The sequence below is a fragment of the Paraburkholderia sp. CNPSo 3272 genome, from assembly GCF_024206495.1.
GTDB lineage: Bacteria > Pseudomonadota > Gammaproteobacteria > Burkholderiales > Burkholderiaceae > Paraburkholderia.
In genome coordinates, this window is the sequence record NZ_JAMBPQ010000009.1 from 1 (window position 1) to 57,671 (window position 57,671).

Consider the following 57,671-nt stretch of genomic DNA (forward strand, 5'->3'; position numbering starts at 1 on the left):
CCACATCGTGCGGCGCGCTCTCTACATGGCGTGCGTCGCAGCTCAACGGGCCAATCCCCAGATCAAGGCGTTTTGCGATCAGTTACGCGCCAGAGGCAAAAAGACCAAGGTCGCATTCATCGCCGGCATGCGCAAGCTGCTCACCCAACTCAACGCCATGATGCGGGATGCCATTCCCTGGAATCCCCCCAAAGCGTGATTTCTTGGGGCTTGCCCCTTGACCTTCAATACAGTTGCTTTCTTTGCCGCTGCAAAGAAAGTAGGTGCCGCCCCGCACAGGGGCAACACTTGCATACCGACGCGAACACAAGGAAAGGCCAACGCGGCCAGAAGCCGCGAAAAAAGGCCAAAAAAAGCAAAAACTTACCTGCCCCGAGCAACCACCCCATCGAGCACCCGCTCGACAGCATCAACATACTGCTGCTTCCCAAACCGCTCCCGAGCGGTAGCAAGCCCTTGCGCAGCAAGCCCATCGCGCAATGCAGCGTCATCGTGCAGCCTGCCGATAGTGGCAGCCAACTCCTTCGCGTCCCCCGGCGTGCAAAGCAGCCCGCTTTCACCATGCTCGACGATCTCAGTCACACCACCATCGCGAGAGGCAACCACGGGCCTTTGCGCCAGCATCCCCTCAACAACCACACGCCCAAACGGCTCAGGCGTAATAGACGTATGCGCGATCACATCGACGGCCCGCATGCAAGCCGCAATGTCATGCCGGAAGCCGAGAAAATGCACACGCTCCTGCAGCCCGTTCGCCTCGACGAATGCACGCAGCTCGGCAGCGTAAGCATCCTCACCGAACAGCGGCGCCCCAACGAACACAGCATGCGCACGCGGCTCATGGAGCAACGCTTCGAGCAGCACATGCTGGCCTTTCCACCTCGCAAGACGGCTGAAAGCACCGACAAGGAACGCATCTTCGGGCAACCCGATCTGCGCACGCAACTGCGCCTGTGGCACACGCGCAAGCGAACGGAACGGCGATTCATCCACGCCGTTATGCACCACATCGATGCGCTTCGCGTCGAAGCGCGTGAGCTGCGCAAACACCTTCGCCGATGCATGCGAGTTCGCGATCACATGCGCGAGTCCCAGCTTCGCGCAGCCCTTGATCACGGCGCGCTGCACGCCGCCGAAATGCTCGTCGCTCACGATGTCGCGCAAATGCCAGACCACCGGCTTGCGCGCGAGCTTGCCCGCGAGCACGCCGATCACCATCGCACGCTGCGTGTTGGCGTAAAGCACATCGGCCTCACGCGCGCGGCGGCGCGTCTCGCGCACGAGCGCGGCGATGCCCGTAAGCACGCCCAGTCGCGGTGCCGTTCCGCCATCGCGGCGCACCTTGTTCAAGGCGCCCGAATCAAGCACCTCCACGCGCGCACCGGCTTTGTCGAGCGCCTCCCTGAAGGGCCCGTCGTTGAACAGCAACACGTCGATACGCGAGCGCAAACCCTTCACCACTTCCAGCAGCGACAGCTCGGCGCCGCCCAGCACGCCGCTCTGGTCGATGGCGAGCACGCGCGGCGCGTCCGCTGCGTCCGCGTCGATCTCGAACGGGGCCGCGCCGTGTGCCGAGCCTGCCTGCGCAATCGCCGGCACCGCCTTCGCCACGCGCGCGAAGAATTGCTCGCGGAAATGCCGCGAAGAAAAGCGCTCGGCGTTCGCGCGGCAGTCCTCGGCGCGGAAGCGGCCAGGATCGCTTTCGAACGATTCGACGGCGTCGATGATCGCGTCCGCGTTTTGCTCTTCGAAGAAAATGCCCGTGGGGCGAGAACCGGTGTCGCGCACCGTTTCGAGCGCCCCGCCCTTGCCAAATGCAATCACGGGCGTGCCGCAAGCCTGCGCCTCGACCACGGAAATGCCGAAGTCTTCTTCCGCTGCGAATACGAATGCCTTGGCGCGCCGCATGCGGTCGTGCAGTACGGCGAACGGCTGATAGCCCAGCACCTCCACGTTGGGCGTCGCCTTCGCGCGAACCTTGTGCATGTCGGGGCCGTCGCCGATCACCACGAGGCGCCGCTCGGGCATGCGCGCGAACGCCTCGACGATCAGGTCGATCTTCTTGTAGGGCACGAGCCGCGAGGCGGTCAAATAGAAGTCGTCTTTCGTGGTCTCCAGCTCGAACGCGTCGATATCCACCGGCGGATAGACAACCTCGGCCTGGCGTTGATACACCTTCTGGATGCGCCGCGCGATGAACTCCGAGTTGGCGACGAACTGGTCCACCGAATTCGCGGTGCGCACGTCCCAGTTGCGGATGTAGTGCAGGATCAGGCGCGCAAGCATCGACTTCGGCCCGCGCGTGAGGCTCGACTCCTGCAGGTATTGATGCTGGAGGTCCCACGCATAGCGGATCGGCGAATGCACGTAGCTGATATGGAACTGGTCCGGTCCCGTGAGCACGCCCTTGGCCACCGCGTGGCTGCTCGAAATGACCACGTCGTAGCCCGACACGTCGAGCTGCTCGATGGCGAGCGGCATGAACGGCAGGTACGCGCGATAGCGCTTGCGCGCGCCGGGCAGCTTCTGGATGAACGAGGTCGTGGCGCGCTTGCCGCGCAGGAACGTGCGGTCCTTCGCATCGACGAAGTCGACGACGGAGAACAGGTCCGCATCGGGAAAGCACGCAAGGATCTGCTCGAGCACGCGCTCCGCGCCCGCATAGATGACGAGCCAGTCGTGCACGACGGCCACGCGCGGCGCACGGCCTGCGGCGAGCGCCGGCCGCAGTGGCCGCAACGGCATGACGGCGCCCGTTTCAGTGCGGCGCGGCTTGGTGGCGTCGCGCCGTTGAAGGGGCGCGGCGGCGCTTTCGGACGGCGCCGCTTCGTCGATCAGTTCGTGACTCATGCGCTTTTCCGTGGATTCAGTCGAAAGAGAAGGGAACGGGCGTAGCCGCGCAGCATCGGCGTGGTCGAAACGGACCACACCACGTTGGCAAGCGCGAGCACGACACCGGCGCCGATTGCGTACAGCGCGTCCGGCAGCCACCACGCGAAAGCGAGCGCGGCAGCGAGAAAACTCAGGTGTGCAAACATATCGACGATGATCGTGCGGCTATGAATGCGCGAAAGCCACAGCAGCACGACGTAGTCGAACAGTGCGCGAAACAGCACGGCGGCAGCCGCGCCCGGCAAGCCGAAGCGTGAAATGCCGAGCCACAGCAGACCTGCAAAAAGCGGCAGCTCCACGAGCCCCACGCGCGCGGCGGCGGCAGGATTGTTTTGCGACTGGATGAGAATGCGCGTCACGCCCGCCTGCCCGACGAGCCACACGGCGATGATCAGCACGCGCCCAACCGGCGCGCCATGGTCGGCGATCACGGGCCCGACCCACGCATGCAGGAAAGGCTGCAGCACGACGATCGCGCCAATGGCGATCGGTGTGAACGCGGCATTGAGAAACTGCAACGACTGCGCGGCGATTTCATCGGCATGCTCGCGGCCCAGCGCCGAGAGGCGCGGAAACAGCGTGCGCACGAGCGCATTGGGCACCATGTTCAGGCGCGTGACGAGGTTCTGCGGCACGGTGTAGTACGTGACGAAGCGCGCACCGAGGCCCGCGCCCAGCATCATGCGGTCGAGCGAATCCGCGACCATCGTCGTGATGCTCGCTACCAGCATCCAGCCGCCGAAATTGAAGAGCGCCTTCGAAGTATCGAGGCGCGGCCCGCACACCTTGCGAATACCGAGCACGCGCAGCGCCGAGCGACCGAGCAGGATCGCGGCCGCGAGACGCGCGAACACGGCGGCGGCCAGCACGGTCTGTAGATTCGGTTCGTACGCCCAGGCAGCGGCGAGCGGCAGCAACTGGAACAGGAACGTGCCGAGCGTCTGGTTCGTGTTGTAGATGCCGAAGCGTTCTGCGCCGTTGATCGCGCCCGCGAACACCCACGAGACGTTCGCCACCGGAATCGCAACGGCGAGCCAGGGCAGCGCGAGATAGACTTCGTGCCGCAACTCGGGCGTAACGTGCGTGAAGTACGCGGTGTAGAGCGCACCGCCCGAATAGATCAGCAGGCCGCCAATCGCGCCGGTCGTGAAGTTCAGCCAGAACGCGCTCCAGAACACGCGCTCGCAGGCGTCGGCGTCTTTCGACGCATACGCCTTCGAGATCTGGTTCTGCGCGGCCATGCTCATGCCGAGATCGAGCACGCTGAAGTAGCCGATCAGGGTCCAGACCAGCGCGATCACGCCGTAGCGCTCCACCCCGAGCAGGCGGATATACGAAGGCACCGTGACGAGCGACACGAAGGTCGGCAGCACGAGACCGAACAGATTGATTGCGACGTTGCGCAGTATTCCCTTATCCATTAGGTATCCAGTTGCGTGGCCCGTAGCGGGTCAGGCCGGTTTCCAGCGGTACATGAGCACCTTGCCGCGCGCGTCTTCCTCGACGAACACGAGGTATTCGCCGTTCGCTTCGCGATGCGCGGTGATGCCGAACGGCACGTCGACCCAGCCCGAGGTGTTGCCCACTTCCGCGCCCGGGCCGAAGGTGCCGATCTCCTTCGCACTGTCCTTGTCGTACACGTGGACGTTGCCCGCGGGTTCGACCACGAACACGTACTGGCCTTCCACCGTGAGCCCCGCGGGCGTGACGGGCGGTTTCGCTTTCGGGTCCCAAGGCAGGCGCAGCATGTAGTGCTGCTCGGGGTGGCCGCTCGACCACTTGTCGTAGCGCACCAGCACGCGCCCCGCTTCCTTCCAGAAGCCGGGATCGTGCGGCGCGTCGGCCGTGTAGCCTGTCACGTAGAGCGTGTCGGTCTGCGGCTCGTAGATCGCGCGATGCACTTCGGTGAACGGCGCGGGGACCGCGTACTTGTCGAGCTTGTCGTACGAGTAGATCGGGTTGCCCTTCGCGTCCAGCCCGCCAAAGCGGAAGCGCCAGATGCCCTTGTCGTCGCGCGCGCGCCAGATGTCGCCGCGCGTGTCGATCCACCAGCCCCAGCCGCCGGCCAGATGATCGCGGCCAGGATTGCGCGTGAATTCGTCGGTGTCGAAAGCACCGTTGCCGTTCGCATCGCGCCAGATCCAGTCGCCGCCGGGCGGCCCGTTCGGCACGTTCTGCACCCCGCGGCCGCGGCCCGCGATGAGTCCCGAGGGAATCGCGGTCTCGCCATCGCGCTGCGCGTCGAAGCGGTAGATCTTCAGGTGGTCCGCGTACATGTCGGTCAGGAACAGGAACGTGTGCCCGTTCAACGCGCGCGCGGTCGGCAGGCCCGGCCACTGGTCGGTGTGAAAGACCGGATCGTCGGGATAGCGAAAACGATTGGACAGGAATCCGACATATTTCCAGTCTTGTCCCGGCGGCTTCGACAAGTCGAGTTCGAAGCGCTTGTTGCCCGTATAGACGCTGTTGGGGCGCTGCGGGTCCACCCACGCGCCATCCACGAACAGCAGGCCTTCCAGGTTCCACAAGCGCTTCCCGGCCGGCGTATAGGCCTCCAGCGTTGCGCCAAGACCCGCGCCGATGTTGTCTTCGTGCTGCGGCCCGACGCCGTTGGTCGAGACGTAGATGTTCCCGCGCGCATCGGTGCCAACGCCCGTAAGGCCGTTGAAGCGGCCCGGTCCCGGCCGCCCCGCGACGCCCGAGAAAATGCCGCCGCTCTCGCCGAGCGTGGCACTCTGCGTCCACCTCTTGCCGTTGCGCGTGAAAATGAGGACCTGCTGGCGCGGCCCGTTATCGGCGATCAGCAGGCGTTGCTGCGGATCGAATGCGAGATCCACCGGCACTGAATCCTCGGGCAGTGCGAGCGTGTCGTCGAGGCGCTTGCCGTCCGCCGAATAGTGCTCGACGCGCGGCTGGGCGGCGCCCTTACCCCCTTCGGCGCCCGTCAGCACCCACACCGACCCGTCGGCTGCAAGCGCGATGCGGCCCGGCGCCTGCACGTCCCATTGCCCCTTGCGCTGCATCGAGTTCGCGTCGTACACCTCGATGCGGTTCATCGGCGTGTTGCTCACATAGAGCGTCGAATCCGTCGCGGCGAGTCCGCCAATGTCGGCATGCGTGCCGGTGGGCACTTCGTTGATCTTCAGGAACGACGCGGAAAGCTGCGCGTGCGGATTGAGCGGATCGGGCGAAGCCTGGAACGCGGCGGCGCGCTTGGGTTCATCGAGCGGCCGGCGCGTGATGCCGTACCACTGGCTGCCCTTCGCAGGCCAGATGCCGCTGCCGACGAGGTGCCCCTTCTCGTTGCCCACGCCGACCGCTGCATACAGATAGCGATGATTCACGGCCACGGCGTTGCCGCCGGCTCCCCCCCAGCCATGCGTGCCGCCGGCGAAGCCGAGCGGCTTGCCGTCCTGGTACGCGCTGATCTCGGCGCCGCTCTCGTCCCACGGCGCATTGGTGAATACCTTGCCTTCGGGCGTGACGGCGATGGCCGTGACGTTGATTTGCATCCAGGTGCCCTGGCCGTTGCCAAAGCTATTGCCGATCCACGAGGTCGTCACGTTGAGTTGCGGCGCTGCGATGGTCTGAACCGACGACGTGCAGATAAACGCGCACATCGCGGCCAGTGCCAACGTCCTGCGCAAGCGGCGATCGGGATTCGATAACGGCAAGGCAATTCCTCCGGTCAAGTGACGGCAATCTGCCAGGATCATGCCGTACAAATCCGCTGAAAAATCGCCTCCAAAAAAGGGAAAATAATTCAAAAAAATTCAGTATTTATGACCCATTTCTGGTCGTCCGGAAATAAACTCCCGAACACCGGATATCACGCCAAAAAAGCCGTGCGGCGCGGTGTTCGGCGCGTCCCGCCACACTTTCCATTCGGCAATGCGTATTTCATATCGCGCAAATTCCGGCATTTAAATTCAAAAATCCAGAATCAATATATTTCGGCTTTTTGAACATTTAATTCTTTCTAGAATGAATCGCGAAGCAATCGCGCATGCATGACCCCACCGGAGAACCGATGACCGTAAGCCGCCCAGTCAGTCAACAAGGCCTCGCCGACCATTCCCACCGCATCGTCCAGTTGGACGGTCTGCGTGCCTTTGCCGTGCTCGCCGTGTTCGCGCAGCACGCGTTGCGCGCGCCGCTGTGGATGGGTGTCGACCTGTTCTTCGTGCTGAGCGGCTTTCTCATCACCGGCATCCTGCTCGAGCGCAAGGCGCGGGGGCAATCGTATTTCAGCTACTTCTATGCGCGCCGGGTGCGCCGTATCCTGCCGCCCTACGTACTGCTGCTCATCGTTTCGTCGCTGTTGTTCGGCTTCGGCTGGGCGCACTACTGGCCGTGGTATGCGTTCTTCGCCACCAATATCGGCGACGCACTCGGCCAGAGCGGACACGACAGCCTCAACATCCTCTGGTCGCTCGCCGTAGAAGAGCAGTTCTACATCGTGTGGCCCTTCGTCGTGCTGCTTCTGCCGCAACGGCTCATGGCCGTCGTGGCCGCCGCGCTCATCTTTGTGGTACCCGTGCTGCGCGCCGTCGCGACCCCGTGGTTCGACTCGTACTGGCCGATCTACTACCTGACGCCGTTCCGCATGGACCTGCTGGCCGCCGGCGCGCTGCTCGCCGTACTCGTGCGCCGCGACCGCAATGCGCTCGAACCCTTCAAATGGCCCGCAGCCGTGCTTTTCTTCGCGGCGCTCGGCGTGCTGGCCTGGCTGCACCTGCACTACCCGCGCTTTCGAGGCATGAACACGCCGCTCTCCAACGCCATGCTCTATAGCGTTTCGCTCGTGCTCTGCACCTCCATCGTCGTGTTTGCGCTGCAATCGAAAGGCATCGTGCGTCGCCTGCTCTCCAACCCGGTGCTCGTGTATATCGGCACGATCAGCTACACGATCTACCTCATTCATCTCACGATTCTCTATGCCGTGTGGCCGCTCCACTATGGCCGCATCGAGAGCGCCGCGATTGCGCTCGTCCTCACGCTCGCTTATGCAAGCGCGAGCTGGTTTCTCTTCGAGCGCCGCCTCACGCGCGGTCCGCGCCGCCGCCCAGCGGCTGAGCAGGTCGACCTCACCGCGCGCGTGAGCCAGTCGAGCCCGCAGTCGTAATTCCTGAATCCCGTTCGATACTTCAAAGGCATATCACATGAACGAACGTCGCAAAGCGATCATCACCGGTGTTTCCGGCCAGGACGGCGCCTACCTCACGCGTCTTCTGCTCGACAAGGGCTACAACGTCACGGGCACCTATCGCCGCACCAGTTCCGTCAACTTCTGGCGCATGAACGAGCTGGGGATCCTCGACCATCCGTCGCTCGACCTCGTCGAACACGACCTCACGGACGCGGGCTCGACCCTGCGCCTGGTCGAACGCGCCCAGGCGCAGGAGGTCTACAACCTCGCCGCCCAGAGCTTCGTGGGCGTGTCGTTCGACCAGCCCGCCACGACCGCCGAAGTCACCGGCATCGGCGTGCTGAACATGCTCGAAGCGATTCGCGTCGTGAATCCGAAAGCGCGCTTCTATCAGGCTTCGACCTCCGAAATGTTCGGCAAGGTCCAGGCGATCCCGCAATGCGAGGACACGCCGTTCTATCCGCGCAGCCCGTATGGCGTGGCCAAGCTGTTCGCGCACTGGTCCACGGTCAACTATCGCGAGTCCTACGACATCTTCGCGACGAGCGGCATTCTCTTCAACCACGAGTCGCCGCTGCGCGGGCGCGAGTTCGTCACGCGCAAGATCACCGACAGCGTCGCCAAGATCAAGCTCGGCAAGCTGAACATGCTCGAACTCGGCAACCTCGACGCCAAGCGCGATTGGGGCTACGCCTCCGAATACGTCGAAGGCATGTGGCGCATGCTGCAGGCCGACGAGCCCGACACCTACGTGCTCGCCACGGGCCGCACCGAAACCGTGCGCGACTTCGTGAAGATGGCCTTCGCCGCCGCCGGCTTCCAGCTCGAATGGTCGGGCAAGGGCGAGCGCGAAACCGGCATCTGCGTCGCCACCGGCCGCACGCTCGTGCGCGTGAGCCCGCGCTACTACCGTCCCGCCGAAGTCGACCTGCTGATCGGCGACGCGACCAAGGCGCAGGAAAAACTCGGCTGGAAGCCGCAAACTTCGCTCGAGCAGCTCTGCCAGATGATGGTCACGGCTGACCTTGCGCGCAACGAACGTCATGACACATTCTGATCCCGCTAGCCGTCCGCGCGCGCTCATCACGGGCATTGGCGGCTTTACGGGCCGCTATATGGCCGCTCGCCTCGCGGCGGACGGCTACCGCGTGTGGGGCACCGTGCGGGCGGGCGAATCGCTGGACGCGGAAGCCTTCCCGTTCGGCGCCACCGCAATCGAAGCCGACTTGCTCGACCGCGCCGCGATTGCCCATGCGCTCGAAACCGTGCAGCCCGACGTGGTCGTGCATCTCGCCGCAGTGGCCCACGTGGCCGACAGCGACGTTGCGCGCACCTACGTCGTGAACGTGGTCGGCACACGCAATCTGCTCGAGGCGCTCGCGCAGCAAAGGCACGTGCCGCGCGCCGTCTTGCTGGCCAGCAGCGCGAACGTCTACGGCAACGCCACGAACGGCGTGATCGACGAACAGGTCGATCCCCAACCCGCCAACGACTACGCGGTCAGCAAGCTCGCGATGGAATACGTCGCGAGGCGCTTTCAGGCGCAATTGCCGATCATTATCGCGCGCCCGTTCAACTACACGGGCGTGGGCCAGTCGCCGGACTTCCTGATTCCGAAGATCGTCGAGCACTACGCGCGCGGCGAAAAGAAGATTTCGCTCGGCAACCTGCACGTGGCCCGCGACTTCTCCGACGTGCGCGACGTGGTGAACGCCTATGCGCGGCTCGTCGAAGTCGCGCCGCGCGGCACCGTCGTCAACGTCTGCTCGGGCACCGGCCAGACGCTCGGTGCGCTGCTCGACATGCTCGCGCGCATCGCCGGCTACGAGATCGAGGTGCACATCGATCCGCGTTTCGTGCGCGCCAACGAAGTGCGTCAGCTGATCGGGTCGAATGCGAAGCTGCGTTCCATCGTTGGCGACAGCTCGCGCAAACACCTCGAAGAAACGCTGCGCTGGATGTACGAAGAGGCCCGCGAACGCGTGCTCGAAACGCAATAGCGCTGCTTGCCTGCTCTCGTTCTACAAATCAACCGCCGCTCTCCCGAGCGGCGGTTTTCTTTGGTCGATCGACCCGCTTCAGTGAGCGGCAATCGCTTCCGCGTACACACCGGCCACGCGCTTCGCGATCACGGCGTTGTCGAAGTGCTCGCGCGCGTACGCCTTGCATGCCTCTTCATCCGGCAGCTTGATGCGGCCCGAAAGCGCGCCGTCGATGCCATCGGCGATCGCGTTCGCGCCCGTGCTCGGCAGCACGAGATCTTGCGAAAGACCCGCCACCGCCTCCGGCAGACCGCCCACGGGCGTCACCAGAACCGGCGTACCCGCGGAAAGCGACTCCACCGTAATCAGGCCGAAGCCCTCCAGCGCAACCGTCGGCACCACGCTCAGCGTGGCCGCGCGATAGAGCGATGGCAGGTGCGCGTCGGGCACGAAACCGAGCAGCTTCACGTTGTCGGCGAGGCCTGCTTCGTCGATACGCTGCTGAAGTTCGGATTCCAGACGGCCTCGCCCCGCGATCAGCAGGAGCACGTCTGGGTGGCGCTGCTTCACCATCTTGATCGCGTCGATCAGATCTTCCAGGCCCATGCGGCGCACGAGGCGGCGCACGGCCAGGATGATCGGGCGGCCTTGCGGCAACTGGAGCTTCAGGCGCGCTTCCGCCGTCGTGCAGGCCGGGTCGAAATGCGCCGTATCCACGCAGCCCGGCACGATGCGCACGCGCTCGGGCGAAATGGCGTAGCGGCGCGTGAGAATGTCGCCAAACGCCTTCGACAGCACGATGAGCCGCGAGGAGCGCTCATACACCGACTGCTCCAGCGAGTGCTTGATGCGCTGGCTCAGCGTGGCTGCGCCTTCCACAAAACTTTCGTCGGCCCACGGGCCCTGGAAGTGCGAGACCTGCGGAATGCCGCGCGTGACGTCGAGCCCGGGGAAGGTGTAAAGCGCGAAGTGCGAAGAAATGACGTCGGGACGGTGGCGGCGAATCTCGCTGCGCAGCGCACGACGCGCGTCCATGAGACGAAACGGCAGCGAGCGCGAAGCGGAGCCGAAGCCGTGAATCGCACCGCCGCTGTCCTGGGCCACCTTGGGCGAGCCGGCCACGACGCCGCGCACGCGCACGCCCGCACCGGGCAGCGCGCCGACGAGCGAGTAGTACATGCGATCGAGGCCGCCTGCGCGCTCGGGAAACCAGTGCATGCCGATCTGCAGCGATTGAATGGATTGTGTGGTCATCGCGTGTCCTTATTCTGCATGTATGCGGTTATCGGGGGGTTTCTGCGCGCTGGAGCGATTGACCGCCCGGCAGCGTCGCAGCGGCGAACGCGGGTTCTTCGCGGCGCACGGCCGCGCTCGCGTCGCCGGCCAGTTGCCGGTAGAGCGCGATGTACTGCGCGGCCATGCGTGCCCAACCGAACTGCGTGGCCAGTTCCGCCGCAGCCTCGCCCATCGCGAGGCGGCGCGGCGTGTCGCTGGCGAGCGTCTTCACGGCGTTGGCGAGCGCCGGCACGTCGTCGGGGTCTTCGAGCACGATGCCGCAATCGGGCGTGATGATTTCCGCGCCGCCCGCGGTGCGCGCGGTGACAACGGGCAAGCCCGCCGCCATCGCTTCGAGCAGCGAGAGGCTCATTGCTTCGTAGCGCGAAGGAAATACGTAGGTATCGACGGAGCGCATGAGCGTGGGCATCTCGCGCACGAGGCCGAGGAAATGCACCCGCGATTCGATGCCCAGCTCGCGTGCGAGTTCGGGATACGGGCTGCCAGGCAGGTAGCCCGCCACGGCCAGATGCACGTTGTCGGGCATCTGCTTCATGGCGTGCAGCACCGTGCCGAGGTTCTTGCGCGGCGTGCGCAGATCGCCCACGAAGAGCAGCAGGAACGCGTCGGCGGGCAGCGAGAACTTCGCGCGGTCCGCGCTCGCGGCCGAGAAGCCGCGCGTATCCACGCCGTTGTAGATCACGTCGAGCCGCTCCACGGGGTTGCCGCCCGACGCGCGAATTTCGTCGGCGACCTTGCGCGAAACGGCCGCGATCACGCGCGAGCGCCGGTATGCCCAGCGCTCCAGCACCGCATTGGCGCGCGTGTACACGAACTGGTAAGCGGACCACACGCCGCGCGTGAGACCGAACGGGTAGTACTTGCTGCGCGCCCAGCCGCCGTGCACGAAGTGCGCGGTATTGACGTCGGCGTGCGCCCAGGTGATGAAGCCGTTCACATGGAGCACATCGTATGCGCGCCGGTTGCGGCGCAGCCACAGCGCGCTCTTCACCGCGAATACCTGCTGGCGCAGCAGGTTGGTGGGCCAGGCGCGCGAAGGTTGCACATTCACCCATTTGACCTTGGGATGGGCAAGCAGCTCGGGCGCGACATGCGAGGCGACCAGCGTCACCTCGAACCCCTCGTCGAGCGCGGCGCGCGCGATTTCATGATTGACGCGGCCCTGGCCGTCATTGTGGCGCACGACATGCGTGACGATTGCGACTCTCAATCGGAGACCTCCGTGGTAGGGGCCTGGCGCTGAAGCTTCGCCCAATGCCCCGCGCTGAGAATGGAAAACACGCTCGAAAAGAGCAGCAGGCCGCCGGTGCCCACGAGCGAGTTGGTGAACACGAGCATGGCGAAAATCGATATAGCGAGGCTCAGGCACGCGCACACGTAGCGGTCCTCGGGAAAACGCATCGATACGCGCACCGCGCGCAAGAGCAGCCACAGCACGCCCGACATGTAGAGCAGCGTGCCGGGCCAGCCCAGCACGAACGGAATGTTCATCACGCCGCTGTCGAAGCTGCCGTACTGGCCGAGCTGGCCGTTATTGCTGGAGAGCTTGGTCGATGCGCCGGTGGCGCCGAGGCCCTCGCCCGTCACATCCGTGAAGGCCTTCTTCGCGAAGTCGGCATAGAACTGGTTGCGCGCCTCGTAGCTCTGGTCGTCCTTCAGATTTACGAGCGTATTCAGACGCTGCTGCATGCGGTCCGCCACGGGACCGAACGTGAGCAGCGGCACGCACACGCCCGCCAGCACGATCGCGCTGACGATGATGCGAATGCGCACCTTGTTGCTCGACTTCATCAGCTGGATCACCATGGCGATCGCCCAGCCGCCCCAAGTGGAGCGCACGAGCGAGAGCGCAAACGAGAAGAAGCCGAACGCCGCCGCGATCCAGCGCACCCGATGCTTCGCGGCCATCACGAACACCATCGCGCCCATCATCGCGAACGCGAACGGGCCCGACGAGTTCATCGTGCTGAAGACACGCACGCCGAGCGGCACGGGGTCGCCCTGCGAGTTCATGTCCGAACCGATCATCCACATCGCGTCCCACGGCGGCATGATGAAGAACTGCACGAGACCATACGCGCCCATCACGAGCATGCCGTAAATGAAGGTGTTGATGATGGTCTTGCTGCACTCGGGATACTGGCGCGTGAGCACCATGATGTGAAAGCCGATCAGGAACGGATAGATCCAGTTGGCAAGGTCATAGACCGCCGCGGCCGGGCCGCTGCCCACCACGCCCACCACGAACCCATAGCCGATGCCGAGCAGCGCGAGCAGGAGCGGCAGACCGCGCCGCTGCCCGAGGATCGGGTAATAGCGCAGCAGCGAAATGCCGCTGATCATCGTGACGGCGAGCGGCGCGACCTGAATGAGGCTGGTGGGCGTGAAGCCGCCCTTGCCGTAGTCGGCGAGACGCCGCACTTCGGGGCTCAGGAACCACAGCCACCACATGAAGCCGATATAGCGCACCGGGTTCACGAAGTAGAGCCAGAATCCCACCGCGATCGACAGCACGGGAAACGCCAGCGTCAGCACGGTGCCCTGGTGCGCGCCGATCAGCAGCACCGTGAATACCCACAAGGCGAGCGGCGGCAGCGTATCGCGGCCGAGCAGGCTGCGCAGGCCGCCGCGGCGGCGGCTCGGCTGGCTCGCCGGCGCGGGTACGGGGATAGCGGTCGTGACGTCCATGATCACATCCCGCGCGCGGCGACGCCCCGGCCTTGGGGTTCGCTCGCGATCGACTCGCCGTTGAGCGCGTCGCGCTCGTGCAGCATCTCGCGCGTGAGCTGCGCGTGCTGCCGCGCGAAGTGCTCAGTCGTGAGATCGCGCGTGCGCAGCTGCTCGCAGGCTTCACGCGCCTGGGCGAGCGCCCGCGCCGGGTCGGCCACGAGCGCATTCGCCGCGTCGCGCAGTTGCTGTGCGTTGAACGGCTCGACGTACGAGGCGGCCTTGTCGTCGAAGTAGTCTTCGAGCGCGCCGACCTTCGTCGCGATCATCGGCTTGCCGAGCGCCGCGGCTTCCAGCATCACCGTGATGCCCGAAGCGTGCGTGTTGGGCCGCAGCGGCACGACGATGATGTCCGCCCAGTCATACAGCGCGTGCTGCTGCTTGATGCCGGAAACGCGCACGATCTCGACGTTCTCCGCGCGCGCCGATGCCGGCATGCGCCGGCGGGTGGCGATGCGCACCTGGTAGCGTGAATCGTTGCCCAGCGCGCTGACGAGCGTGGTCCAGTCGCGGTCGCGGTCGTTGCCGATCGCGGCCACGCGCACCGGCGTATGCGGCGTCCACTGCGCAGGCGGACGCAGCGGAAAATCGCTGGTATTGAGCCCATAGAGCACGTGGCGCGCCTCGCGCCCGAAATACTCGCCGCACAGCGCGGCGTTCTCGCTCGCGAGCGTGGTGAGCAGATCGGCACGCTTGAGCAGCCGCTGGTAGATCGCACGGCGCAGCGCGCCGTAGCCCGGCCAGCGGTCGAGCAGCCACACGCTTTGCGCCAGCAGCAGCGGGCGCGCGCCGCCCTTCTTCGCGTTCATCAGCAGCACCAGCGCCACGGCCAGATGCTCCTGCTCGGTGTGCGTCCAGATGACGTCGGATTGCAGAATGGCGCGGCGATTGCGCCAGGCATGGATGAAGTCGAAACCGGCGGCGGCTTTCAGCGCGCGCCGCAGGAAGCGCATGGGCGTGCTTTCGCTCGCGTCCTGCGCGTAATTGAGGGCGAATTCCGCAGATTCCGCGTGATGGTAGCCGTACAGGCTGCCGATGTTCTCGCCTTTGCGATAGCGGCGGGGATCGGCGCCATAGAAAAGGTGGACGTGGACTTGCGTTCCGCTCATTCGGGGTCCTCCGTGTAGTCGTTGGCCGCGCCGATCAGACGAGCGCGCGGCGCGCCTCTCGTGCGCCGCCGCGCACCGCGCGCCAGCGTGCGAACGCCGCGCCCGCGGAATCGCCGCGCACGGCGCTCAGGCCCGTATGCACGAGGCCCGGATACACACGCGTGCCGACGAGCGCGTACCACCACCAGGCGGTTTCGCGGCGCAGCGGCGTGAGATGGCCGAGCAGGATCAAATGCAGGTTGTAGGCGGCGTTGCGGATCGAGGCGAGCGTCTGCGCGTTGCGCGGGTCTTCGCCCGGGCGCGGCGCGGGGTAATGGTCGACGGCCACGAGCGGGTCGTAGACGAGCTTCCAGCCCGCGCGCTTCACGCTCAGGCTGAACGCCATGTCGTTGTGCGTTTGCGCACCGGTGCCGCGCAGGCGCCGGTCGAAGCGCAGGTCACCGATCGCCGCGCGCCGATAGCTCATGTTCGCGCCCTTGAGCAGATCGACTTCGCGCGCGCCGCCCGCGCCCAGATGATGGTTGCCGATGATGCGGCCCGAGCGCTGCAGCTTGCCCACCAGCGTGCGCTCGCCGTCGATCATGCGGCCGCCTTCGTGCACCCAGTCGCGGCCGCCCAGCGCGCCGAGCTTCGGGTCGGACTCGAAGGCCGCCGCAATGCGCGCGACCCAATCGGCGCGCGGCGCGGCGTCGTCGTCGGTAATGGCGATCACGTCGCCCGTCGCGGCCTCGATGCCGCGATTGAGCGCCGCCACCTGCCCCGGCTCCTCGACGGTAGCCACTTCCACGTTGAGCACGCGGGGCGTGACGTGTTCGGCGAGGCACGCGTGAGTCGCCTCGTCGTCGGCGCGCGCGACCACCACGATCTCGTCGGGCGCGCGCTGCTGGCGCAGCAGCGCCGAAAGACAGCGCGACAGATCGTCAGGACGCCGATAGGTCGGCACGAGCACGGTCACTTTCATCGCGAGTTCTCCTTTGCTGTGCTTGATGGGGGCGTTTGCGTCATGCGCTCAGGTACTCACGCACGTTCGCGTAGCCATAGCCGTAGTTGCCGCGCGTACGCGCCGGCACGCCGTTGAACACGCCGCCCTGCACGCGCACGCCGGCATTGCGCAGACGCTTGAGCGCGTCGGCGATTTCGCCTTCGGTGTGCATGCCCGAGCGCAGCACGAGGAACGTCGAGCCCGCATGGCCGCCGATGATGGCGGCATCGGTCACGGCGAGCACCGGCGGCGTGTCGATGAGCAGCACGTCGTAGCGGTTCGACAGGCCTTCGAGGTACTGGCCCAGACGCGGCGACATCAGCAGCTCGGAAGGATTGGGCGGACGGCGGCCGCACGACATGAAGTGCAGGTTGTCCACTTCGGTCGCGCGAATCGCCTCGTCCAGCGAAATCTGCCCCGAGAGCAGCTCGGAGAAGCCGTTTTCCTGGGGGCCGCCCAGATGGCGTTCGAGCGCGCCGCGGCGCATGTCGCCGTCGATCATCAGCACGCGCTTGCCCGAATGGGCGAGCAGCACGGCGAGGTTCGCGGTGAGGAAGCTCTTGCCCACGCCCGGCACCGAACCCGTCAGCATGACGACGCGATTGCGCGCGTCCATCACGCTGAACTGCAGCGAGGTGCGCAGGCTACGCAGGCTTTCGACCGTGAGGTCCTTCGGGCGCGAGTTCGCGAGCACTTCACGCAGACGCGTGCCGCCGCGCACCGGGGCCCGCTTTTCGAGCGCCAGCTGCTCCGGCGAAAGCGGCACGAGACCGTACACCGGCAGCTGGAACGAGCGCTCGATCTGGTCCGGATCGACGATGCCCTTGAACATGTTGCGGCGCATGAGCACGAAGCCCGTGCCGAGAATGATGCCGAGCAGCGACGCCGCCGAGACGATCAGCAGCTTCTTGGGCTTCGACGGATTGCCGGGGCGCAGGGCCGGATCGACGATATGCACGTTGCCGCCCGTGCCCACGCGCTGCACCGAAAGCTCCTGGATGCGGTTGAGCAGCAGCACGTAGATGTCCTCGGCCACCTTCGCGTCACGCTGCAACTGCACGGCCTTCACTTCGGTTGCCGGCAGGTCGCGGAACTTCGTGTCGTACTTCGCGCGCTCGCCCTGCAGTTGCGCGAGCTGCTGGCGCGCCGCGATCAGCACCGGGTGCTGGTCGCCGAAGCGCTGCTGGAGCGAGGCGATCTGCAGTTGCAGCGCCGAAATCTGCTGCTCGTACTGCACGCTGCCGTCGAGATAGATCTTCGCTTCGTCGCTCGCGTTGATCGAGCCCGACTTGCTTTGATACGCCGTGAGCGCCGCTTCGGCGTTCTCGAGGTCCGACTTCAGGCGCGGCTGTTCGCTGCGCAGGAAGTCGAGCATCTTGCTCGCGTCGGCCTGCTTGGTCGCTACGTGCTCGCGCAGATACGACTGCGCCACCGCGTTGGCGATTGCTGCCGCGTGCTCGGGGTCGTTGTCTTCGAGCGAGATGTCGATCACGCCCGTTTGCTTGCCCTGCTCCTGGACCTGGATCGCGTTCTGGAAACCGCTGATCGCGTCGAGGTCGTTCAGGCGCACGACCTTGAAGCGGGTGCCAGGACGCGCAACGAGCTTGTTCACGAGCAGCTTGACGCCGCCGCCCTGCTCGACCTGGCCGACGGCGCCTTCGAGCAGGCGCGCGCCGTCCGGGGTCGAAAGCACGTAGCGGTCGTTGTCGAGCGCGGTGAGCGTGAGCTTCTTGCCTTCGAGCTCGGGCGTAACCTCGATCGAGTCGATGTTGATGACTTCGCCGCCCCACGCGAAATTGCTGAGCCAGTTGCTCAACCCGAACCACGGACGCGCCGGCGTGCCCGGCGTCGCGAGACGCGCGGACAGGCTGCCGATCAAGGGCAGCATGACCGGCGTGACGGTGGTGTTCAGCTTGAACTGCTTCACCACCGGCTCGACCACGCTGCGGCTCTTGATCATCTGGATTTCGGCGTCGGTGGGCAGACTGCCCGTCGACGATCCAGAGCTGATGTTTGCGCCCGTTTGCGTTTGCGTGAGGGCCTGCGACGTGTAGTCGGAAGGCTCCACGCGAACCTGGGTGTCGGCCGTGTAGACCGGTTTGGCGATGAAGCAGTAGAACACGGCCATGGCGATGACCGCAGCCGCGATCGCGATGAGCCAGCCGATGTCGTCGATGATGACGCGCAGCAACTGGCCGAGGACGACGTCCTCTTCCTCGGTGCGGGCCGCCGGGGCCGCCTGGCTATTGGCTTGTATGGTCACGATTCGATCCCGTTGTTTAGGTGTTGCTCCTGGGTCCTCTTTCGAAGCTTTTCGATCACGCGCTTACTTCGCGATCTGCTTCAGATAGAAGACGGTCTGGATGGTCGGCAGCACCTGCTGCAACACACGGTTGAAGGTCGTCGAAGCGGCCGTGCCCACGTACACCACATCCAGCGGCTTGAGCTGGAACTGCGACGAAAGCATGATCGCGTCGGGCTTGGTCATGTCGAGACGGTAGATCTCTGGCTGCGTTGGGTTGTCCTTCATGCCGCGCATCACGAAAATCTGGCGCGGGTTCGCGTCGGTATCGAGAATGCCGCCCGCCTGGGTGAGCGCGTCGGCAATCGTCAGGTCGCCGCGAATCAGGTTCGTCTGCAGCGGCGTCTTCACTTCGCCCATCACGAAAATTCTGCTATCCGAACGATCCGGAATATTGATGACGTCGCCGTCCTGCAGCAGCACGTTCTGAGTCGAATCGCCGCCGTCGAGCATGCGGTTCGCATCGAGAATGTACAGCTTGCCGTTGCGCGTGAGGCGCACCCGGTTGATGTCGGCGTTGTCGGTCGTGCCGCCCGAGCGCGTGATGGCGTCCACCAGCGTGAGCGGCACGTCGCTCATCGAGAGCGGGCCCGGCGTCTTCACGTCGCCCGTGATCTGCACCTTCTGGCTGCGGTACGCGAGCACGCGCACGTCCACCTGCGGGTTCTTCACATAGGGGCCGAGGCCGGACGCGAGCTGGTCGCGGATCTGGCCGGGCGTCTTGCCCGCGGCCATGATGCGGCCCACGAACGGGAAGAAGATCGTGCCGTCCTTGGCCACGGTCTGTCCGTACGGGTCGGCCTGGCCCGGCAGCGCGTTGGTATACGGCTGCGTGAGCGCCTGACCCACCGTCTGCGTCGTGTTGCCGCCCGTGGAGAACGTCGAGCCCTGCGGCGTCGACAGTTCGGGGTGATCGAACACGGTCACGCCAAGAATGTCCTGCGGCGCGATGTGATACGTGTAGTCGGCAGCGCTCGAGAACTTCGAGGGCGGCAGCGGCGCCTTCGGCTGGGCTGCGGCCGCTTGCGCCTGCTGCAGCACGACTTGCTGCGTGATGAGCGTCACGTTGAATTGCTGCTGCGGCTGGTTGTTCGGCTGTTCTTTCAGGCTCGACGTGTCGAGATAATTGCCGGGCGCCGTCGCGCACGCGGAAACGAAGACGCTCAACGCGACCACCGCCGTCAGTTTCAGTTTTGTCATTGGCATATTCGGCTCAACCATCCCTTAACCATACGATCCATCAATTCAAGACTCTGGCGATACGCGGACTCATGGAGTCCATGCGGATCGCTGACATCAGAGTTTTCCCAATTACCGAGCGCGTACACCTTGCCGCGCGCGGTGGGTTCAATGCGCTCGACCGCGGCGACCTGGCGGCGCTCGGTCACGAGCACGAGGTCTGCGCAGCGCACGAGGCGGCTGGTGAGGCGGCGCGACTGGTGCCCGCCGACCTTCACGCCGCGCTCGGCAAGGAGCCACTGCATCACGGGGTCCATGTCGTCGCCATCGCGCGCACGCAGGCCCGCCGATTGAAACGAATCCGGCCGTGAGCCTGTCTGTTCGCTCAGACGCTCGCGAAAGAGCTGCTCCGCCGCCGGCGAGCGGCAGACGTTGGCGTGGCAGACGATGAGCACGTTCTTGATCATGATCGCGTGACTCCCTTCCTTTACATGGCGCTAAGCACGAAGCCCCGGACCGCTCAGGCCACTGCCTGCGTTGCGGCGGTTTCGGCGCGCGCGCGGCTTGTCTGCGTCGCGCTCGCACGGCCCACGGCGTGGTACTCGATGCCGAGTTCCTGCAGCGCGGACGGCTCGTAGAGATTGCGGCCGTCGAACACGATCGGCATCTTCAGCTGCGACTTGAGCGTTTCGAAGTCGGGCGCCTTGAAGACCTTCCATTCGGTGGCGACTACCACGGCATCCGCTTCGCTCGCCGCTTCCATCGCGTCGTTCACGAACGACAGCCGCGCCTGATGTTCCGGCGAGTGCGCGAGATCGAGCGCGAGTACACGCTGCGCCTCGGCGGTCGCAACCGGGTCGTAAGCCTTGACCGTGGCGCCGCGCGCGAGCAGTTCGGCGATGAGCGTGCGGCTCGGCGCCTCGCGCATGTCGTCGGTGTTCGGCTTGAACGCGAGTCCCCAGACGCCGAACGTGCGACCCGTGAGGTCGGAGCCGAAGCGCGTAACGATCTTCTGTGCGAGCACCTGCTTCTGCGCTTCATTGACGGACTCCACGGCGCGCAGGATCTGCAGCGGCTCGCCGAAATCCTCGGCAGTGCGCATCAGCGCCTTCACATCTTTCGGGAAGCACGAGCCGCCGTAGCCGCAGCCCGCATAGAGGAAGTCGTAGCCAATGCGCGGGTCCGAACCCACGCCGCGGCGCACGGCCTCGATATCGGCGCCCACACGGTCGGCGAGATTCGCGAGCTCGTTCATGAACGAAATGCGCGTGGCGAGCATGGCGTTGGCCGCGTACTTGGTGAATTCGGCCGAATGCACGTCCATGTACAGCGTGCGCTCGTGGTTGCGGTTGAACGGCGCATAGAGCCGCTTCATGACCTCTTTCGCGCGCTCGCCGGGCACGTCGTCGTTGCAGCCGAGCACGATGCGGTCAGGCCGTGCGAAGTCCTCGACTGCCGCGCCTTCCTTGAGGAACTCGGGGTTCGAGACCACCGAGAACATGTGGCTCTCGCCACGCTTGCGCAGTTCGGAGGCGATCGCGTCGTGCACGAGCGCAGCCGTGCCGACCGGCACCGTGGACTTGTCCGCCACCACCTTGAAACCGGTCATATGACGGCCGATGTTGCGCGCGGCCGCCAGCACGTATTGCAGGTCGGCGGAGCCGTCTTCGTCGGGCGGCGTGCCCACGGCGATGAACTGCACGTCGCCGTGCGCGACCGCCGCTTCCACGTCGGTCGAAAACTTCAGCCGGCGCGCGCGCACATTGCGCTCGATGATTTCCTTCAGTCCCGGCTCGTGAATCGGCACGATGCCCTGATTGAGCAGGTCGATCTTGCGTTCGTCGACGTCGAGGCAAAACACGTCGTTGCCAATGTCGGCAAGACAGGCGCCCGTCACGAGACCCACATAACCGCTGCCAATGATCGTCAGATTCATGCCCACCTCACAAGTGATTGATTCTTCATGTCACGCGAAACGTTGCGCACCTCTGCATCGCGCGCACTCGCTTCGCCTCAATATGCGTTCTGGCCTGCGAAGCCCTTCAACATGGTCATCGCCACGATGCGCAGGTCGAGCGCGAAGCTCCAGTGCTGCATGTAGTGCAGATCGAAGCGCACGCGGTCGCGCATCTTTTCCACGCGATCGGTTTCGCCGCGAAAGCCATTGACCTGCGCCCAGCCCGTGATGCCCGGCTTGATGCGATAGCGCGCCATGTAGCCGCGCACGAGATCCTTGTAGATGTCGTCGTGGGCAAGCGCGTGCGGGCGCGGACCCACCACCGACATTTCGCCCTTGAGCACGTTGATGAACTGCGGCAGCTCGTCGAGGCTCGTGCGGCGCAGGAACGCGCCCACGCGCGTCACGCGCGGATCGTTGCGGCGCGCCTGGGTGATCTGCCCCGCGACTTCCGCATGGACCTTCATCGAGCGGAACTTGTAGATTTCGAACTCGTTGCCATCCAGCCCCTTGCGGCGCTGCTTGAAGAACACCGGGCCCTTCGACGTGAGCTTCACGGCAAGCGCAATCACGGCCAGCAGCGGCGCGAGCGCGACCAGCACGCCGCCCGCGAAGACGATGTCGAACACGCGCTTGGGCAGCACGCGCAGATCCGTGACCGGCGAGGCCGCGAGATTGATGGCCGGCACGCCGAGCAGATCGACCACGGGCTGGCTGAAGAACGACAGGCTGCGCACGTCCGGAATGAAGCGGATGTTCACGAAGTCGTTGCGCAAGGCCGTGACGATGCGATGGATCGTGCGCTCCTTGGTGATCGGCAAGGCGAGCCACAGCTCGCGCACCTCGTTCTTGCGCACGAACTCGAGCATCGCCTGGAGGTTGCGCTCCACGGGCACGCCGTCGATTGCGGCGGCGCCATCGGCGTCGCTGTCCTCGTCGAACACGAGCGCCGGGTGAAAGCCCGCTTCCGGATGAAAGCGCATGTGCTCGATCAGGAAGCGCCCGTAGCGCGGACCGCCCACCACCGCCACGGCCTTCTGGTTGTAGCCCTCGCGGCGAATGCCACGCAGCACCATGTGCACGAGCGCCTTCGAGACGATCAGCAGGGCCACCGAGGCGACGACCCAGTACGCGAGCCACAGCCGCGAGAGCGAATCGGCGCGATGCAGGCTGAAGCTCAGCAGGATGCCCGTGCCCTCCACCGCGAGCCACGCGGCGCACACGCGGGCAAAGAGAACGTACAGCGACTTGCCGCGCCACGACTTGTAGATCCCGAACGCCGGGAACATCCAGATCGCGAGCACGCAGTTGAATGCGAGCGCCACGCTCTCCGCGTCGGTGAGCGGCACGAACTGGCCACGGTGCAAGGCGGCCGCGAGCAGCGCTCCAGCGGCAATGGCGGCAACGTCGAAGATTCTGGCTAGAACGCTGAGCATGTCCGGCACCTCGGGTTTAAAAAAAGAATCGCGGCCACGCACTGCAAATCATGGCCGGTCGCTTCAAAAAGTTTCTGGGACTGCGTCGCCGCAAAAAACGTCTGGCGTCGCGAATTCTGATCCGAATAAACCCTAATAAGGCGCGATAAAAATTCCGGCCGCAAGCCTTAAAAGTATCTCCAATTGTTTCGTCCCTTGCGGACCATTTTTTGGCGACTTTTGTCGGCAAAGATTGCCGCAGCACACGCCCGTATTGGCGCCGAGGCGGGTCATTTCGGCAGATTTTTCCTGCCAGGAATACTGATTTGGGGTTCCGACAAGAAATTGGCGGGTCCGGCAGCGGAATTTTTATTGAATTTTTTATCTGAATTTCGCTATGACGGGAGCGTGATTTAAATTTAATTCGAATATTTTCCGTTTTCTTCTTTACGCATCTATTTATGACGATTTTAAGCATGCTACAAATCGCATCACCGATACCTTTTACAGGAGAGCGAGATGACGGATACGGGTTCCGCTACTGCATCGGCAAAAGCGTCGCAGACGCGTGCCGAAACGCGCAGTGCATTGCAGGTCTGCCCTGTGGTGCTAGCGGGCGGCGCGGGCTCGCGGTTATGGCCACTGTCGCGCGAGCAATATCCGAAGCAGATGATCAACCTCGTAGGCGAGCAGTCGCTGCTGGCCAACACCGCGGGCCGACTCGACGCGCTCGCCGAGCGCGTGACGCTCGCAGAGGAATTGCTGATCGTCTGCAATGAAGAACATCGATTCACCACCGCCGACCAGGTTCGCGCAGCGGGCAAGCAGGCGCGTCTGATTCTCGAGCCCGTGGGCCGCGATACGGCGCCCGCGCTCACGATCGCCGCGATGTCGGTGGTGGCAAAGCAGGACGACGGCATTCTCGTGGTAATGCCGGCCGACCATGCGCTCGCCGACCTCGAAGCGTTCCAGAACACCGTGGCCGAAGGCGTGCGTCATGCCGCGAACGGCCAGATCGTGACGATGGGCATCGTGCCCACGCATCCCGAAGTGGGCTATGGCTACATTCACGTGGGCGAGCCGCTCGCGAACGCCGAACCCAACGGTGCACGCCGTCTTAACGGTTTCGTCGAAAAGCCCTATTTCGAGCTGGCGCAGCAGTACGTCGCCTCGCAGCGCTACTGGTGGAACAGCGGCATTTTTATCGTGCGCGCATCGACCTGGCTCAAGGCGATTCGCCATTTCCATCCGGCCATCTACGCCGCCTGCGCGGAATCGATCGAGCACGGCAAGGCCGACGGCGACTTCTTCCGCGTGGATAGCGAAGCGTTCGCACGTTCGCCTTCGAACTCGATCGACTACGCCGTGATGGAACCGCTCTCCGGCGACCCGACGGTCGCAAGCGGCGTGGTCGTGCCGCTCACGGCCGGGTGGACCGACCTCGGTTCTTGGGACACCGTCTGGCAGGTTTCGCCGAAGGACGACGAAGGCAACGTCGCGCACGGCCGCGTGATGTTCGAAGGCGCCAGCGATACCTTCGCGCATTCGGACGGCCGGCTCGTGGCCTGCCTCGGCACAAAGGACCTCGTGGTCGTCGAGACCCCGGACGCCCTGCTCGTCGCCGACCGCTCGCGCGCCCAGGACGTCAAGAAGATCGTGCAGCGCCTGAAGCAGGAACGCCGCACCGAAGCCGTGGCGCACCGCCTCGTGCATCGCCCGTGGGGTCACTACGACAGCGTGGACAGCGGCGAGCGCTTCCAGGTCAAGCGGATCGTGGTCGAACCGGGCGCACGCCTCTCGCTGCAGATGCATCACCATCGCGCCGAGCATTGGGTCGTCGTACGCGGCACCGCGCTTGTCACGCGCGGGGAAGAACGCTTCATCGTTTCGGAGAACGAGTCAGCGTACATCCCGCTCGGCGTGTCGCATCGACTGGAAAATCCCGGCAAGATGCCGCTCGAGATCATCGAGGTGCAGTCGGGCTCGTATCTCGGTGAAGACGATATCGTGCGTCTCGACGATCAGTACGGCAGGCAGTGAAGAAAACAGTAGGGGCCATGCAGGACGGCCGCGCGTACCACGCGCGCGGCCTTGCAGGATCAACGCGAGAGCGTGCGGTAGCGCGTTCCGGTCGTGCCGTCAGTGCGTCGCTCGGCGGTGCCGGACGACGTCGTATTGGCTTCGCGAGCGTCGCTGCCGGTCAGCAGTGCGCCCGTGGCGGTGTAACGCTGTACCGGCGCTTGCAGCGGCGCGAGCCGCACACTGCCCGGCACGGCCGGAGGCAACGCGCGCGCGGCGGCGGCATTGGACGGATCGCCGCGCGTCACGCCTGGCGCCTGGATGGGCGCGCGCGGTGCGGTGCCGGGCAACGCCGGTTGCGAAGCGCCCTGTGCAGCGCCCTTCGACGCGGCATGTTTGGCCGGATGCGAACCCGGCCACGAAACGCCGGACGCGGACTCCGCCGAGCCTTCGCGATCGAGCCATTCACGCGCCCAGTCGAAGGCGAAATTGCGTGCGGATTCGCGATCCTGGAACGGCGGCCCGATCAGGCCCGAGCGCTCGATGCGCTTGCCATCCTTGAGAATTTCCACGGCCCCGCGGAACATGCGGTTGCGCACGGGCTGCACGGTGAGGCTCATCGTATAGCCGCGCCATTCTGCGACCTGCACCACGCCGCCCGCCGGGTGCGCACTGCGATGCGACGCGTCGCGCGGCATCGCGCGAGTCGCAACAGGCTTGCTCACGCGGGAAGGCGAGAATGGCGCGAACGGCGCATCGTTCTGCGAACGCGTCGCACTCGCAACAGTCGCTGCACTCGCTGCGGCCGACACGACAGGCGCGTCGATCGAAACCGGCAATGCCGGTTCGCCGCCGGCGAGCTGACGCATCATGCTTTCCATGGGATCGGCAAGCGGCGCGTCGGCGAGCGCAGCGGGCGCCTGCCAGGCTTCGGGGCTCTTCCAGAACACGGCCGGCTGGCCATCGTCCTCGGCGACTTCCTCGACTGCGACTGCAACGGGTTGCGCATCGGCCTGCGCCGGCTGCGGCACATAAACGAACTTGCGGCCGCGCTGCGAGAGCAGATCGACCAGTTCGATCAGCGTGCCGCTGCCGTGCCATTCCTCGAAACGACGACGGCAGGTCGGCCCGGACGGATAACGCGCGGGCAAGCGCGACCACGACTCACCGGTGGTGAGAATCCAGAGGACGGCATTGGCCACGACGCGCGGCTCGGCACGAGGGCGGCCGCGCCGGTTGAGTCTGATGGGTGGTTCATCTGACACGAGCGAAGACACCTGCATCCACTCGTCGTCGCTCAGTTCTTCGAAATTCATGCTGTTCTCCACGCAGCCGGACCGGGGCTGCAGTGACGGAGCACTGGCCTGCGGATCTTGTTGCCCGCGTTGGCTAGCTCGGTTGCACCATATGCTTATATGACGTGTTCATTTGCGTCGCGATGCGCACTCTGGCAGTGCGTTCTTTCACTGTATTGACGCAATACACGTGGTCTCACTCGTGCAAGGGAGAATTTGTGCAGGAAGCATACCACCTGAAACCAGCCGATGAGGAGGGCCGTAATAAGTGTTACGGTTCGAAACAATCTCGACCTTGAATACCGGGAAAGATCGCCGAAAAAGGCCTGAAAACGCGGTGTTTTACAGCGTAGATACACTTGTAACAGGTTCAATCGTTGCGTCGCCGACACACGATCCCAGCCCTACGCATTTCCTACCCCATGCATACCACTTAAGACACGTCCGTCCCGGCGGACTTCAGGTTTGCTTCTGCAGCATTATCGTTGTGCCCGCAACAAATGACACCCCGATGAAATCATTAGATGCATCATGAAACCTTCACGCGAGACCCGGCGCTCGCACTTCGCAGCGGTTGCACTGCCGCTAACCGAACGCTCGTGCGGCGTCACGTAGCGAAGCCGGGTAAACGAATCCGTCTATAGTAAGGGCGCACTGAACCACCATGGAGATTCGTGTATGCAAACCACTGTTCCGCGGGTCGCCACGCCGCGCATCGCCACGGCGTTGATGGCCGCCCTGACTCTGGCGCTGCTCGCCCCCTGGGGCGCCGCACAGGCGCAGCTCGGCAACCTGCTCAACCAGGGCGGCAGCAACAGCGGTTCGGCACAGGGTGCGCTCGGCAATCTGGGCGGCCTCGGCAACTCGCTTTCGGCGCCCTCCCTCACCTCGAACAGTCTCGGCAATGTCACCGGCGTCCTGCAGTACTGCATCAAGAACAATTATCTGAACGCCGACGCCGCGAGCAACGTGAAGGACTCGCTGCTCGGCAAGCTGCCCGGCGGCGCGAACACGACGGATAGCGGCTATACGCAGGGCACGAGCGGCATCCTCACGGCCGGCAATGGACAGAAGCTCGACCTCACGGGCGGCGGCCTCAAGGAGGAGGCCACGAAGCAGGTCTGCGACAAGATCCTGAGCCAGGCGAAGTCGATGCTCTAGCCGCCCCGACCCAGCATGCAGATGTGCACGGGCGCACGGCCCGGGCAATTTATGTGCCGTAAGCTTTGAACACGAACGAAGTCCGGCTGTCGAATGGAGTCAACCGGTCTTCCGGCATTGCTGCTCGTAGCTATGACCAAGCACCACACTTCCGTGATATTCGCGTTCCCGGCCGCCACGCTGCGGAGCGCGCTGAGCGGCCTTGCCGCTTTTGCCGCCCTGCTGGTCCCGGCGGCCGCGCATGCGCAATCCACGCAATCCGCCACACACGACCAGCAGTTCGACTGCAAGTCCGATCCCCACACGTTCATTTCGTCGCTCATCGACGAAAAATCCATTGAGCCCGAGCCGAGCCGCGTCGAAGCGAATTCGGTCAACGCGTTCAGCCCCGTACGCGGCACCCGCCTGAGCGCGTTCGGCTTCCCCATTTACGTGGTGCTCGGCTACGACCGCGACGACACGCTCTTCAAGCGCGGCGCCGGCAAGGAGATCACCTCGCCGCTCTACGGCGTGGTCGTGTCCGCGCCCGCGGAGAAGGTGCGCTCGCGCGTGCGCGAAGCCAACAGCGACGCCACCGTGCAATCGGTCGTGCCGCTGCTGCTCACGGCGATCGTGTGCGGCGGTTGAGCGCTCAGCCGCCGAAGAACGCCAACGCGCCCAACCCTGCCCCGACGATCGCGACGCCCACCGACGTATTGAGCAGCCAGCGCCGCCGCGTGAGCAGCGTAATCGCCGTGAGCGCGATCGAGATCTGAATGAGCGTCGTGGCCTGCGCCCAGCGATGATGGCCGTGCAGCACGTGCTCGCTGAGCGCATCGTCCTGCTCGACGATTTTTTCGAGCGCCTCCGCCTTGGCGCGGATGGGCTCCTTCTGCTGGCGATAGCGGTCGGCGTCGGCGGCGAAGCGCTTCTGCGCGGCATCCGAATTCGGCGCGAGCGCGGAGAGCTGCGCGCCGAGTTCCGCGAGATTCTGCTTCTCGCCCTTCGCCTGATAGTAAGCCCATTGATTCGCGGCTTCGGTCTTGCGGATCGCCGCTTCGTTCTTGTAATAGAGCGCCAGGTTCTCGCTGTTGCCGCTCTGGTAGGCAAAGATCGCCCCGATCGAAGCGAGAATGGCCGTCATCACCGCGATGCGGCCCGGGAACGGATCGCCCTCGCCGTGCCCGCCGTGGCCCGCCGCGGCGTGTTCGACCGCGTGGTCGTGCGGCCCATGCACTTCGTACTCTTCAGACATCCAAAGACTCTCCGCTTTCTCTGACTTTCACTGGCGCACCGCCTTTTCCCCGAGCGGCGCGTCTGTTTGGACGCTCAATTATCGTGAGCGCGGCGCGCTTGTCCAGTCCCCGTCAGGCATCGGATGTAACGAAACCCGAAATTTCTCCTGACGAAAGCGAATCGTAGGTTTTATCGTCTATTCATTCAGAATAGGGGCCCCGGGATGTTGCAGTGCATCCCTCTCGCCTTCCGTTTGCAAACGTGGATTCGCGCCCTGAGCGCCCCACGCGTCGTTGCAGTGCCACGTGGCCCGATATGCAACCTCGCGCGGGCCGCCCTGCGGCCTTCTGCCGTTGATATTCCAAGCCTGGAGACCATCATGGGGCCCACCACGGCCGCTCAGGCCGCGGCTAGCGACACTGTGGCACACGGCGCGCGCGTGCGGTACGGCGAGCCGGATGATACCTGCGGCCTGATCGACGCGATCTACGACGCCGGCTTCGACGCGCAGCGCTGGCCGGGTGTGTGCGCGCGCATTGCGCAACGCATCGGTGCGCAGCACGTGAATCTCACCATGCTGCCGCCCGAAAGCACGTTCTCGCTCGCCGAGTGGGACGGCATCGACGCTTCGTTTGCCCAATCGTACGCGCAGCACTACGGCAGCTTCGATCCGCTCGTGCCGCAGGTGCGCCGCTGGGCCGCCGGCACGCTCGTCACCGACACGATGATCCACCCGCAGGGGAGCCTTCAACGCAGCGCCTTCGTGCAGGAGTGGGTGCGCCCGCAGCGCTTCTACACGGTGGCCTTCGCGAACGTGCTGCGCGAAGGCGACATGGCCGCCGTGCTCGGCGCGCTGCGCCACGAAACGCGCTTCTATAGCGAAGACGAACTGGATGCGCTGCTCGCGCTGCTGCCGCATTTGCGCAATGCCTTGCGCGTGCAGCGGCACACGGCCCGCACCCTCGCCTCCCGCGATCAAAGCGCAGATGCCCCCGCGGACGCACTCGACGCGCTCGCGCATGGCGTGCTGATCGTCGACGCCGACGCGCACATCGTGTTCGCGAATCGCGCTGCCACGGCGCAGCTCGCTCGTGCAAATGGTCTGCGCACTGAACACGCCGCGCTCAGCGCCGCCACGGCGGCCGCCACCCAGCAGCTGCGCTCACTGATCGCACGAGCGGCCGGGCGCGATGTGCGCGGGCGCAGCGGCGGCGCGATGCTGATCGCCCGCGAGCCGCCCGACGAGCCGCTGCAGGCGCTCATTTCGCCGCTAGGCGAGCACCGTCACGCCGACTACTTCGCCCACGGCGCGCGCGCCGGCAAGGCCATGCTTATCGTGATCGATCCGCAGTCGTCTCGGCGCGGCGTGGAAACGCGTCTCATCGCGCTGTTCGGCCTCACGCCCGCGGAAGCGCGCGTGGCCTGCGAGGTCGGCAAGGGCCTCAACCCGAAAGACGTGGCCGAAGCGCTGCAGGTGCTGCCTTCGACTGTGCGCACGCATCTGCATCACGTGTTCGCGAAAACCACCACGCGCCGCCAGGCCGAGCTGATGCGTTTGATCGCGCAGCTTGCGATTGCGCGCGGGGATTGAGTCGACGTTCGTCGACGCAAAAAGAAGCGGCCCGCGCATCGCACGTTCGATGAACGCGGATGGCGCGGGCCGCAGCGCGATCTTCTGTGCGACGGATCAACCGCCCAGATAAGCGCGCTTGATGCTGTCGTTGGCCAGCAGATTGTCGGCGGTATCGGCGAGCACCACGCGCCCGGTTTCGAGCACGTAGCCGCGATCGGCCACGTGCAGCGCCTTGTTCGCGTTCTGCTCGACGAGGAACACCGTCACGCCCTCTTCGCGAATCGTGCGGATGATATCGAAGATCTGCGCGATCACGAGCGGCGCGAGGCCGAGCGTGGGCTCGTCGAGCAGCAGCAAACGCGGCCTGCTCATGAGCGCGCGGCCGATGGCGAGCATCTGCTGCTCGCCGCCCGACATCGTGCCCGCGCGCTGCTTCGCACGCTGGTTCAGGCGCGGGAACAGCTTGAACACGTGCTCGATGCCCGCATCGATCTCGTGCTGCGAGGCGAAGAAGCCGCCCATCTGCAGATTTTCGAGCACCGTGAGGCTCGGAAACACGCGGCGGCCTTCCGGCGAAATCGCCATGCCCTTGCGCATGATTTCATGCGTGGGCATGCGCGTGATGTCCTCGCCTTCGAACGTCACTTTCCCCGCGGAAGCGCGCGGCGTGCCGCACACGGTCATCATGAGCGTGGTCTTGCCGGCGCCGTTGCTGCCGATCAGCGTGACGATCTCGCCCTTGTTCACTTCGATCGACACGCCCGCCAGCGCTTGCACCGCGCCGTAGTGGGTATGGACCTTTTCCAGCTTCAGCATCAGTCCTCTCCGAGATAGGCCTTGATCACGCGCGGGTCGTTGCGCACTTCGTCGGGTTTGCCGATCATGATCGGCTTGCCGTGCTCCATCACCAGGATGCGGTCCGACACGCCCATCACGAGGCTCATGTCGTGTTCGATCAGGAGTACGGAGATTCCGAACTCGTTGCGCAGGCCGTCCACCATCTGCTGCAGCTCGACCTTCTCCTGCGGGTTCAGGCCCGCCGCGGGTTCGTCGAGCATCAGCAGACGCGGATCGGTGATCATGCAGCGCGCGATTTCGAGCCGGCGCTGATGGCCGTACGACAGCGTGCCCGCCTCGCGGTTCGCCACCGGCTTCAGGCCCACGCGCTCGAGCCAATACGCGGCGCGCTCGAGCGCGGCGCGTTCGGCGCGGCGATACGCGGGCGTCGCGAACAGGCCGCTCAGCATGTTGCGGTTGACCTTCAGGTGCTGCGCGACCATGAGGTTTTCCAGCACCGTCAACTGCTTGAAGAGGCGAATGTTCTGGAACGTGCGCACGAGGCCGCGGCGCGCGACCTGGTGGCTCGGCTGGCCGGTGATGGCATGGCCTTCGAGCACGATGTCGCCGGCGGTGGGCTTGTAGAAGCCGCCCACGCAGTTGAACACCGTGGTCTTGCCCGCGCCGTTCGGCCCGATGATCGCGAACACTTCGTTCGGACGTACATCGAAGTCGATGCCGTCCACGGCCAGCAGACCGCCGAAGCGCATCTGCAGGCCGGCTACTTTCAACAACGCTTGTGCGCTCATTGCGGCAACTCCACGTGCGGACGGCTCGCGGGCAAGAGGCCCTGCGGACGCCACATCATCATCAGCACCATCACCAGACCGAAGATCAGCATGCGGTACTCGGCAAAGCCGCGCGCCACTTCGGGCAGCGCCGTGAGCAGGATCGCGGCGAGCACGACGCCCAGCTGCGAACCCATGCCGCCCAGCACCACCACGGCGAGAATGAGCGCCGACTCGATGAAGGTGAACGACTCGGGCGTGACGAGCCCCTGGCGCGCCGCAAAAAACGCACCGGCGAGGCCCGCGAACGACGCCCCCAGCGTGAACGCCGAGAGCTTGATGCGCGTGGGATTCAGACCCAGCGAGCGGCACGCGATTTCGTCTTCGCGCAGCGCTTCCCAGGCGCGCCCCATCGGCATGCGCAGCAGGCGGCTCGTGACGAACAGCGTGAACGCCACCAGCACGAGCGCAAGCAGGTACAGGAAGATCACCATGTGCTCGCCGCTGTACTCGATGCCGATCAGCTCGTTGAACGTCTTCGCGCCTTCCACGCTCGCGTGGCGGGCCATTTCGAAGCCGAACACGGTGGGCTTGGGAATGCTGGAAATGCCGTCCGGGCCGCCCGTGATGCTCGTGAGATTGTTGAGCAGCAGGCGGATGATCTCGCCGAAACCGAGCGTGACGATGGCGAGATAGTCGCCGCGCAGACGCAGCACCGGGAAGCCGAGCACGAAGCCGAACGTGGCCGCGGCAAGCGCGGCGAGCGGCAGGCACTCCCAGAACGTGAAGCCGAAGTACTGGTTGAGCAGCGCATACGTATAGCCGCCCACCGCGTAGAAGCCCACGTAGCCGAGGTCGAGCAGCCCCGCGAAGCCCACGACGATATTGAGCCCGAGGCCGAGAATCACGTAGATGAGCGCGAGCGTCGCCACGTCGATCGAACCGCGCGAACCGAGGAACGGGAATACCGCGCCGAACGCGAGCAGCACCCAGATCGCCACGCGCTGCTGACGCGCGCCGAGCGCAGGAGCCCTGGGCAAGCGCACGTGACTCGTCGCGCGCAAGAACATCGGCTTGACGAGCTGGAATACGAACACCACGGCGGCCGCGATCCACACCGGGCGCCAGTGCTGCTGCAGCACGACCTGATAGCCATCCAGCGTGAGTTGCAGGCCGAGAATGGGTGCCGTGAGGATGACGGTCGCCACGGCGGCGGCAAGCGCGCCTTTCACCGTTTGCGACGAGGACTGGCCTTGTTGTCCGCCTTTGGCGGCCACGCGAACCGAAACAGTCTGACTCATTTCGACCTCACACCTTTTCGACGTCCGGCTTGCCGAGCAGGCCGGTGGGACGGAAGAGCAGCACGAGTACGAGCAGGCCGAAGGCCACGACGTCCTTGTACTCCGCAGGCATGTAGCCCGAGGCGAAGGTTTCGGCGAGGCCGAGCAGCACGCCGCCGAGCATCGCGCCCGGAATGCTGCCGATGCCGCCCAGCACCGCAGCCGTAAACGCCTTGATGCCCGCGATGAAGCCGATATACGGATTGAGCTTGCCGATCGTGAGACCGATCAGCACGCCGCCCACCGCCGCGAGCATGGCGCCGAGCACGAACGTGAACGAGATCACGCGGTTCGTGTCGATGCCGAGCAGGTTCGCCATCTTCATGTCTTCCGCGCAGGCGCGGCACGCGCGGCCCATGCGCGAACGCGAGATGAAGAGCGTGAGCGCGATCATCAGCACGAGCGTCACGCCGACGATCAGCATGCGCGAGTACGGAATCGTCACTTCGAAGTTGCCGCCCATGTTGAAGTCGAGCACGCCGGAAATGAGCATCGGCACGGACACGTCGCGCGCGCCCTGCCCGATCTGCACGTAGTTCTGCAGGAAGATCGACATGCCAATGGCGGAGATGAGCGGCACGAGGCGCGGCCCGCCGCGCAGCGGCCGGTACGCCACGCGCTCGACCGCGAAACCGTAGAGCCCGGTGACCACCACCGAGACGATGAGCGCCGCGCCCAGCACGAGCGGCAGCGGATAGCCCGCCGAGGTGCCGATGGCCGTGAGCGTGACGAGGCCCACATAGGCGCCGATCATGTAGATCTCGCCGTGAGCGAAGTTGATCATGCCGATGATGCCGTAGACCATCGTGTAGCCGATGGCGATCAGCGCATAGATCGCACCCAGCGTGAGCCCGTTGACGAGCTGCTGGGTGAACTGAGGAAGAAAATCATTCATGCGTAAGCCCCGCGGCCGTGAAGCCGATGAGAGACCTTTGGAACCGTACCAACCCTTTTTAGTTGCGCGCACAACCGCCATGAAAACGCCCCGCCACGCGAAAAGGCGGGGCGTTCGCGGCGTGCAGCGCCGGGATCAGTTCGCGGCGGTCTTGGTGGCGTCCTTGTGCCACGTGTAGACGACGAAGCGGAACGACTTCAGGTCGCCCTGTGCGTCGTATTCGACCTTGCCGATCGGCGTGTTGAACGCGTTCTTGTGCAGGTAGGCCGCAACCTTGGTCGGGTCCGTGCTCTTCGCGCCGGCGATGCCGTCGGCGATCACTTCGACTGCCGCGTACGACGGCATCTGGAACGGGCCGTTCGCGTCGCGCCTGGCGTCTGCGAAAGCCTTCACGAGCTTCGCGTTGGCGGGGTCCGAAGCGAAGTCGGCCGGCAGCGTGACGAGCATGCCTTCCGAAGCCGGGCCGGCGATGGCCGTCACGTCCTTGTTGCCCACGCCTTCCGGACCCATGAACGTGGCCTTCACGCCCTGTTCACGCGACTGGCGCATGAGCAGGCCCATTTCCGGGTGGTAGCCGCCGAAGTAGACGAAGTCCACGCCCTGCGACTTGAGCTTCGTGACGACTGCCGAGTAGTCCGAATCGCCGGCGTTGATACCTTCGAACACGACGACGGGGATGTGCGCCTTGTCGAGCGCGGCCTTGACCGAGGTTGCGATGCCCTGGCCGTACGACTGCTTGTCGTGCAGGATCGCGACCTTCTTCGGCTTGACCTTGTTGATGATGTAGGCGGCTGCCGCCGGACCTTGCTGGTCGTCGCGGCCGATGGTGCGGAAGATGAACTGGCGCTTCTTGCCTTCGGTCAGCTGCGGTGCGGTGGCCGACGGCGTGACCATCACGACGCCTTCGTTCTCGTAGATGTCCGAAGCGGGAATCGTCGAGCCCGAGCAGACGTGGCCGACCACGTACTGGATGTGCTGCGAAACGATCTTGTTGGCTACGGCGACAGCCTGCTTCGGCTCGCACGAGTCATCCATCAGGACGGCTTCGAGCTTGTTGCCGTTCACACCGCCGGCGGCGTTGATCTGCTCGATCGCAGTCAGCGCGCCCGCCTTGACCATGTCGCCGTACTGGGCGACCGGGCCGCTGAACGGGCCGGCAATGGCGATCTTCACGGTGTCGGCGTTTGCGCTTGCACCGAATGCGAGCAGCGCGGCGGCCACGGAAACGGAGGTAAAGCGGTTAAGGGAGAACAGCGGCATCATCAGGAGCTCCTCGATTGTTTTCGGGTCAAACCGGTCAGACGGAATGACCTGCGCAAACGAACAGCGCCCCAATGAGCTTCAATGGGGAACAACCACGACGAGCACCAGAGAAAAAGACGTGACGGGGCCCGGCGTGTATCAGCGCCCTGGTAGGCGGCTGAGTTCGGAGAGACTGCTGAGTTACAGACTCTGTTGCGCAAGCATTCCGCCTGCCCCGTTCGCTGCAATTCATACCGGAAAGGTGGACCGGCCCGAATCAGCGACCCGCGGATGCTACCAATAATCCCATTTCATAGCAACCAAGGGTTTTTTCGGATATCGAGTTGAGTTTTGGCATCGGTCAATGGAGGGCATGCTGGAAAGGACTTGAAAACGCTCATAAAAATAGCCTTTCATATGGATGGCGGAGCGTCCACTGCGTCGGGATGACCGGCTGGCGCGGGCATACGGAATTACTGAATTTCCTGATTTTACGCGCTCTCAATCATTATTTTAATTTCAACGAAATCTGATCGACGAATCGCATATTTCGAGAGAATTCCAGGTTATTTATTTATCACAGTAAAGTTATTCGACGCGTTACGGAGATACCGGGAATACCCTAAATGCAAAATTCGCCAAACCATTGATTTGAAAGCGTAAATATTACGAAAACCTTAAAATCAAGTTTTCAATACTTTTCTAGCTTGCGCTGAAAGTAGCGCATCACCAACGCTTTGCGACGCCCAATCCGAGACCGAGAAGACTCCCACCGAATCACGCATTTTTCTCATAATCGGATCGAGCAGTTTTGAATTAGTCCGCGCGACACCGTGGCGCGCCCGCCTCACTGCCCTTCCACCGCGTTCCAGCCTCGCAATAGACGGTGGTATCCTCGCTCCCTCGCCGCGCCCGCATGCACCACTACAGCGCATGCCGCGTGCTCTCGCGCCACGCGTGAAGCCGGCGACGCCGCACCGAGCAGATCGAAAAAACCGCAAGAACCCAGCACTCGGGGGAGATCAAACAGAATGAAGACCTTCAAGCAGGCAACCATCGCCGCCGCCCTTTCCCTGATCGCCGGCGCCGCCGCGCTCGCGCTGACTTCGGGCGCCGCGCGCGCCGCCGAAACCGCGACCGTCGAAGTGCTGTCGATCGTCGAGCACCCCGCGCTCGACGCGATCCGCGACGGCGTGCGCGACGAACTCAAAGCCGCGGGCTACGACGCCGGCAAGAACCTCAAGTGGGAATACCAGAGCGCGCAGGGCAACACGGGCACCGCCGCGCAGATCGCCCGCAAGTTCGTGGGCGACGACCCGAGCGCGATCGTTGCCATCGCGACGCCTTCGGCGCAAGCCGTTGTGGCCGCAACGAAGTCCGTGCCCGTGGTCTACTCGGGCGTCACCGATCCGGTGGCCGCGCAGCTCGTCAAGACGTGGACGCCCAGCGGCACGAATGTGACCGGCGTTTCCGACAAGCTGCCGCTCGACAAGCAAGTCGCGCTCATCAAGCGCGTCGTGCCCAATGCAAAGACCGTCGGCATGGTCTACAACCCCGGCGAAGCGAATTCGGTCGTCGTCGTGAAGGCGCTCAAGGAACTGCTCGCGCAACAGGGCATGACGCTCAAGGAAGCCGCCGCGCCGCGCACCGTGGACATCGGCCCCGCTGCGAAGAGCCTGATCGGCAAGGTCGACGTGATCTACACGAACACCGACAACAACGTCGTTTCGGCCTACGAGGCGCTCGTGAAGGTCGCCAACGACGCGAAGATCCCGCTCGTCGCCTCCGACACGGACAGCGTGAAGCGCGGCGCCATCGCGGCGCTCGGCATCGACTACAGCGACCTCGGCCACCAGACGGGCAAGGTCGTCGTGCGCATTCTCAAGGGCGAGAAGCCGGGCGCGATCGCCTCGGAAACCAGCAGCAGGCTGCAACTGTTCGTGAACCCCGCCGCCGCGCAAAAGCAAGGCGCGACGCTCTCCGCCGACCTGCTCAAAGACGCGACCACGGTCGTGAAGTAAGGCGCCGGCATGGCGCATCGCACGCAGGCACACTGCCTGGCCAGATAACGGCCACTTACACCGCAACGGCGCGCCGCCCCATCCCGGCGGTGCGCCGCGCGTCGACTCCGGCGCACCGCTGCCGCAGACCGCAACAGGATTCTTCCCAATGTCCCTCTACTCGCTTCTGGGCGCGCTCGAGATCGGCTTGATCTTCAGTCTCGTGGCCCTCGGGGTGCTGATCTCGTTTCGCATCCTCAACTTCCCCGACCTCACTGTCGACGGCAGCTTCCCGTTGGGCGGCGCCGTCGCCGCCACGCTGATCGCGGCCGGTCACGATCCGTTTCTCGCCACCGCCTGCGCGATTGTCGCGGGCGGCATCGCCGGCTTCATCACCGGCTGGCTCAACGTGCGCCTGAAGATCATGGATCTGCTCGCGAGCATCCTGATGATGATCGCGCTCTATTCGATCAACCTGCGCGTGATGGGCGCGCCGAACGTGCCGCTCATTTCCGAATCGACGGTATTCACGATCATCCAGCCCGCCTGGCTTCCCGACTACGTGCTGCGTCCGATCGCGCTCCTCGTCGTCGTGATGGCCGCGAAGTTCGGCGTGGACGGGTTCTTCTCGTCGCAATATGGCCTCGCGCTGCGCGCGACGGGCGCGAACCCGCGCATGGCGCGCGCGCAGGGCATCGCCACCGGCCGCGCGACACTCGCCGGCATGGCGCTCTCCAACGCGCTCGTCGCGTTGGCCGGCGCGCTCTTCGCGCAAACCCAGGGCGGCTCGGACATTTCGATGGGCATCGGCACCATCGTGATCGGGCTGGCGGCCGTGATCATCGGCGAGAGCATCCTGCCCGCGCGCCGGCTCATGCTCACCACGCTCGCCGCCGTGCTCGGCGCGATCCTTTATCGCTTCTTCATTGCGCTCGCGCTCAACAGCGACTTCATCGGCCTCAAGGCGCAGGACCTGAATCTCGTCACCGCCGTGCTCGTGACAATCGCGCTCGTGCTGCCCGCCACGCGCAAGAAGCTGTTCGGCCGCAAGAACGGGAGGGCATGAGATGCTCAGCGCCAAAGACCTCAAACTGACTTTCAACCCCGGCACACCGATTGAAACACGCGCGCTGCGCGGCCTCACGCTCGAAATCCCGAGCGGCCAGTTCGTGGCCGTGATCGGCTCGAACGGCGCGGGCAAGTCCACCTTCCTCAACGCGATCAGCGGCGACCAGAGGGTGGATGGCGGCACGATCACCATCGACGGCCAGGACGTCACGAAGAAACAGGCTTGGGACCGCGCGCATCTCGTCGCACGCGTGTTCCAGGATCCGATGGCCGGCACCTGCGAGGCGCTCACCATCGAAGAAAACATGGCGCTTGCAATGGCGCGCGGCAAGCGCCGCGGCTTCGGCCCCGCGCTGAAAAAGCAGGATCGCGAGCTGTTCCGCGCGAAGCTGCGCCTCCTGAATCTGGGCCTCGAAAAACGCCTGACCGATCGCATCGGCCTGCTTTCGGGCGGCCAGCGCCAGGCGGTGAGTCTGCTGATGGCGTCGCTGCAGCCTTCGCGCATCCTGTTGCTCGACGAGCACACGGCGGCGCTCGATCCGAAAACAGCCGCGTTCGTGTTGGAGCTGACCGCACGCATCGTGGAAGAGGCGAAGCTCACGACCATGATGGTCACGCACAGCATGCGCCAGGCGCTCGACTACGGCCAGCGCACGGTGATGCTGCACCAGGGGCAGGTTGTGCTCGACGTTTCGGGCGATGCGCGCCGCGGCCTCGACGTGCCGGACCTCCTGCGCATGTTCGAGCAGACCCGCCACGAGAAGCTCGACGACGACGCGCTGCTGCTGGGGTAAGTGTCCGCGCCCAGCGTTAAAAAGGCCGCCCTTCAGTCGAAGCGGCGGGCTTCTGCTTTTCAGCGAAATTATTTCGGATACCGATTCAAATGGGCGGCGTTTCGGTCATGCCTTCTTCGGATACGAGTACTTGAAGGTCCCCTGCGCACTCGCGATCAGCAGGCGGTCGTCCACCCACGCCTCGGCGCGCGCAAAGAAGATCGAGCGGCCGCCGCGCTCCAGAAACCCCTTCGCGCGCACGAACTGGCCAAGCCCCTTGTCGAGGTAGTTGGTCGTGAGCGAGAGCGTGAAGCCATGACGCGGCGGGTCGCCAACCGGCGCGAAGAGCCCCGCGTAACCGGCCGCGGCGTCGAGCAGCGTGGCAATCGCGCCGCCTTGCAGCACGCCCTGGCGATTGAGCTTCGAGGCGTCGATGGGCATCACGAGCTCCGCGTAGCCCTCGCGCCATTGCGCGACGCTCACGCCCAGCGTTTCGAGAAAGGGATTGTCCACGGCGAATTGCGACATACGCTGTCTTCCTTGCATTATCGGGCGATGCGATTGATTATAGGGTGGCTGCCGCAATGCCGCAGCGGGCCGCAGCGCCGCCCGTACGACTGTTCAGCAAAATTGCGCGCAACTGTACATGGCCAGCGCTGCCGCGACGCACAACACTCCCTGATGGCGCGCCATTCGCGCGCGTCTCACGCAACCCTCTTCCAGGCAAAACCAGGTACTCAAGATGAACGACAACGCGCTCAACCCCGACCCGCTGGCCACTTCGCGCACAGCGGCGGCAGCGGCCGAGGCCGCGCCCGTGCCTTGCCCCAGCGTCGAAACGCTCGACCGCATCCTGCCCGAGGAGCCGCTCCTCATGATGGGTGCGGGCCCCGTGCCGATTCCCGACGCCGTGGCCAAGGCCAACACCGTCGTCATCAATCACCTCGGCGACACCATGGCGCGCGTCATTCACCAGGTGAAGACGATGGCGCGCTACGTTTTCCAGACGCGCTCGAACTGGGTGCTCGGCGTGGCCGGCCCTGGCTCGGCGGCCATGGAAATGGCGATCTCGAACCTCGCGTGGCCGGGCACTCGCGTGCTCTCCATCGTCAACGGCTTCTTCAGCCAGCGCATGGCCGAAATGGCGGGCCGCGTGGGCGCCGAGGTCACCACGCTCGACGTGGCCGACCGCGAGATCGCCTCGCTCGAAGCCGTTGCGCAGGCCATCGAGCGCACGCGGCCGGCCGTCGTCACGATCGTGCACGGCGAAACGTCCAATACGGTATGGAACCGCGAACTGAAGGAAATCGTGCAACTCGCGAAGGCCGCCGGCGCACTCGTGGTGGTGGACGCCGTCTGCACGCTGAGCACGATGCCGCTGGAAATGGACGCCTGGGGCATCGACGTCGTCATCACGGGCGGCCAGAAGGGCCTCTCGTCGATCCCTGGCGTTTCGCTGATTGCCTTCTCGGACGCCGCCTGGGAGCGCGTGCGTACACGCACCGCACCGAACACGCACTGGTGCCTCGACGCCATGCTCGCCGAAAACTTCTGGCACAACGCCGGATATCACTACACCGCGCCCGTTTCGGGCGTGCTGGCGCTGCACGAAGCGCTGCGTCTCGTGTGCACGGAAACGCTCGAAAAACGCTTTGCGCGCCACCTGCGCTGTTCGCTCGCGCTGCAAAGCGGTGTGAGCGCGCTGGGCCTCGCGCTTTATACGCCGACAACGTGCCGCCTGAATTCCGTGGTCGGCATCGGGCTGCCCGGGGGCGTCACCGCGCGCGAGGTGTGCAATCACATCTCGCAGCAATACCAGGTGGAGATTGCCGGATCGTTCGGTCTCCCGATCGTTCGCATCGGGCAGATGGGCGAGCAGTGCCGCGAGCACAACCTCTTTCGCACCGTACACGCGCTTGGCCGCACGATGAGCGATCTCGGCGTGAAGGTCGATCTGCCCACCGGGGTTGCCGCGCTCGAAGAGTCGCTTTCGGCTGGCTCGCGCGAAGCGCGGCGTTAAGCGCTTTCCGCGCCACGCGGCCGCTCAACCCCTCAAACGCGCCGTGCGCGCACGCAGATGAACGCCGGGGCCTGCGCCAGTTCCGCGTGCAGCGCCGGCGACACCGCCTTCATTTCCGGTTGTGGCATGGGCTCGAGCACGCGGTCGATGGCCCAGCCCGCTTCCATGAGCGCGTTGAAGATATCGCCAAGCGGGCGCCTGAACGCCTCCACCCACGGCTTCGGCTCGCCGAAGCCGCCCCAATGCAGGCCGAATCGCGTCGTCTCGAAGTAGGTGCGCGAACCGCGCGTGCGCGTGTCGATCCAGTCGCGCATGGGATGGGACATCGAAAACACCAGCAGCGCGCCGGGGCGCGCCACGCGGTGAAACTCCTGAAACGTCGGCGCGAGGTGCTCGACGTAGTCGAGGGCCAGCGAGCACACGATGCGGTCGACCGAGGCATTCGCGAGCCAGTCGAGCGGCCCCCCAAGGTCGCCCTGCGCGATGTCGACCGCGAGGCCCGCGCAACGCGACTTCGCCAGTTCGACCATCGCGGGCGTGACGTCGAAGGCCTGCACGCGCGCGCCCTCGCCCGCCAGTTCCGCGCTCACGATGCCGGGCCCACAGCCCGCGTCGAGCACGTCGAGCCCCGCCACCGCGCCTAGCAGCGAGCGCGTGGCGGGCCGCTCGTAGAGCGCGTTGTGCGGCTTGACGGGCGCCCGCTCCGCGTAACGGTCGGCGAATTGTGTGTAGCTGGCGCGGCCGGGGAGTTCGGTGGACGTTGCAATGGGATTCTTTTCGTCGGTGGACATGAGAGCGGTTGGGTGACGATTGGGTACGCTATTGTCCATCGTTTCGCACGGCCCGACCAACGCAGCGCCCTGCACAGTGGGCCGCCCCGGGGCGGCCGCTGCGACTTGCCCGCGAAAACCCCACGCAAACGCGACCGCGGTTATCATCGCGCTCTTGCGTGCGCGATCCCGATGCGCGCCGCATGACGCAACCTCAGGCAACCCAAAGCAAACCCAAACGCACGATGTCCCCCATCCCCTTCGACGCCGTCCTCTTCGACTGCGACGGCGTGCTCGTCGACTCGGAACGCATTACGCACGTGGTGCTCACGCAGATGCTGGGCGAACTCGGCTGGACGCTCACGGTGGACGAAGCCATGGGCATCTTCGTCGGCAAGGCCGTGAAAGACGAAGCCGCGCGCATCGAGGCGCATACGGGCTTCGCGATTACCGACGCCTGGCTCGAAGGCTTCCGCGCGCGCCGCAACGAAGCACTGGAGCGCGATCTCGTCGAGATTCCCGGCGCGCCCGCGGCCGTGCGCGCGGTGTACGCGGCCATGAACGGGCGCATCGCCGTCGCGTCGGGTGCGGACCGGCGCAAGGTGGAGTTGCAGCTGCGCAAGGTGAACCTGCTCGACTGCTTCGAAGGGCATATCTACAGCGGCCACGAAACGCCGCGCAGCAAGCCGCATCCCGATGTCTACCTCGCGGCGGCGGCCGGTCTCGGCGTGGACCCCGCCCGCTGCGCCGTGATCGAGGACACGGTCACGGGCGCGCGCGCCGGCCTCACCGCGGGCGCCACCGTGTTCGGCTACAGCCCGCCCGAGCCCGGCCACAGCAGCGCGCAGGCGCTGCTCGAGGCGGGCGTCGCGCACGTATTCACCGACATGGTGCAGCTACACGGGCTGCTGTCCCGCTGGTCAAACACCCGCTGGTCAAATAGTTAAGCGCGTATAAAACAACGCCAAAAGAGCCGCACGCCGCGCGCACTGTTGGCCGTACGCATCACCGCGCATCAGATAGAAAGCAGGCCGCCGACGAGTCGCATACCATCCGATTCGTGGCGCTGCGAAAGAAAAAGATAGTTTGCTATCGAATCGCTTTGGGCTATGATCCGCCGATGTCGAATCTTCATATTTTACGCCTTGCGGTCAGCAGCACGCTCGTGGTGGCGGCACGCAAATGGCGGCGTACGACGCACGGCGCCCTTACCGCATACAACGTCTCCGAGGCATGCGCCGCGCCGCTGCTCACCGCCGGGCGCCTTGGCGAAGCCGTGCGCCAGGTGACGCTTGCGGAGCACGTGGGCATAGAAGGTCCTTCGCTCGTGCGCCTGCTCGACCAGCTCTGCGCCGCCGGCCTCGTGCGCCGCGACGAAGACCCCGACGACCGCCGCGCAAAAACGATCTCGCTCACGAGCGAAGGCCGCGCCGTGACCGAGCGCATGGAGGACGAGCTGCGCGCGCTGCGCGCCCGCGTGCTCAAGGGCGTGAGCCGCGCCGACCTCGAAGCGACGCTGCGCGTGCTCAACGCGTTCAATGCAGTTCCCCCCGCAGACCAGGCTGACCGGCCCTTACACGACTGAAAGCAGAAAGCGGACTCATGACCTACCCCTCCATCCGCGACTGGCTCTTTTCGGTCAAGACCTTCGCCGCGTCGATGCTGGCGCTTTATATCGCGCTCAAATTTCAGCTACCGCGCCCCTATTGGGCGATGGCCAGCGTATACATCGTCTCGAACCCGTTCGTGGGCGCCACGCGCTCCAAGGCGCTGTACCGCGCGCTCGGCACCGCGCTCGGCGCGGCCGCCGCCGTCGCGCTCGTGCCGCCCTTCGTCGAAACGCCGCTGCTCTTCAGCGCGATCGTCGCGACCTGGACGGGAACGCTGCTCTATCTGGCGATCTCCGACCGCACCGCGCGCAGTTACGTCTTCATGCTCGCGGGCTATACGATGCCGCTCATCGCGCTGCCCACCGTAACCGATCCCACCACGGTGTTCGACGTGGCGATCGCACGCACGCAGGAAATTACGGTCGGCATCATTTGCGCGAGCGTGGTGGGCAGCAATATCCTGCCTAGCCGCCTTGCGCCCACGCTAATCGAGCGCGCCGACGCATGGTTCCGCGACGCCGCCTGGTACGGCAGCGAAACGCTCTCGGGCCATATTGCGGGCAAGGCGCTTTCGGCCTGCCGTCAACGTCTGGCCGCCACGGTCAACCAGCTCGAATTCCTGCTGAGCCAGTTGAGCTACGACCACACGCACCCCGAGATCCTCGAGCGCGCCGAGTCGCTGCGCGGGCGCATGCAGCTCTTTCTGCCGATGATCTCCGCGCTCGCCGACCCGCTGGTCGCGCTGCGCCGCGATTTGCACGTGTGGCCGGAGGGCCTCGACAGCCTGCTCGCCGACGCGGCGCGCTGGTTCGACGAGCCGCTGGCCACGCGCGCCGCGGAGATGCACGACGACGTGGGCGACCCGACCGCGGAAAGCCTGCGCAAGCGCATCGCGACGCTGCAGCCCGCGCGCGACGCGCTCTCGAGCTGGGAAGGCGCGCTGCTCTCGAACGCGCTCTGGCGGCTCGGTCAGGTGATCGACGTGTGGCAGGACTGCCGCGCGCTGCGCGCGCTCATCGCGCACGAAGCGAAAATCGGCTCGTGGCGGCCGCGCTATCGTCACTGGCGCCTTGGGGGCACCGAACGCTTCTACGATCGCGGCCTCATGCTGTTCTCGTGCCTCGTGCCGGTGAGCGCGATTCTCGTCGCCTGCTGGCTATGGGTCAGCTCGGGCTGGCACGACGGCGCGGGCGCGGTGACGCTCGCGGCCGTGGCCTGCTGCTTTTTTGCGGCATCCGACGAGCCCGCGCCGCTGGTGTTCCGCTTCTTCCTCGCCACCGCGGCGAGCGTGGTTTTCGCGGGCCTTTATCTGTTCGTCGCGCTGCCCAAGGTGCACGACTTCGCGATGCTCGTGCTGCTGTTCGCGGGCCCGTTCATCCTGATCGGCACGCTGATTCCGCGCCCGGCCTTCAACATGGTGACGATGCTCGTGGCCGTGAACACGGCCACCTTCATCAGCGTGCAGAGTGCTTACGAGTCGGACTTCTTCGTCTTCCTGAACAGCAATATTGCCGGCGTGGCGGGCCTGCTGTTCGCCTACCTGTGGACGCGCGTCACGCGCCCCTTCGGCGCCGAACTCGCGGCGCGGCGCCTGCTGCGCTCGAGCTGGAGCGATGTCGCGCTCTCGGCGTCGCCGACGCCTATCGCGGACCAGCGCAATCTCACCTCGCGTATGGTCGATCGCCTCATGCAGCTCATTCCGCGTCTTGCGGCTACCGACGAGCACCGCCATCCGTCGATCGAGAGCTTCCGCGACCTGCGCATCGCGCTCAATTCGCTCGATTTGCGCCGCTCGCGCCACAAGCTCGATGGCGACGTGCCCGACGCGATCGACCGAGTGCTCGCGGGCGTCAGCGACCACTATGCGCGCTGTGCGCGTGCGAGCGAGCGCCAGGACGCCCCGTCCGCCCTGCTCTCCAGCATCGACGACGCCATGCGCCGCGTAGCGGCACGCGCGCGCGCGCAACTGCCGCCCGCCACGCTTGCCGACGCCGATGCCCAGCCCGCGCCGCGCGCGCTCGTCTCGCAGCGCTGGCTACGCGACACGCTGCACGCGCTCGTGGGCCTGCGCATCGCGCTCTATCCGGCCCTTGCGGCGCAATCGCCTTCGAACCCGGAGGCCACGGCATGAGCGCGCGTCTTTCTCATCCTTTTCCGAAACCCGCATCATGATCGGCGAAATCGATATCTTTGGCGTGTTCGTGCCCGCCGTGCTCGTGCTGATGCTGATCGCGTACCTCATCAATGTCGTGATCGGCAAGGTGCTCACGCGCGTCGGCTTTTACCGGCTCGTGTGGCATCGTTCCATTTTCGATCTCGGCATCTATGTCTTTGTGCTGGCTGCCGTCATCATCGTGTCGCATCGCTTCGTGAATTAACGTGAACGTGAAAAAAACCTGGTTCTCCGCAGGACAGATCCTGCTGACGCTCATCGTCGTCGTCGTCGCCGCTCTCGTGCTGTGGCGCATCGTCAACTACTACATGTTCTCGCCGTGGACACGCGACGGCCGCGTGCGCGCCGACGTGATCCAGGTCGCGCCCGACGTGGGCGGCCTCATCACCCGCGTCGACGTCGTCGACAACCAGCAGGTCAAGCAAGGCCAGGTGCTGTTCGTGATCGACCAGGCGCGCTACTCGCTCGCACTGCGCCTCGCGCAGGCCACGCTCGAGCAGCGCAAGGCCACGCTCGCCCAGGCGAAGCGCGAATACGCGCGCAATATCGGGCTCGGCAATCTCGTGGCGGCGGAAACGCTGGAGGAAAGCCGCACGCGCGTCGATCAGGGCGAAGCCGCGGCCGCCGACGCCCAGGTCCAGGTCGACACCGCCAGGCTCAATCTTCAGCGCACGACGATCGTGAGCCCCGTGGACGGCTATTTGAACGACCGCGCGCCGCGTGTTGGCGAGTACGTGACGGCCGGCCGCGCGGTGGTCGCCGTCGTGGACATGCATTCGTTCCGCGTGGATGGCTACTTCGAGGAAACGCGCCTGCACGGCATTCAGATCGGCCAACCCGTGGAGATCACGGTGATGGGCGAGACGCGCCCGCTGCGTGGTCATGTGCAAAGCATCGTGGCGGCGATCGAGGACCGCGACCGCCAGGCGGCGCCCAACCTGCTGCCCAACGTGAATCCGGCGTTCAGCTGGGTGCGTCTCGCGCAGCGTATTCCGGTGCGCGTGGCGCTCGACGAAGTGCCCGCCGATTTCCGCATGATCGCGGGGCGAACGGCAACCGTGGCCGTGCGCACGGAAGCGAACAACGACCGCCAGGCCGCCCACGCGAACAACGCAAGCGGCGCCGTCGCTTCGCAGCCCGCCATGAATGCGAGCGCCCCCGCCGCTTCCCAGGCTGCCGGAGCGTCGCAATGACACGCCGTAGTCTCTGGCGCCGCCGCCTCTCGCCCAACGTCTGGCCCAACCTCGCGCTCGCGCCGCTCACGCTCGCGCTGGGCGCGTGCATCACGCTCGGTCCCAACTATCACGTGCCGCAGGAAGCCGCGGTCAATGCGCCGCTCGCGCAAGGGCCGATCGACGGCGCGGACCATGCGCCCGTCTCGCAACTAGGCGTGCCCGCCAACTGGTGGCAGCTTTACGACGACCCCACGCTCAACGAACTCGTGCAGGAAGCGCTGAAGTCGAACACGGACCTGCGCGTGGCGGCTGCGAACCTCGCGCGCTCGCGTGCGGCGGTCGACGTCGCCAACGCGCAGGGCGGCTTCTCGGGCAACGCGCATGCCACCGCCGAGCGCGCGCAGGTATCGGGCGAGCAGTACCTCCTGTTCGAAAAGGTGCCTGTCGCGACGCTGGGCGACCTCGGCGTCAACATCTCGTATGAATTCGACCTGTTCGGCAAGCTCCGGCGCGGCGTGGAAGCCGCGCGCGCCGACGACGCAGCCGTGGAAGCCGCGGCCGACCTCGCGCGCATCACCGTGGTCGCCAACGTGGCGCAGGCTTACGTGGAATCGTGCTCGGCCGCCGAGGAACTGGAGATCGCGCAGGAATCGCTCAAGCTGCAGAACGAGCGCGTGGCGCTCACCAAGCGCCTGCGCGACGCGGGCCGCGGCAACCAGCCCGACGTGACGCGCGGGCAGACCCAGGCCAATACGATCGCCGCCGATATCCCGCGCTTCGAGGGACGCCGCCGCGTGGCCCAGTATCAGCTCGCCATGCTGCTCGCGCGCGCCCCCAAGGACCTGCCGCCCGCCGCGCTCGCGTGCAAACGCCTGCCCAGGCTCAAGCAGCCGATTCCCGTCGGCGACGGCGCCGCGCTCCTCAAGCGCCGCCCCGACGTGCGCGAGGCGGAACGCCAGCTAGCGGCATCGACGGCGCGCATCGGTGTGGCGATCGCCGAGATGTACCCCGACGTCACGTTCGGCGCGGGCGTGGGCACAGTCGGCCTGACGAGCGATCTGTTCACCCCTGCGACCAATGCCTGGTCATTCGGACCCCTGATCAGCTGGACCTTCCCGGTCAACGGCCAGCGCGACCGCGTGCGCGCCGCGGAGGCTGCCACGGGCGGCGCGCTCGCGCACTTCGACGGCGTGGTGCTCAACGCGCTGCGCGAAACGCAGTCGAGCCTCGCGACCTACGCCGCCGACGACCAGCGCGCCGATGCACTGCGCACGGCCTATACGTCGGCGCAGCAGTCGGCGGACGAAACGCATCGTCTCTATGCGGCGGGCCGCGAACCCTTCCTCTCCGACCTCGACGCCACGCGCACGCTCACCAGTGTGCACGCACAGGTCGCCGCGGCAGAAGGCGAAGTCGCGCTCGACCAGGTGCGGTTGTTCCTCGCGCTCGGCGGCGGCTGGGAGGGCAATCAGCAAACGCTGCAGCAGCAGGGGGCGCAAGGCACGCAACCGGCTTCAGCAGCACCGGCGGCAACCGCCGCGACTGCGCCCGCGAACTAAGCTCGCCTCTCCCTCAGCGCGCCACGCCGCCTTGCGCGGCGTCGGCGCGCATCGACTTCTGCGGCTTGGCAAGCGCGCCGCGAACCTCGAAGCGCACGGTATCGGTCACCTGCCCGTTCGCATCCACAAGTTCGAGCGTGTGCTTGCCCGGCCATGGCAGCCATGCGACGCGCGCGGCGCCGCCCAACGCCTTGCCGTCCAGACGCCAGTTCACGCGCGCGCTCGAGCCTGTGGCACGCTCGAACCAGACGCGCTGTCGCTGCGCGGGAATGTCGGGATCGAGCGCGAATATGGTGCCGTCCACGGGGCTGCCGATTTGCGCGGGCCCACGCGCAAGGTCCGCTGCATTCGATGCGAGACCCACGAGCGGCGTAGACGTGCCCGCGATGAACCACTCGTTGCGGGAAGGCTCCACGGCATTGGCGAACTGCACGCGCACGCGTTCGACGCCAGGCGGCGCGGCAGGCGCCACACTCGGCACGCGCCGATGCAGATAGCCGACGATGGCGGCCCACACCGGCGCCGCGCCCGTGACGCCCGACACGTCCCACATCGGCGAGCCATCCGCGTTGCCGACCCACACGCCCACCGTATAGCGCGACGTGAAGCCCACGGTCCAGTTGTCGCGCATGTCCTTGCTCGTGCCGGTCTTGACCGCGGAAAACATGCGGGTATCCAGCGGACTGTCGAAATCGAAGGTACGCGTGCGCGCATTGTTGTCGGCGAGGACGTCGGTGACGATGAACGCAGACTGGCTGCTGAACACCCGCTTCGACGTGCCATTCGATGCAATCTTCTCGGGCGCAGGCAATTCGGCGATCGGGCTCGCGACGCCGCCATTGGCCAGCGCACGATACGCGTTCGTGAGGGTGACGAGGCTCACGTCGGCGCTGCCCAGCGCGAGGCTGAAGCCGTAGTAGTCGCCCGCCTGCGTGAGCGGCAGGCCGAGCGCCGTAAGCGTCTTCGCGAATCGATGTGGCGTCACCATCACGAGCGTGCGCACGGCCGGCACGTTCAGCGACGAGCCGAGCGCGGTGCGCACGCTCACCCAGCCCTTGAAGCCCTTGTCGTAGTTCTGCGGCATGTAGAGGCCGCCGCCCGCCGCGAGATCGAGCGGGGCGTCGTCGAGCAGCGAGGCGGTCGTCACGCGGCGCTCGTCGATGGCCTCGGCGTAGAGAAAAGGCTTGAGCGTCGAGCCCGCCTGGCGCAGCGCGAGCGCTGCGTCGACCTCCCGTGCCTTCGACAGGCCGCCTGACGACCCGACCCACGCGAGCACGTCGCCGGTTGCGTTATCGAGCACGACGACCGCGCCGTCCTGCACGTTGCGCGGATGCGCGCGCGCATTGAGTTCGATGAGGGTGCGCGTAAGCGTGTCGCGCGCGTAGCGTTGCAGGTTCGCGTCGAGCGTCGAGCGCACGCGCATGCCGGGCGCGGGATGCACGGCGTTCGCGATCTGGCGCGCGAAGTGTGGCGCAAGCTGCGGCGAGTTTTCGCTGCGCCCGTCGAACGAGGGATCGTCGGTGGCGATGGCCGGGCGCGCGAAGGCGATCTGCACGAAAGCATCGAGATTCGGGCAGCCGCCATCGACGTTCGCTGCGCGCATGTCGCGCAGGATGCGGCACGCACGTATCGCGACCTTCGTATAAGCCGCATTGGGCGCGCGGATCAGCGCGGCGGCGACGGCCGATTCGCGTTCGTCGAGCCCCGACGGCGCCTTGCCGAACAGCGTTTGCGAAAGCGCGGCAAGACCCACGGTCTCGCCTCGGAACGGCACGAGGTTCAAATACGCCTCGAGAATCTGGTCCTTGCGCCAGGTGCGTTCGAGCCGCAGCGCGTCCACGGCTTGCACGGCCTTTTGCGCGAGCGAGCGCTGGCCCGAGTGCTTCGGGTCGTCGTCGAACAGGCCCGTGAGCTGCATCGTGACCGTGGATGCGCCGCGCGTGCGCGTACTCCACAGGTTCGCCCAGGCGGCGGCCGTCGCGCCGCGCCAGTCCACGCCGCTGTGCTCGTAGAATCGTTTGTCCTCCGAAACGACGATCGCCTCGCGCAGCGCCGGCGACACGTCGGCGAGCGCGACCCAGTCGCCGCGCCTCGCGGTGTGTTCCACCCGCGTGCGCTGCAATGGCGTGCCGTCGCGCGCCAGCAGAACCCAGTCGGAACTTTTCCACTGGCCGCGCACGTCATCGAAAGTTGGCAGTGCGAACGCGGGCAGCGGCACGAGCACGAAGCACAGCGCGGCGGCGCCGAGTGCGCCCGCCGCGCGATGCCGTAGCGCGTATGGGCCGCTCATGGCGCCGCCTTCACGACCACCGGCGCATTGGGAGCCACGCCGAACGTGGCCGGCGCGTAGAGCGCCTCCACGCGCGTGGGCGGCAACCCGAAGGTGCCGACGTTGTTGAGCCGCGCCGTGTACTCCACCGAGACCTTGCCCTTCGGCAGAAACTCGTAATACGCACGATAGCCGTCGAAGCCGCGCTCGATGAACGCGGGCCACGGACCGTTTTCGTCCTGCTTCTCGCCCTGCGTCGCCACGGCCGAATCGCGCCCGAGCCCGGAGCCGAGGATCGTCGCGCCCGCGGGAATCGGGTCGTTCACGACGACCCACGTCATGTCGGTCTGTGCGTCGATGTCGAGGCGCACGCGCACGACGTCGCCGCGCGTGTACGCGCCCTTCACCGCGGCGTCCACCGGCGTGACGGTCTTCGTGATGCGATAGCCCGCCGCGAACGGCGCACGCAGCGCGACCGCCGCGAGGCTCTCCACTGTGGCCCATGGCTTCCCGCTTCCTTCCTGCGTCAACGTGAGGGGCACGGCCGCGTTCTGCTTTGGCCATGGTAGCAGCGTGCTGCGCGCGGGCGCGTTGCGCGTCGCCGCCGTGGCCCCGCTGGCGCCCGATGCCGCTTGCGCCGCCGATTGCGCCGGCGGTTGAGCCGCTGCGTTCCAGCCGACGATGCGAGACGTATCGGCGAGCTGTATCTTCGTCGCGCCCGTGACAGGGTCATGCTCGAACACGCGCGAGAAGCGCTCGACCGCGAGCGAGCCGTACGCGTTCGCAGTCGTCGTGCTCCATGCGCCGTTGCGTTGCAGCGCGAGCAGGCCCGCCACGAGCCGCGGCATTTCCTCCTTCCACGCGGGGTTGTCGACAAAGGCCAGCGCGAGGCGCGCCGCGTTGACCTCCGTGCCTGTCATGAGCCACCACAAATCGTCTTCGGCGGCCGTCGAGAACGTCAGCTGCGTACCCTGCCACGTGAGCCGCGCGCGCAGGATCTGTTCGAGCTGCGCCAGTTTCTCCGCGCGGTCCGGCACGTCGCGCATGCGCGCGAGACTTTCCGCATAGTCGATCACCGCCGACGTGGGCCACTGGTTCGGCGCGATCTCGATCGAGCCGAACTGGCGCGCGTTCGCCGCGCCGTAGCGCGACAGCGCATCGATGGCGGCGAGCTTGCGCAGATCGAGATCGCGGCGCGGCGCCCACGAATTGCGCTCGATGCGGCCTTCCACGAAGCGCGTGAGGCCCTCCACCATCCTGCTGCGCAAGGCATCGGGAAGCGCGAAGCGCGGGTCGAGCTTCGACGCCTCGTCGCTCACGGTGAGCAGATATGCGGTGAGCGCGGTGCTGCCGCGGCTCGCGCTGTCGTCGGCGGGCGGGAAGTAATTCGCGAGGCCGTCACGGTCCAGATACACCGGCAGGCGCGCAAGCTCCGCCTGCCAGCGCGCGGGGTCGCGCAAGCCGATCGCTATTGACGTCTGTTGCTCGAGGCAGGAATACGGATAGCGCGTGAACCAGCGGCGCACGCCGGGCAGACCGTTCGCGAGCTTCGGCTGCAGCGACACCGCAATGCCGCCGCGCACCACGCCTGCACGCGTCATGCTCGCGTTGGCCGGCGGCGCAACGGGAATCGAAAGCGTGCTGTCCACCTGCGCGAGCGTGGCCTGCTGCACCGTGACGGGAATTGCCGCGCTCACCAGCTGCGCGAGCTTCACCGCGTCGGCCGCATGCGCGCCGCCCTGCTCCGCCGCGCTCACGTTCCACACGAGCGCGGGCCGCTCCGCTTCGGCGAGATCGTCAGGAACCGCGACCGTCCACGCAATCTCACGCGACGAATTGGGCGCGACGTCCACGGTTTGCGCGGCAAGCGCGAGCGGCGGCACGTTCGGCGTGACGAGCACTTTCATCGCGCGCGCGGTCGTATTGCGCAGCGTGAACTGCGCACGGAAGGCGTCGCCCTCGCGCACCTGCGGCGGCAGCCCCGAGATCAGCTGCAGGTCCTGCGTGCTCTCGATGGTCGCGCTGCCCGTGCCGAAGCGCGCCACCCCGCTCGCCGCAATCGCGACAATGCGAAAACGCGTGATCGAGTCGTTCAGGGGCACACTCACTTGCGCCTCGCCCTTCGCATCGAGTATGACGCGCGGGTTCCAGTAGAGCAGCGTGTCGAAGAGTTCGCGCGTCGCGCCATGCCCGCCGCCGCCGCCCGCTGGCACCGCCTTGCGCCCGAAGTGCCGCCGCCCGACGATCTCCATTTGCGCCGTCGCCGTCTCCACGCCATAGGCGCGTTGCTGCAGCATGGCGTCGAGCAGATCCCAGCTACGGTTGGGCATGAGTTCGAGCAGTGCTTCGTCCACGGCCGCCACGGCGATCTGCGTACCCGCCGGCACCGGCTGGCCGCCAGGAAGCTGCACGCGCAACTGGACGTGCGACGTTGCGCGGACCGCGTAGCGTTTCGCGTCGGGCGTCACGCTCACCGCGAGGCGGTGCGCTGCGTCGCCTACGCGGATTTGCGCGAGCCCGTAACGAAAAGCCGGCTTCGAAAGATCGACGAGCGGCGTGGGCGCCTCGTACTGGCGGCCCTCGTACCAGAACGCACGGGCCCATTCGAGCGGCGCTTTCCACCCCCACGTGAAGAACGAATACCACGGCACTTCGTAAATGCGCCCACGCAGCGCGAGCACCGAAACGTAGACGTTGGGCCCCCATGTGTCGCTCACTTTCAGTTCGACAGTCGGGTCGCGCCCGTCGAGTTGAACCACATGCGTTTCGATGATGCCCTCGCGCTCCACGGCAACGAGCGCCGTCGCAAAGCGGAATGGCATGCGCACCTGGAAGCGCGCGGTCTCGCCGGGTTCGTAGCTCGTCTTTTCGGGCAACACGTCGATGCGGTCCGTGTTCTCGCTGCCGAACCAGAGTTCGTCCTCGCGCGTGACCCATACCGAGGTCGTGGCCGTGGAGGCATGGCCGTCGCCGTCGCGCGCCGTGGCCATGAGCTGGATGTTGCCCGCTTCCCTGAGCTTCGCGTCGCACGTGAGCAAGCCGTGATCGTCGCTCGTGCCGCTGCACAGCGTGCCGAGATCACGTGTTTCCGTGTGGTTGTCGTAGGCGTAGAAGCCGCCCACCATGCGCTTGCGCGAAGTCGTCGTGATCTTCGCCACACCGCGCACCTCGAGCTTCACGCCCGCGCGCGGCTTGCCCTGCAGATCGAGCGCGAGCGCGGTGACCGGCACCGTCCTGCCCACGGAAACCCAATGCCCTGACTTGATGCCCGCCACCACGGCAGCGGGCCAAAGCGTGGCCGCGCCGCTGATGGTCTGCACCTCGCCGTTCGGGTCCGCGAAGGTCGCTTCGAGCGCGAGGCGCTTGGGCGCGTCCACGGTCGGCAGGTTCTTCAGCACGAGCGTGCCCGCACCGTTGCGGTCGAGCGTGAGTGGCTCCTTGTCGGCCACGAGCTTCGCGACCTCGTTGTCTTCCCGCGGGCCGCTGTCCTCGTCGTCGGACGTATTGTCGGCCTGACTCGCACTCACATACGGAGCGAAACTGAAATCGCTGTACGTGCTGGCGAACGACGGCGTCGTGGCCTTCACGAGCGCCGATACCTGCACGGGCAGATTCGACGCCGCGCCGCCCGACACGTAATCGATCTGCACAGCCACGCGCGCCTGCGTCGCGGCGACGAGCGGCGAAGTCTTCTCGTTCTGTACGGCAATCGTGCCCTTGAGGACCGGCAAGCGGAAGGCTTCCACGCGGAAGCTGCCGCTGTCGTAGCTCATATGAATGGCGTCCGCGCTGTTGTTGGATTCGTCGTTGCCGTCGGCCGCCGCGCGCGCGTTGGCATCTCCGTCGTCGAGCGAGACATCGTATTCGCCGAGCTTCGCTTCCGGCGGCAACACGAAGGTCGAATCCGCCGTCTGGTCGGCGGCCCACTCGAGCGGCAGATGCCAGGTCTGCCCGCTGCCGGCATGGCGTATCGTCACGCGCGTGGGGTACTGCTGCGGTAGCGCGAAGCCATGCATCGTCTGGGCGCGGATGAAGTGTTTCATCGACACCGTCTCTCCCGCGCGCAGCAGCGTACGGTCGAACACGGTATGCGCGCGCACCGTGGGCTGCAGGCTCGTGTCGGTCGGCACGTTGAAGCGCCACGACTCGATGCCGCGATTCCAGTCCGATTGCACGAACGCCATGTCGGGGCCCGTTTTCGGGTCGTCGATGCGCGCCGAAACGAACAGTCCGCTAAAGCTGTTTTCCCCGCAGTCACGACGATTCGAAAGCGGCCCGTCTATCGTCAGGAGTCCATGGGAATCCGTCTTTCCCGTGGCGAGCATCTCGCCGTTGCAATCCGATACGTGCACGTCGGCGCCGGCTACCGGTTCGCCCTTGTCGAGCGACGTGACCCACACCACGCTATTCTCGCGGCCTTGCTTGAAGTGCACACCCAGGTTGGTGACGAGCACGGTCGTGCGCACGTACATGGGCGCCGGCTTGCCGAGCAAGGAGGCGCCAAGCGAAGGCGAAGCGAGTTCGATCACGTAGAAACCCGGCTTCGGCACAGGAATGCCCACCACTTCGAACGGCCGCAGCGCCTTTGGGTCGGCCTTGGGCAGCGTCAGGGTCTCTACGCCGGGCTGGCCCTCGAGCAGCGAGAGCGAGCGCACGTCGATGATGCGCGCCTTCGCGTCGTCGTCCTCCTCGCCCGTCGTGCGCGGAATCACCACGGGCGACTTCGCGCGAGCGAGCAGACCAGGCATCAGCTTGTCGATCGACGTTTCGCTCATGCCGAAATTGTCGAACTGGTCGACGAGGCGCATCCAGCGGCGCATGTCGGTATCGGACTGCACCGCGAGCTTCGCGAACTTCGCCTCGCCCGCGTTGAGTCCCTGCACGTGCAGGTCGGCTTCGACATTGCGCAGCGTGACCGGCACGAGCGGCGGCGTGCCGGGCTCCGCGTAGCGCTCGATGATGCCGAAGGTCGAGGACGGGAATTTCGCGAGCGGCGGCATCGGCGCAGTCGCCGTATGCAGCGGGAACAGATCGGCGTTCGCGAGCGCTCGCCCGCTTACGTCCTTGAGGCCCGCTGGTGCGGTGATCGTGAGCGTCGCGCGCTCGGGCAAGGGCGCGGAGAATGAGATCGAGCTGACTTCGTTGCTCTTGTCATCTGGGCGAAAAGCCGGCGCGACTTCCCCTTTCGGCCCTTGCAGACGGAACTTCTGCGCGTCGGCGCGCGCAATCGGCGCGCTCAAATCGATGCGCAGAGGCCGCAGCGGCGTGCATGGCGCCTTCGCATTCTCGCGATCGCAACTCATACTCGCGGTAAACGGCTCGCGCACCGTGAAATCGAAGCGGCGCTCCACGTCGTTGGGCGTGCCGTTCGGTCCGAGCACGCCCTCGCCGTACACGAGCTGCATCTTCGCGCTGGAAGGCAGCGTTTGCTGGCAGGCGAGCGTGAGCACGCTCGCGCTGTGCTTTTCGAGCCGGAAATGCTTGAGCAGCGCCGCGCGCGTGGACGCATCGACAGGCTGCACCGGAATGCGGTTGCCGAGTCCACCCGACTCGCACCACACGTGTTCGCGCACGGAAGCCGGCGTGGCGGGGCCATTGAGCTTCAGCACGAATGCCTGGTTTTCCTCTATTTCGCCGCCATAGGGACGCACGCTCAGCGGGAACGGGCCGCCAGTGGAGAACGTAAAGCGAAGCACGCCTGTCACGGCGTTGCCGGCCTGCGATTTAAGGCCGTCTACGAGCACGACGCTGCATTGCACGTCGGGCGGCAGATCGGCTGCGAAATCATAAGCCCACGTTTTCCCGTCGATCCACCGACCCTGACCCGCGCTTGCCGCCGCATTGCTGCATTGCAGGCGCGCGGGGTCCTTCGCATCGGGCGCACCGAACGCCACCATGGCCTCGTCGAACTTCACCACCGCCTGGCGCACCTGCGCCACGGTCCCCTGCGGCGACACGCTCACCGCGCGCGCGGCATAGGCGCGCCACGCCCATGCCATGCTCAAGGCCAGAATCAGGGCGAGCGCCAACGTCCCCCACCCGCGAGTTGTTCGTGTTATTCGCTGCATCGACCGGTCCTCGTTTGCGCGCGCGCCGCGTGGCCGTTGCCGGGCGGCGTGCGCTGAATCGTACAGGGCGCCGCGCGCTGGCGCGCCGGGAATGGCCGGCCACGCGCACATGCGGGCGGCTCGCGCTGAATGCGAGTGCCGGCGGCAGCTTGCCGCGAATCGGGAATTCGCGGTATCGGAAACCGCTGAATTTGCGAACGGGCTAAAGCGAAGGGAGGACCGCGGGGAAGAGGCTAGCCGGACTCCGAGACGCGAGCCGGTGCGAGTCGAGGGAAAAGCGTAGTGGGCGGCGTGAGGGTGGCGGCGTGACGTCTGCCGCGCGCCGAGGCTCGCCATGGACGGCGAGCGGCCACTGGCCGCCCGCATAACATCGGACTACGTGGTTTCGCGATACCGCACCGCCGGCTGCGATTGGCAGAAGTTCGCGAACATTGCGGACCGGGCGGCTTCGATGTGCCGTCTGCGCAGGGGGAAATGACGCCGGGAAACGAATCAGCCCGCGACGCGCTTTCGCACCGTCGCGGGCTAAACGTCATCATGCGGTATGAATCGACTTCCTGCCGCCGTCAAACTCAATGTGCGTTGTACACGGGCGGCGAATAGCTGCTAACCGCGCCATCGGTGCGCGCACCGCTTTGCGACGAGCCACTCGTGGCCGGGCCATAGCCGGTTGCCTGCGCAACGGCCCCACCGCTTTGCGCGTTCACGCGCGCCTGGGCTTGTTGCAGATCCGCGGGGTAATACAGATCGTTCACCGACGGACGATAGCCCGCGGCTTCGAGTTGCTTCAGTTCATTACGCACCTGAGCACGCGTCACAGGACCATTGGTGCCTTGCGACTGTGCAAACGAAATGGCCGGTACTGCCAGCACGGCAGCGATCGCAACGGCC

Annotated in this window: 42 protein-coding genes and 1 pseudogene (1 of these 43 running past the window's edge); 18 read left to right on the forward strand and 25 right to left on the reverse strand. The window is 65.8% G+C overall.

What is annotated here, in order from left to right; all coding sequences use genetic code 11:
* Nucleotides 1-199 (forward strand): annotated as a pseudogene (locus tag M3I53_RS13510) (IS110 family transposase); the annotation flags it as partial.
* 164 nt (nucleotides 200-363) lie between these two features.
* Here M3I53_RS13510 and M3I53_RS13515 read toward each other — a convergent pair.
* Genes M3I53_RS13515 through M3I53_RS13525 form a run of 3 tightly spaced genes read right to left on the reverse strand, consistent with a single transcriptional unit; the run spans nucleotide 364 to nucleotide 6,512 of the window.
* A complete protein-coding gene (locus M3I53_RS13515) occupies nucleotides 364-2,850 on the reverse strand; it encodes a glycosyltransferase family 4 protein (RefSeq protein ID WP_254316435.1) in 2,487 nt (828 codons plus the stop codon).
* Entirely contained in the window at nucleotides 2,847-4,313 is a 1,467-nt protein-coding gene (locus M3I53_RS13520; RefSeq protein WP_254316436.1) for a flippase, read from the reverse strand. Before M3I53_RS13520 ends, M3I53_RS13515 begins: the two co-directional genes overlap by 4 nt.
* A gap of 30 nt (nucleotides 4,314-4,343) precedes the next feature.
* Nucleotides 4,344-6,512, reverse strand: a complete 2,169-nt coding sequence (locus M3I53_RS13525) for a hypothetical protein (protein ID WP_254316607.1) — start codon at nucleotides 6,510-6,512, stop codon at nucleotides 4,344-4,346.
* A 410-nt stretch (nucleotides 6,513-6,922) separates the two neighbouring features.
* On the opposite strand from M3I53_RS13525, the gene M3I53_RS13530 reads away from it, so the two are divergent.
* From M3I53_RS13530 to M3I53_RS13540, 3 genes are read left to right on the forward strand one after another with little or no spacing between them, the layout of a single operon-like run.
* Nucleotides 6,923-8,017, forward strand: a complete 1,095-nt coding sequence (locus M3I53_RS13530; protein ID WP_254316437.1) for an acyltransferase — start codon at nucleotides 6,923-6,925, stop codon at nucleotides 8,015-8,017.
* A gap of 37 nt (nucleotides 8,018-8,054) precedes the next feature.
* A complete protein-coding gene (gene gmd, locus M3I53_RS13535; RefSeq protein WP_069266041.1) occupies nucleotides 8,055-9,098 on the forward strand; it encodes a GDP-mannose 4,6-dehydratase in 1,044 nt (347 codons plus the stop codon).
* On the forward strand, nucleotides 9,085-10,041 hold the full coding sequence (locus M3I53_RS13540; RefSeq protein ID WP_254316438.1) for a GDP-mannose 4,6-dehydratase: 957 nt from the start codon (nucleotides 9,085-9,087) through the stop codon (nucleotides 10,039-10,041). The genes gmd and M3I53_RS13540 overlap by 14 nt, the downstream gene beginning before the upstream one ends.
* 78 nt (nucleotides 10,042-10,119) lie before the next feature.
* Here M3I53_RS13540 and M3I53_RS13545 read toward each other — a convergent pair whose 3' ends face one another.
* From M3I53_RS13545 to M3I53_RS13590, 10 genes are all read right to left on the reverse strand, one after another.
* Nucleotides 10,120-11,277, reverse strand: a complete 1,158-nt coding sequence (locus tag M3I53_RS13545; RefSeq protein ID WP_069266043.1) for a glycosyltransferase family 4 protein — start codon at nucleotides 11,275-11,277, stop codon at nucleotides 10,120-10,122.
* Nucleotides 11,278-11,305: 28 nt separating this feature from the next.
* Nucleotides 11,306-12,529, reverse strand: coding sequence for a glycosyltransferase family 4 protein (locus tag M3I53_RS13550; protein ID WP_254316439.1), 1,224 nt, complete (start codon nucleotides 12,527-12,529; stop codon nucleotides 11,306-11,308).
* Complete coding sequence (locus M3I53_RS13555) at nucleotides 12,526-14,007, reverse strand: O-antigen ligase (protein ID WP_254316440.1); 1,482 nt, start codon at nucleotides 14,005-14,007, stop codon at nucleotides 12,526-12,528. The genes M3I53_RS13550 and M3I53_RS13555 overlap by 4 nt, the downstream gene beginning before the upstream one ends.
* A gap of 2 nt (nucleotides 14,008-14,009) precedes the next feature.
* Complete coding sequence (locus M3I53_RS13560; RefSeq protein ID WP_254316441.1) at nucleotides 14,010-15,155, reverse strand: glycosyltransferase; 1,146 nt, start codon at nucleotides 15,153-15,155, stop codon at nucleotides 14,010-14,012.
* A 34-nt stretch (nucleotides 15,156-15,189) separates the two neighbouring features.
* Nucleotides 15,190-16,116 carry a glycosyltransferase family 2 protein gene (locus M3I53_RS13565; protein ID WP_254316442.1) on the reverse strand — a complete coding sequence of 309 codons (927 nt, stop codon included), beginning with the start codon at nucleotides 16,114-16,116 and terminating at the stop codon, nucleotides 15,190-15,192.
* A 40-nt stretch (nucleotides 16,117-16,156) separates the two neighbouring features.
* Nucleotides 16,157-18,403 carry a polysaccharide biosynthesis tyrosine autokinase gene (locus M3I53_RS13570; protein WP_254316608.1) on the reverse strand — a complete coding sequence of 749 codons (2,247 nt, stop codon included), beginning with the start codon at nucleotides 18,401-18,403 and terminating at the stop codon, nucleotides 16,157-16,159.
* Between the two features lie 60 nt (nucleotides 18,404-18,463).
* Nucleotides 18,464-19,639: a polysaccharide biosynthesis/export family protein gene (locus tag M3I53_RS13575; protein WP_133180213.1), complete on the reverse strand. Its 1,176-nt coding sequence runs from the start codon at nucleotides 19,637-19,639 to the stop codon at nucleotides 18,464-18,466.
* Entirely contained in the window at nucleotides 19,636-20,085 is a 450-nt protein-coding gene (locus tag M3I53_RS13580) for a low molecular weight phosphotyrosine protein phosphatase (protein ID WP_254316443.1), read from the reverse strand. The genes M3I53_RS13575 and M3I53_RS13580 overlap by 4 nt, the downstream gene beginning before the upstream one ends.
* Before the next feature lie 53 nt (nucleotides 20,086-20,138).
* Nucleotides 20,139-21,554, reverse strand: coding sequence for a UDP-glucose/GDP-mannose dehydrogenase family protein (locus M3I53_RS13585; protein ID WP_254316444.1), 1,416 nt, complete (start codon nucleotides 21,552-21,554; stop codon nucleotides 20,139-20,141).
* A 77-nt stretch (nucleotides 21,555-21,631) separates the two neighbouring features.
* Nucleotides 21,632-23,011, reverse strand: coding sequence for an undecaprenyl-phosphate glucose phosphotransferase (locus tag M3I53_RS13590; protein ID WP_254316445.1), 1,380 nt, complete (start codon nucleotides 23,009-23,011; stop codon nucleotides 21,632-21,634).
* 498 nt (nucleotides 23,012-23,509) lie between these two features.
* Between M3I53_RS13590 and M3I53_RS13595 the strand changes: the two genes are divergently transcribed.
* The gene (locus M3I53_RS13595) at nucleotides 23,510-25,030 is read left to right on the forward strand and encodes a mannose-1-phosphate guanylyltransferase/mannose-6-phosphate isomerase (protein WP_254316446.1); all 1,521 of its coding nucleotides are present in this window, start codon (nucleotides 23,510-23,512) and stop codon (nucleotides 25,028-25,030) included.
* A 59-nt stretch (nucleotides 25,031-25,089) separates the two neighbouring features.
* Here the strand turns inward: M3I53_RS13595 and M3I53_RS13600 are convergent, their stop codons facing one another.
* Complete coding sequence (locus M3I53_RS13600; protein ID WP_254316447.1) at nucleotides 25,090-26,325, reverse strand: transposase; 1,236 nt, start codon at nucleotides 26,323-26,325, stop codon at nucleotides 25,090-25,092.
* Between the two features lie 657 nt (nucleotides 26,326-26,982).
* Between M3I53_RS13600 and M3I53_RS13605 the strand changes: the two genes are divergently transcribed.
* A complete protein-coding gene (locus M3I53_RS13605) occupies nucleotides 26,983-27,465 on the forward strand; it encodes a DUF2501 domain-containing protein (protein WP_375542521.1) in 483 nt (160 codons plus the stop codon).
* Between the two features lie 132 nt (nucleotides 27,466-27,597).
* Entirely contained in the window at nucleotides 27,598-28,092 is a 495-nt protein-coding gene (locus tag M3I53_RS13610; RefSeq protein ID WP_254316448.1) for a hypothetical protein, read from the forward strand.
* A gap of 4 nt (nucleotides 28,093-28,096) precedes the next feature.
* Here the strand turns inward: M3I53_RS13610 and M3I53_RS13615 are convergent, their stop codons facing one another.
* Entirely contained in the window at nucleotides 28,097-28,699 is a 603-nt protein-coding gene (locus M3I53_RS13615; protein WP_254316449.1) for a DUF4337 domain-containing protein, read from the reverse strand.
* A 360-nt stretch (nucleotides 28,700-29,059) separates the two neighbouring features.
* Between M3I53_RS13615 and M3I53_RS13620 the strand changes: the two genes are divergently transcribed.
* Nucleotides 29,060-30,271, forward strand: a complete 1,212-nt coding sequence (locus tag M3I53_RS13620) for a helix-turn-helix transcriptional regulator (RefSeq protein ID WP_254316450.1) — start codon at nucleotides 29,060-29,062, stop codon at nucleotides 30,269-30,271.
* Between the two features lie 96 nt (nucleotides 30,272-30,367).
* Here M3I53_RS13620 and M3I53_RS13625 read toward each other — a convergent pair whose 3' ends face one another.
* From M3I53_RS13625 to M3I53_RS13645, 5 genes are all read right to left on the reverse strand, one after another.
* Complete coding sequence (locus M3I53_RS13625) at nucleotides 30,368-31,069, reverse strand: ABC transporter ATP-binding protein (RefSeq protein WP_254316451.1); 702 nt, start codon at nucleotides 31,067-31,069, stop codon at nucleotides 30,368-30,370.
* On the reverse strand, nucleotides 31,069-31,839 hold the full coding sequence (gene livG / locus M3I53_RS13630; RefSeq protein WP_028203113.1) for a high-affinity branched-chain amino acid ABC transporter ATP-binding protein LivG: 771 nt from the start codon (nucleotides 31,837-31,839) through the stop codon (nucleotides 31,069-31,071). Before livG ends, M3I53_RS13625 begins: the two co-directional genes overlap by 1 nt.
* Nucleotides 31,836-33,119 carry a high-affinity branched-chain amino acid ABC transporter permease LivM gene (locus M3I53_RS13635; RefSeq protein WP_254316452.1) on the reverse strand — a complete coding sequence of 428 codons (1,284 nt, stop codon included), beginning with the start codon at nucleotides 33,117-33,119 and terminating at the stop codon, nucleotides 31,836-31,838. Before M3I53_RS13635 ends, livG begins: the two co-directional genes overlap by 4 nt.
* Before the next feature lie 7 nt (nucleotides 33,120-33,126).
* Nucleotides 33,127-34,053, reverse strand: coding sequence for a high-affinity branched-chain amino acid ABC transporter permease LivH (gene livH, locus M3I53_RS13640; protein ID WP_254316453.1), 927 nt, complete (start codon nucleotides 34,051-34,053; stop codon nucleotides 33,127-33,129).
* 135 nt (nucleotides 34,054-34,188) lie between these two features.
* Nucleotides 34,189-35,313, reverse strand: coding sequence for a branched-chain amino acid ABC transporter substrate-binding protein (locus M3I53_RS13645; protein WP_254316610.1), 1,125 nt, complete (start codon nucleotides 35,311-35,313; stop codon nucleotides 34,189-34,191).
* Between the two features lie 1,013 nt (nucleotides 35,314-36,326).
* Between M3I53_RS13645 and M3I53_RS13650 the strand changes: the two genes are divergently transcribed.
* The 3 genes from M3I53_RS13650 to M3I53_RS13660 all read left to right on the forward strand — a co-directional run bounded on the left by M3I53_RS13650 (nucleotide 36,327) and on the right by M3I53_RS13660 (nucleotide 39,157).
* Complete coding sequence (locus tag M3I53_RS13650) at nucleotides 36,327-37,316, forward strand: ABC transporter substrate-binding protein (RefSeq protein WP_254316454.1); 990 nt, start codon at nucleotides 36,327-36,329, stop codon at nucleotides 37,314-37,316.
* Between the two features lie 148 nt (nucleotides 37,317-37,464).
* The gene (locus M3I53_RS13655; protein ID WP_254316455.1) at nucleotides 37,465-38,361 is read left to right on the forward strand and encodes an ABC transporter permease; all 897 of its coding nucleotides are present in this window, start codon (nucleotides 37,465-37,467) and stop codon (nucleotides 38,359-38,361) included.
* A 1-nt stretch (nucleotide 38,362) separates the two neighbouring features.
* On the forward strand, nucleotides 38,363-39,157 hold the full coding sequence (locus M3I53_RS13660; RefSeq protein ID WP_254316456.1) for an ABC transporter ATP-binding protein: 795 nt from the start codon (nucleotides 38,363-38,365) through the stop codon (nucleotides 39,155-39,157).
* A gap of 105 nt (nucleotides 39,158-39,262) precedes the next feature.
* On the opposite strand, the gene M3I53_RS13665 is transcribed toward M3I53_RS13660, so the two are convergent.
* Nucleotides 39,263-39,664: a PaaI family thioesterase gene (locus M3I53_RS13665; RefSeq protein WP_069266065.1), complete on the reverse strand. Its 402-nt coding sequence runs from the start codon at nucleotides 39,662-39,664 to the stop codon at nucleotides 39,263-39,265.
* A 346-nt stretch (nucleotides 39,665-40,010) separates the two neighbouring features.
* Between M3I53_RS13665 and M3I53_RS13670 the strand changes: the two genes are divergently transcribed.
* Entirely contained in the window at nucleotides 40,011-41,156 is a 1,146-nt protein-coding gene (locus M3I53_RS13670; protein ID WP_309249522.1) for an alanine--glyoxylate aminotransferase family protein, read from the forward strand.
* A 32-nt stretch (nucleotides 41,157-41,188) separates the two neighbouring features.
* On the opposite strand, the gene M3I53_RS13675 is transcribed toward M3I53_RS13670, so the two are convergent.
* Nucleotides 41,189-41,947 carry a class I SAM-dependent methyltransferase gene (locus M3I53_RS13675; RefSeq protein ID WP_254316458.1) on the reverse strand — a complete coding sequence of 253 codons (759 nt, stop codon included), beginning with the start codon at nucleotides 41,945-41,947 and terminating at the stop codon, nucleotides 41,189-41,191.
* A 224-nt stretch (nucleotides 41,948-42,171) separates the two neighbouring features.
* On the opposite strand from M3I53_RS13675, the gene M3I53_RS13680 reads away from it, so the two are divergent.
* The 6 genes from M3I53_RS13680 to M3I53_RS13705 all read left to right on the forward strand — a co-directional run bounded on the left by M3I53_RS13680 (nucleotide 42,172) and on the right by M3I53_RS13705 (nucleotide 48,443).
* Entirely contained in the window at nucleotides 42,172-42,873 is a 702-nt protein-coding gene (locus tag M3I53_RS13680) for an HAD family phosphatase (protein WP_254316459.1), read from the forward strand.
* Between the two features lie 173 nt (nucleotides 42,874-43,046).
* Nucleotides 43,047-43,511, forward strand: a complete 465-nt coding sequence (locus M3I53_RS13685) for a MarR family winged helix-turn-helix transcriptional regulator (RefSeq protein ID WP_254316460.1) — start codon at nucleotides 43,047-43,049, stop codon at nucleotides 43,509-43,511.
* 17 nt (nucleotides 43,512-43,528) lie between these two features.
* Entirely contained in the window at nucleotides 43,529-45,667 is a 2,139-nt protein-coding gene (locus M3I53_RS13690) for an FUSC family protein (protein WP_254316461.1), read from the forward strand.
* Between the two features lie 37 nt (nucleotides 45,668-45,704).
* On the forward strand, nucleotides 45,705-45,914 hold the full coding sequence (locus M3I53_RS13695; RefSeq protein WP_027818583.1) for a DUF1656 domain-containing protein: 210 nt from the start codon (nucleotides 45,705-45,707) through the stop codon (nucleotides 45,912-45,914).
* A gap of 7 nt (nucleotides 45,915-45,921) precedes the next feature.
* Nucleotides 45,922-46,902, forward strand: a complete 981-nt coding sequence (locus M3I53_RS13700) for an HlyD family secretion protein (RefSeq protein WP_254316611.1) — start codon at nucleotides 45,922-45,924, stop codon at nucleotides 46,900-46,902.
* Entirely contained in the window at nucleotides 46,899-48,443 is a 1,545-nt protein-coding gene (locus tag M3I53_RS13705) for an efflux transporter outer membrane subunit (RefSeq protein WP_254316462.1), read from the forward strand. Before M3I53_RS13700 ends, M3I53_RS13705 begins: the two co-directional genes overlap by 4 nt.
* Nucleotides 48,444-48,456: 13 nt before the next feature.
* Here the strand turns inward: M3I53_RS13705 and pbpC are convergent, their stop codons facing one another.
* The 3 genes from pbpC to M3I53_RS13720 form a co-directional block, all read right to left on the reverse strand.
* Complete coding sequence (gene pbpC / locus M3I53_RS13710) at nucleotides 48,457-50,733, reverse strand: penicillin-binding protein 1C (RefSeq protein WP_254316463.1); 2,277 nt, start codon at nucleotides 50,731-50,733, stop codon at nucleotides 48,457-48,459.
* On the reverse strand, nucleotides 50,730-56,780 hold the full coding sequence (locus M3I53_RS13715; RefSeq protein WP_254316464.1) for an alpha-2-macroglobulin: 6,051 nt from the start codon (nucleotides 56,778-56,780) through the stop codon (nucleotides 50,730-50,732). Before M3I53_RS13715 ends, pbpC begins: the two co-directional genes overlap by 4 nt.
* 572 nt (nucleotides 56,781-57,352) lie before the next feature.
* Nucleotides 57,353-57,671, reverse strand: the 3' portion of a protein-coding gene (locus M3I53_RS13720; protein ID WP_254316465.1) for a DUF4148 domain-containing protein. 17 nt of this gene lie beyond the right edge of the window; the window shows 319 of its 336 coding nt (coding positions 18-336); its start codon lies beyond the right edge, outside the window; its stop codon occupies nucleotides 57,353-57,355.

What these genes read in the sequence shown, in the direction of transcription:
- M3I53_RS13580 (WP_254316443.1), bottom strand. Translation starts at nt 20,085, where the DNA reads ATGATCAAGAACGTGCTCATCGTCTGCCACGCCAACGTCTGCCGCTCG.
- M3I53_RS13660 (WP_254316456.1), top strand. Translation starts at nt 38,363, where the DNA reads ATGCTCAGCGCCAAAGACCTCAAACTGACTTTCAACCCCGGCACACCG.
- M3I53_RS13615 (WP_254316449.1), bottom strand. Translation starts at nt 28,699, where the DNA reads ATGTCTGAAGAGTACGAAGTGCATGGGCCGCACGACCACGCGGTCGAA.
- M3I53_RS13705 (WP_254316462.1), top strand. Translation starts at nt 46,899, where the DNA reads ATGACACGCCGTAGTCTCTGGCGCCGCCGCCTCTCGCCCAACGTCTGG.
- M3I53_RS13645 (WP_254316610.1), bottom strand. Translation starts at nt 35,313, where the DNA reads ATGCCGCTGTTCTCCCTTAACCGCTTTACCTCCGTTTCCGTGGCCGCC.
- M3I53_RS13585 (WP_254316444.1), bottom strand. Translation starts at nt 21,554, where the DNA reads ATGAATCTGACGATCATTGGCAGCGGTTATGTGGGTCTCGTGACGGGC.
- M3I53_RS13625 (WP_254316451.1), bottom strand. Translation starts at nt 31,069, where the DNA reads ATGCTGAAGCTGGAAAAGGTCCATACCCACTACGGCGCGGTGCAAGCG.
- M3I53_RS13685 (WP_254316460.1), top strand. Translation starts at nt 43,047, where the DNA reads ATGTCGAATCTTCATATTTTACGCCTTGCGGTCAGCAGCACGCTCGTG.
- M3I53_RS13690 (WP_254316461.1), top strand. Translation starts at nt 43,529, where the DNA reads ATGACCTACCCCTCCATCCGCGACTGGCTCTTTTCGGTCAAGACCTTC.
- livH (WP_254316453.1), bottom strand. Translation starts at nt 34,053, where the DNA reads ATGAATGATTTTCTTCCTCAGTTCACCCAGCAGCTCGTCAACGGGCTC.
- M3I53_RS13555 (WP_254316440.1), bottom strand. Translation starts at nt 14,007, where the DNA reads ATGGACGTCACGACCGCTATCCCCGTACCCGCGCCGGCGAGCCAGCCG.
- gmd (WP_069266041.1), top strand. Translation starts at nt 8,055, where the DNA reads ATGAACGAACGTCGCAAAGCGATCATCACCGGTGTTTCCGGCCAGGAC.
- M3I53_RS13530 (WP_254316437.1), top strand. Translation starts at nt 6,923, where the DNA reads ATGACCGTAAGCCGCCCAGTCAGTCAACAAGGCCTCGCCGACCATTCC.
- M3I53_RS13675 (WP_254316458.1), bottom strand. Translation starts at nt 41,947, where the DNA reads ATGTCCACCGACGAAAAGAATCCCATTGCAACGTCCACCGAACTCCCC.
- M3I53_RS13595 (WP_254316446.1), top strand. Translation starts at nt 23,510, where the DNA reads ATGACGGATACGGGTTCCGCTACTGCATCGGCAAAAGCGTCGCAGACG.
- M3I53_RS13635 (WP_254316452.1), bottom strand. Translation starts at nt 33,119, where the DNA reads ATGAGTCAGACTGTTTCGGTTCGCGTGGCCGCCAAAGGCGGACAACAA.
- M3I53_RS13515 (WP_254316435.1), bottom strand. Translation starts at nt 2,850, where the DNA reads ATGAGTCACGAACTGATCGACGAAGCGGCGCCGTCCGAAAGCGCCGCC.
- M3I53_RS13670 (WP_309249522.1), top strand. Translation starts at nt 40,011, where the DNA reads ATGATGGGTGCGGGCCCCGTGCCGATTCCCGACGCCGTGGCCAAGGCC.
- M3I53_RS13560 (WP_254316441.1), bottom strand. Translation starts at nt 15,155, where the DNA reads ATGAGCGGAACGCAAGTCCACGTCCACCTTTTCTATGGCGCCGATCCC.
- M3I53_RS13715 (WP_254316464.1), bottom strand. Translation starts at nt 56,780, where the DNA reads ATGCAGCGAATAACACGAACAACTCGCGGGTGGGGGACGTTGGCGCTC.
- M3I53_RS13545 (WP_069266043.1), bottom strand. Translation starts at nt 11,277, where the DNA reads ATGACCACACAATCCATTCAATCGCTGCAGATCGGCATGCACTGGTTT.
- M3I53_RS13650 (WP_254316454.1), top strand. Translation starts at nt 36,327, where the DNA reads ATGAAGACCTTCAAGCAGGCAACCATCGCCGCCGCCCTTTCCCTGATC.
- M3I53_RS13565 (WP_254316442.1), bottom strand. Translation starts at nt 16,116, where the DNA reads ATGAAAGTGACCGTGCTCGTGCCGACCTATCGGCGTCCTGACGATCTG.
- livG (WP_028203113.1), bottom strand. Translation starts at nt 31,839, where the DNA reads ATGAGCGCACAAGCGTTGTTGAAAGTAGCCGGCCTGCAGATGCGCTTC.
- M3I53_RS13600 (WP_254316447.1), bottom strand. Translation starts at nt 26,325, where the DNA reads ATGAATTTCGAAGAACTGAGCGACGACGAGTGGATGCAGGTGTCTTCG.
- pbpC (WP_254316463.1), bottom strand. Translation starts at nt 50,733, where the DNA reads ATGAGCGGCCCATACGCGCTACGGCATCGCGCGGCGGGCGCACTCGGC.
- M3I53_RS13695 (WP_027818583.1), top strand. Translation starts at nt 45,705, where the DNA reads ATGATCGGCGAAATCGATATCTTTGGCGTGTTCGTGCCCGCCGTGCTC.
- M3I53_RS13525 (WP_254316607.1), bottom strand. Translation starts at nt 6,512, where the DNA reads ATGTGCGCGTTTATCTGCACGTCGTCGGTTCAGACCATCGCAGCGCCG.
- M3I53_RS13620 (WP_254316450.1), top strand. Translation starts at nt 29,060, where the DNA reads ATGGGGCCCACCACGGCCGCTCAGGCCGCGGCTAGCGACACTGTGGCA.
- M3I53_RS13575 (WP_133180213.1), bottom strand. Translation starts at nt 19,639, where the DNA reads ATGACAAAACTGAAACTGACGGCGGTGGTCGCGTTGAGCGTCTTCGTT.
- M3I53_RS13520 (WP_254316436.1), bottom strand. Translation starts at nt 4,313, where the DNA reads ATGGATAAGGGAATACTGCGCAACGTCGCAATCAATCTGTTCGGTCTC.
- M3I53_RS13590 (WP_254316445.1), bottom strand. Translation starts at nt 23,011, where the DNA reads ATGCTCAGCGTTCTAGCCAGAATCTTCGACGTTGCCGCCATTGCCGCT.
- M3I53_RS13665 (WP_069266065.1), bottom strand. Translation starts at nt 39,664, where the DNA reads ATGTCGCAATTCGCCGTGGACAATCCCTTTCTCGAAACGCTGGGCGTG.
- M3I53_RS13610 (WP_254316448.1), top strand. Translation starts at nt 27,598, where the DNA reads ATGACCAAGCACCACACTTCCGTGATATTCGCGTTCCCGGCCGCCACG.
- M3I53_RS13655 (WP_254316455.1), top strand. Translation starts at nt 37,465, where the DNA reads ATGTCCCTCTACTCGCTTCTGGGCGCGCTCGAGATCGGCTTGATCTTC.
- M3I53_RS13605 (WP_375542521.1), top strand. Translation starts at nt 26,983, where the DNA reads ATGCAAACCACTGTTCCGCGGGTCGCCACGCCGCGCATCGCCACGGCG.
- M3I53_RS13540 (WP_254316438.1), top strand. Translation starts at nt 9,085, where the DNA reads ATGACACATTCTGATCCCGCTAGCCGTCCGCGCGCGCTCATCACGGGC.
- M3I53_RS13680 (WP_254316459.1), top strand. Translation starts at nt 42,172, where the DNA reads ATGTCCCCCATCCCCTTCGACGCCGTCCTCTTCGACTGCGACGGCGTG.